Source organism: Streptosporangium sp. NPDC051023 (genome assembly GCF_040689595.1).
GTDB lineage: Bacteria > Actinomycetota > Actinomycetes > Streptosporangiales > Streptosporangiaceae > Streptosporangium.
Genome location: NZ_JBFBCE010000056.1, coordinates 1 through 57,671 on the forward strand (window position 1 = coordinate 1; position 57,671 = coordinate 57,671).

At 68.2% G+C, this 57,671-nt stretch carries 41 protein-coding genes, 1 tRNA gene and 2 pseudogenes (1 of these 44 running past the window's edge); 23 read left to right on the top strand and 21 right to left on the bottom strand.

The genetic code is table 11. The features are described from left to right. Positions 1–173 precede the first annotated feature (173 nt). From AB0395_RS30600 to AB0395_RS30630, 7 genes are all read right to left on the bottom strand, one after another. The gene (locus tag AB0395_RS30600; RefSeq protein WP_366287061.1) at positions 174–1,379 is read right to left on the bottom strand and encodes a cytochrome P450; all 1,206 of its coding nucleotides are present in this window, start codon (positions 1,377–1,379) and stop codon (positions 174–176) included. An 85-nt stretch (positions 1,380–1,464) separates the two neighbouring features. Then, complete coding sequence (locus tag AB0395_RS30605) at positions 1,465–2,691, bottom strand: acyltransferase (RefSeq protein ID WP_366287063.1); 1,227 nt, start codon at positions 2,689–2,691, stop codon at positions 1,465–1,467. Between the two features lie 60 nt (positions 2,692–2,751). Then, positions 2,752–4,419 (bottom strand): thiamine pyrophosphate-binding protein, encoded by a 1,668-nt coding sequence (locus AB0395_RS30610; protein ID WP_366287065.1) that lies wholly within the window; start codon positions 4,417–4,419, stop codon positions 2,752–2,754. Next, positions 4,416–5,801, bottom strand: a complete 1,386-nt coding sequence (locus AB0395_RS30615) for an AMP-binding protein (protein WP_366287066.1) — start codon at positions 5,799–5,801, stop codon at positions 4,416–4,418. Before AB0395_RS30615 ends, AB0395_RS30610 begins: the two co-directional genes overlap by 4 nt. 96 nt (positions 5,802–5,897) lie before the next feature. Next, a complete protein-coding gene (locus tag AB0395_RS30620; protein ID WP_366287068.1) occupies positions 5,898–6,701 on the bottom strand; it encodes a class I SAM-dependent methyltransferase in 804 nt (267 codons plus the stop codon). A 415-nt stretch (positions 6,702–7,116) separates the two neighbouring features. Beyond that, the gene (locus AB0395_RS30625; protein WP_366287069.1) at positions 7,117–7,773 is read right to left on the bottom strand and encodes a response regulator transcription factor; all 657 of its coding nucleotides are present in this window, start codon (positions 7,771–7,773) and stop codon (positions 7,117–7,119) included. Then, complete coding sequence (locus AB0395_RS30630) at positions 7,770–8,948, bottom strand: histidine kinase (protein ID WP_366287070.1); 1,179 nt, start codon at positions 8,946–8,948, stop codon at positions 7,770–7,772. Before AB0395_RS30630 ends, AB0395_RS30625 begins: the two co-directional genes overlap by 4 nt. A gap of 337 nt (positions 8,949–9,285) precedes the next feature. Here AB0395_RS30630 and AB0395_RS30635 point away from each other — a divergent pair, with 337 nt between their 5' ends. After that, positions 9,286–10,035 (top strand): DUF2306 domain-containing protein, encoded by a 750-nt coding sequence (locus AB0395_RS30635; protein ID WP_366287072.1) that lies wholly within the window; start codon positions 9,286–9,288, stop codon positions 10,033–10,035. Positions 10,036–10,092: 57 nt separating this feature from the next. Here AB0395_RS30635 and AB0395_RS30640 read toward each other — a convergent pair whose 3' ends face one another. After that, positions 10,093–10,968 carry a class II glutamine amidotransferase gene (locus AB0395_RS30640; protein WP_366287073.1) on the bottom strand — a complete coding sequence of 292 codons (876 nt, stop codon included), beginning with the start codon at positions 10,966–10,968 and terminating at the stop codon, positions 10,093–10,095. Positions 10,969–11,487: 519 nt separating this feature from the next. Between AB0395_RS30640 and AB0395_RS30645 the strand changes: the two genes are divergently transcribed. Genes AB0395_RS30645 through AB0395_RS30670 form a run of 6 tightly spaced genes read left to right on the top strand, consistent with a single transcriptional unit; the run spans position 11,488 to position 18,408 of the window. Beyond that, positions 11,488–12,261, top strand: coding sequence for a GntR family transcriptional regulator (locus tag AB0395_RS30645; protein ID WP_366287075.1), 774 nt, complete (start codon positions 11,488–11,490; stop codon positions 12,259–12,261). Continuing rightward, positions 12,252–12,479 (top strand): 4Fe-4S dicluster domain-containing protein, encoded by a 228-nt coding sequence (locus AB0395_RS30650; protein ID WP_366287077.1) that lies wholly within the window; start codon positions 12,252–12,254, stop codon positions 12,477–12,479. The genes AB0395_RS30645 and AB0395_RS30650 overlap by 10 nt, the downstream gene beginning before the upstream one ends. A gap of 31 nt (positions 12,480–12,510) precedes the next feature. Continuing rightward, entirely contained in the window at positions 12,511–13,965 is a 1,455-nt protein-coding gene (locus AB0395_RS30655) for an ABC transporter substrate-binding protein (protein WP_366287079.1), read from the top strand. Then, a complete protein-coding gene (locus AB0395_RS30660; RefSeq protein ID WP_366287081.1) occupies positions 13,965–14,939 on the top strand; it encodes an ABC transporter permease in 975 nt (324 codons plus the stop codon). The genes AB0395_RS30655 and AB0395_RS30660 overlap by 1 nt, the downstream gene beginning before the upstream one ends. Then, entirely contained in the window at positions 14,936–15,751 is an 816-nt protein-coding gene (locus tag AB0395_RS30665; protein ID WP_366287083.1) for an ABC transporter ATP-binding protein, read from the top strand. Before AB0395_RS30660 ends, AB0395_RS30665 begins: the two co-directional genes overlap by 4 nt. Next, entirely contained in the window at positions 15,751–18,408 is a 2,658-nt protein-coding gene (locus AB0395_RS30670; protein ID WP_366287084.1) for a fumarate reductase/succinate dehydrogenase flavoprotein subunit, read from the top strand. Before AB0395_RS30665 ends, AB0395_RS30670 begins: the two co-directional genes overlap by 1 nt. Before the next feature lie 51 nt (positions 18,409–18,459). Here the strand turns inward: AB0395_RS30670 and AB0395_RS30675 are convergent, their stop codons facing one another. Then, on the bottom strand, positions 18,460–19,032 hold the full coding sequence (locus tag AB0395_RS30675) for an XRE family transcriptional regulator (protein ID WP_366287086.1): 573 nt from the start codon (positions 19,030–19,032) through the stop codon (positions 18,460–18,462). Positions 19,033–19,238: 206 nt separating this feature from the next. Between AB0395_RS30675 and AB0395_RS30680 the strand changes: the two genes are divergently transcribed. Beyond that, on the top strand, positions 19,239–20,036 hold the full coding sequence (locus tag AB0395_RS30680) for an aldolase (protein ID WP_366287088.1): 798 nt from the start codon (positions 19,239–19,241) through the stop codon (positions 20,034–20,036). Continuing rightward, positions 20,036–20,959: a dihydrodipicolinate synthase family protein gene (locus tag AB0395_RS30685; protein ID WP_366287090.1), complete on the top strand. Its 924-nt coding sequence runs from the start codon at positions 20,036–20,038 to the stop codon at positions 20,957–20,959. The genes AB0395_RS30680 and AB0395_RS30685 overlap by 1 nt, the downstream gene beginning before the upstream one ends. A 299-nt stretch (positions 20,960–21,258) precedes the next feature. Here AB0395_RS30685 and AB0395_RS30690 read toward each other — a convergent pair whose 3' ends face one another. Continuing rightward, the gene (locus AB0395_RS30690; protein ID WP_366287091.1) at positions 21,259–21,723 is read right to left on the bottom strand and encodes an ATP-binding protein; all 465 of its coding nucleotides are present in this window, start codon (positions 21,721–21,723) and stop codon (positions 21,259–21,261) included. Between the two features lie 115 nt (positions 21,724–21,838). On the opposite strand from AB0395_RS30690, the pseudogene AB0395_RS30695 reads away from it, so the two are divergent. The 3 genes and pseudogenes from AB0395_RS30695 to AB0395_RS30705 form a co-directional block, all read left to right on the top strand. After that, positions 21,839–22,078, top strand: a pseudogene (locus AB0395_RS30695) (helix-turn-helix domain-containing protein); the annotation flags it as partial. Positions 22,079–22,354: 276 nt separating this feature from the next. After that, positions 22,355–23,122 (top strand): hypothetical protein, encoded by a 768-nt coding sequence (locus AB0395_RS30700; RefSeq protein ID WP_366287131.1) that lies wholly within the window; start codon positions 22,355–22,357, stop codon positions 23,120–23,122. Next, positions 23,119–23,622 (top strand): NUDIX hydrolase, encoded by a 504-nt coding sequence (locus tag AB0395_RS30705; RefSeq protein WP_366287093.1) that lies wholly within the window; start codon positions 23,119–23,121, stop codon positions 23,620–23,622. Before AB0395_RS30700 ends, AB0395_RS30705 begins: the two co-directional genes overlap by 4 nt. Before the next feature lie 438 nt (positions 23,623–24,060). On the opposite strand, the gene AB0395_RS30710 is transcribed toward AB0395_RS30705, so the two are convergent. Further along, positions 24,061–27,189, bottom strand: a complete 3,129-nt coding sequence (locus tag AB0395_RS30710; protein WP_366287095.1) for a tetratricopeptide repeat protein — start codon at positions 27,187–27,189, stop codon at positions 24,061–24,063. 235 nt (positions 27,190–27,424) lie between these two features. Between AB0395_RS30710 and AB0395_RS30715 the strand changes: the two genes are divergently transcribed. The 3 genes from AB0395_RS30715 to AB0395_RS30725 are packed head-to-tail and all read left to right on the top strand — an operon-like array spanning position 27,425 to position 30,251. Continuing rightward, positions 27,425–28,642 carry a hypothetical protein gene (locus AB0395_RS30715; protein WP_366287097.1) on the top strand — a complete coding sequence of 406 codons (1,218 nt, stop codon included), beginning with the start codon at positions 27,425–27,427 and terminating at the stop codon, positions 28,640–28,642. 32 nt (positions 28,643–28,674) lie between these two features. Then, entirely contained in the window at positions 28,675–29,322 is a 648-nt protein-coding gene (locus AB0395_RS30720; RefSeq protein ID WP_366287099.1) for a hypothetical protein, read from the top strand. Further along, a complete protein-coding gene (locus AB0395_RS30725; protein WP_366287101.1) occupies positions 29,319–30,251 on the top strand; it encodes a carbohydrate kinase family protein in 933 nt (310 codons plus the stop codon). Before AB0395_RS30720 ends, AB0395_RS30725 begins: the two co-directional genes overlap by 4 nt. Before the next feature lie 83 nt (positions 30,252–30,334). Here AB0395_RS30725 and AB0395_RS30730 read toward each other — a convergent pair whose 3' ends face one another. The 8 genes and pseudogenes from AB0395_RS30730 to selD form a co-directional block, all read right to left on the bottom strand. Next, entirely contained in the window at positions 30,335–32,335 is a 2,001-nt protein-coding gene (locus tag AB0395_RS30730; RefSeq protein WP_366287103.1) for a tetratricopeptide repeat protein, read from the bottom strand. A gap of 719 nt (positions 32,336–33,054) precedes the next feature. Beyond that, positions 33,055–35,139 carry an elongation factor G gene (gene fusA, locus AB0395_RS30735; protein WP_366287105.1) on the bottom strand — a complete coding sequence of 695 codons (2,085 nt, stop codon included), beginning with the start codon at positions 35,137–35,139 and terminating at the stop codon, positions 33,055–33,057. A 1,834-nt stretch (positions 35,140–36,973) separates the two neighbouring features. Beyond that, a complete protein-coding gene (locus AB0395_RS30740) occupies positions 36,974–38,989 on the bottom strand; it encodes an EAL domain-containing protein (protein ID WP_366287107.1) in 2,016 nt (671 codons plus the stop codon). Positions 38,990–39,963: 974 nt separating this feature from the next. After that, positions 39,964–40,668, bottom strand: a complete 705-nt coding sequence (locus AB0395_RS30745; protein ID WP_366287110.1) for a response regulator transcription factor — start codon at positions 40,666–40,668, stop codon at positions 39,964–39,966. Further along, positions 40,665–41,432, bottom strand: coding sequence for a hypothetical protein (locus tag AB0395_RS30750; RefSeq protein WP_366287133.1), 768 nt, complete (start codon positions 41,430–41,432; stop codon positions 40,665–40,667). Before AB0395_RS30750 ends, AB0395_RS30745 begins: the two co-directional genes overlap by 4 nt. Before the next feature lie 283 nt (positions 41,433–41,715). Continuing rightward, positions 41,716–41,985, bottom strand: a pseudogene (locus AB0395_RS30755) (ATP-binding protein); the annotation flags it as partial. Between the two features lie 39 nt (positions 41,986–42,024). After that, a complete protein-coding gene (locus AB0395_RS30760; RefSeq protein ID WP_366287112.1) occupies positions 42,025–42,621 on the bottom strand; it encodes a histidine kinase dimerization/phosphoacceptor domain-containing protein in 597 nt (198 codons plus the stop codon). A gap of 96 nt (positions 42,622–42,717) precedes the next feature. Then, positions 42,718–43,707: a selenide, water dikinase SelD gene (gene selD, locus AB0395_RS30765; protein WP_366287114.1), complete on the bottom strand. Its 990-nt coding sequence runs from the start codon at positions 43,705–43,707 to the stop codon at positions 42,718–42,720. Positions 43,708–45,137: 1,430 nt separating this feature from the next. On the opposite strand from selD, the gene AB0395_RS30770 reads away from it, so the two are divergent. The 7 genes from AB0395_RS30770 (at position 45,138) to AB0395_RS30800 (ending at position 53,073) form a co-directional block, all read left to right on the top strand. Continuing rightward, the gene (locus AB0395_RS30770; RefSeq protein WP_366287116.1) at positions 45,138–45,689 is read left to right on the top strand and encodes a hypothetical protein; all 552 of its coding nucleotides are present in this window, start codon (positions 45,138–45,140) and stop codon (positions 45,687–45,689) included. A 157-nt stretch (positions 45,690–45,846) separates the two neighbouring features. Beyond that, positions 45,847–47,196 carry an L-seryl-tRNA(Sec) selenium transferase gene (selA, locus tag AB0395_RS30775; protein WP_366287117.1) on the top strand — a complete coding sequence of 450 codons (1,350 nt, stop codon included), beginning with the start codon at positions 45,847–45,849 and terminating at the stop codon, positions 47,194–47,196. Between the two features lie 86 nt (positions 47,197–47,282). Beyond that, positions 47,283–47,522, top strand: coding sequence for a SelB C-terminal domain-containing protein (locus AB0395_RS30780; RefSeq protein ID WP_366287118.1), 240 nt, complete (start codon positions 47,283–47,285; stop codon positions 47,520–47,522). A 23-nt stretch (positions 47,523–47,545) separates the two neighbouring features. Further along, a tRNA-Sec gene (locus tag AB0395_RS30785) sits at positions 47,546–47,638 on the top strand. A 586-nt stretch (positions 47,639–48,224) separates the two neighbouring features. Then, positions 48,225–50,117, top strand: a complete 1,893-nt coding sequence (locus AB0395_RS30790) for a S8 family serine peptidase (RefSeq protein ID WP_366287120.1) — start codon at positions 48,225–48,227, stop codon at positions 50,115–50,117. A 675-nt stretch (positions 50,118–50,792) separates the two neighbouring features. Beyond that, positions 50,793–51,416 carry a hypothetical protein gene (locus AB0395_RS30795; RefSeq protein WP_366287122.1) on the top strand — a complete coding sequence of 208 codons (624 nt, stop codon included), beginning with the start codon at positions 50,793–50,795 and terminating at the stop codon, positions 51,414–51,416. Between the two features lie 670 nt (positions 51,417–52,086). Further along, a complete protein-coding gene (locus AB0395_RS30800; RefSeq protein ID WP_366287123.1) occupies positions 52,087–53,073 on the top strand; it encodes a hypothetical protein in 987 nt (328 codons plus the stop codon). 8 nt (positions 53,074–53,081) lie between these two features. On the opposite strand, the gene AB0395_RS30805 is transcribed toward AB0395_RS30800, so the two are convergent. Beyond that, the gene (locus AB0395_RS30805) at positions 53,082–55,568 is read right to left on the bottom strand and encodes a site-specific integrase (protein WP_366287125.1); all 2,487 of its coding nucleotides are present in this window, start codon (positions 55,566–55,568) and stop codon (positions 53,082–53,084) included. After that, a complete protein-coding gene (locus AB0395_RS30810) occupies positions 55,561–56,472 on the bottom strand; it encodes a site-specific integrase (RefSeq protein WP_366287127.1) in 912 nt (303 codons plus the stop codon). Before AB0395_RS30810 ends, AB0395_RS30805 begins: the two co-directional genes overlap by 8 nt. A gap of 189 nt (positions 56,473–56,661) precedes the next feature. Here AB0395_RS30810 and AB0395_RS30815 point away from each other — a divergent pair, with 189 nt between their 5' ends. After that, on the top strand, positions 56,662–57,671 hold the 5' portion of the coding sequence (locus tag AB0395_RS30815) for an IS630 family transposase (RefSeq protein ID WP_366287129.1). It continues 25 nt past the right edge of the window; the window shows 1,010 of its 1,035 coding nt (coding positions 1–1,010); the start codon lies at positions 56,662–56,664; the stop codon falls past the right edge of the window.

Consider the following 57,671-nt stretch of genomic DNA (forward strand, 5'->3'; position numbering starts at 1 on the left):
GCGGCGCCGTCCGCGCCGCAGGCCCCCGCCGAAGCCGCCTGGAAGCAGCGCCTTCGGTGCTCGAAGCCGGTGTCCGGAGATGTGCCGGTGCCCGAAAGACGCGCGGTACCCCCTTCCGGCCGGCTCGGGGCGGGTGGGAGCGGTACCGCGCGTCGTGGAGCGGTGACCGCCCCCTACCAGGTGACCGGCAGCGCGTGCAGGCCGTAGTTGATGGAGTCGTCCTTGAACCTCAGCTCGCCGAACGGTACGGCGAGCCGCAGGCCGGGGACGCGCAGGAAAAGGGCCTCGAACACCGTCTGCAGTTCCAGCCGGGCCAGGTTCTGGCCGAGACACTGGTGCGAGCCGAAGCCGAAGCCCAGATGGTTGCGGGCGCCGGCGCGGTCGAGAAGGAGCTCGTCCGGGTCGTCGAACACCTCGGGATCCCGGTTGGCCCCGCTGATGAGCCCGAGCACGCCCTCTCCCGCCCTGATGGTGACATCGCCGAGTCCGACATCGTCGGTCGCGACCCTGGAGGTGGCGACCTCCGCGATCGTGAAGTACCGGATCAGCTCCTCGACGGCGTTGGGGATCCCGGCGGCGTCGGCCAGGATCGGGGCGAGCTGGTCGGGGTGCTCCAACAGCGCGACCGTGCCCAGTGCGATGATGTTCGCCGGGGCCTCGTGGCCGGCCATCAGGAGCATGAAGGCCAGCTCGACGAGGCCCTTGTGGTCCGCGACGCCTGGCTGGCCCCGCCTCCTGATCTGCCTGCCGAGCAGGTCGTCACCCGGCTCGCGCTCCTTCTCCGTGACCAGCCTGTCCAGGTAGGACAGCAGTTCTCCGAGCGCGGCGCCCGCCTGCTCGGGGGAGTCGCCGTCCATCAGGAGTGAGGAACAGCGCTGGAAGAGGTCGCGGTCGGCGTTGGGCACGCCGAGCAGCTCGCAGATCACGAGCAGCGGCACCGGGAACGCGAGCGCCTCGACCAGGTCGGCGGGCTTCGGCCCCGCCAGCATGCGGTCGAGGTGGTCGTCGACGATCCGCTGGATCCGCGGGCGCAGCGTTTTCGCCCGCCGTACGGTGAACTCGCCCGCGACCGCGCGCCGCGCCGCGGTGTGCTCAGGCGCGTCCATACCGATCAGGGACGTGTCGAAGGCATCGGTCGGGCGCATGTGCTCGGCCAGGAGGGGGAAGCCCGGGTCGCGCATGTTCGAGCTGAACCGGGGATCCGACAGCATGCTCCTGACGTCCCCGTACCGCGTGACAGCCCAGGCGGGCAGGCCGGTCGGCATCCTCACCTGCGATATCTCGGGGTGCTCGCGCAGTTTCCGGTACCCGGGGGCCGGGGCGAACGGACAGGTGCGTCGCATGGGATAGCTCGGCAGTCGGTCGGGTGGATCGGACATGGATACCTCACATGGCACGAAACAGGGCACGAAACACGGCACGGAATACGGCGCGAGGCTCGGGCTGGAGTGGCGGGCGGCCGGGTCAGCGAGGGCTGAGATCTCCCGTCTCGGCCGGACGGTCGCCACCGGGCTGTGCGTCCGCCCGCTGACGTTCCGGGGCCGACGGTCTGGCACGGGGCATCGACCACCTGCGGATGATCGGAACCTCAACCCGGGTGTAGAGGAGCCAGGACAGGAACCAGCACAGTACGTAGAGCCCGGCGATGAAAAGGATCGCGACGCCGGTGCCCCACTGTTCACGGGTGTACTTGTTCGCGTACCCCACCCATTCGCCCGCGAAGGCCGCGTGCACCGCGAAGATCACCGGGATATGGAGCAGGTAGAACGCGTAGGACATGTCGCCGAGCCGGACCATGGGCTTGCTGCTCAGTGGGGTGGCGTCGCCCTTCAGGTCCGCGGTCGCCAGCGCGCCGATCAGCAGGGCCATCGGCAGGGGGTAGAGGGCGGCGTAGCCGTACTCCTGGGGGAGGAGGTACAGGACCATGTAGACGCCCGCGACCAGCAGCGTGGCGGGGAGCACGCCGAGGCCGATCCAGCGCCGCGTCTTGACGATCCTGGCGAGGATCATCCCCACGACGAACTCCAGCGATCGGGGCAGCGGGAAGAAGTAGAGGAACCAGGCCTGTGGCCATGACTGGTTCGGAAAGACCCTGCCCGGCGCGTATCCGGACAGCGGCTGGGTGAGCAGCGGCAGCATCAGGACCACGAACGCCGCAGCCAGTGCCCAGAACCACAGTCGGGACGGCCGGATCTTGATGATCACTCTGTAGAGCAGCGGGAAGGCGGCGTAGCACGCCACCTCGACCGACAGTCCCCAGGTCGGCCCGTTCAGCTGGTACCAGATCATGGAGTCGTCGGGGAACCAGGTCTGCACCAGGAAGAGGTTCGCCAGTGCCGGTCCGACCCTGATCGTCTCGCCCGCCAGGACGAACATGCCCAGCGAGGCCAGCGCTATCAGGATGTGGCTCGGCAGCACCCGGACGAACCGCCTGCGCCAGAACAGCCGTGCGCGGTCGGTGGGTTTGGCCATCCAGGTCAGCACGAATCCACTCAGCACGAAGAAGGTCGAGACGGCGAGCTCGCCCATGTGGCCGTAGCCGGTGAGAACGCTGTACCGCTGTTCGACCGCGCTGTCGGCGAACACCGACAGCGCGACTCCGTGGGTGAGGAAGACGAAGAGGATGGCGATCACCCGTAATCCGGTCAGGGACGGAAGCCTGCCGGAAGCGACTTCTTGCGTAGAGGTCATGCGCAGCTGCTTTCCTGAGTGGATGTGCAGGGTGCCGGGTCTTCGTGGGGCGTGGTGACGTCAGCGGCCGGAGTTCTGCCGGGAGACCGCCGGTCGCATGGTGTCGAATATCGCCGCGGCGGCTTCGCTGACGACCGCGGGATTGGTGCGCACGTCGAAGACCACCGGCCCTTCCGCCGCCGAGGTCGCCGAGATCGCCGCCATCATGGCGCTGAGCCCCGGGAGGTCGGTGACGAGGTGCCCCTCGGCTCCGAAGCCCTCCGCGACTCCGCCGAGATCGGGGGTCGGGATCAGCGCGGACTCCGGCGGCAGTCCCTTGGCGCGCAGGGTGTGGAACTCCTGGCCCAGTCCCTGGTCGTTCAGCACGACCACGGTGAGGGGGACGCGGTAGCGCACGGCCGTCTCCAGCTCCTGGATGTTCATCAGGAAGCTGCCGTCCCCCGCGACCAGGGTGACGCGCTGGCCCGGCCTGGCGAACGAGGCGCCGATGGCGATGCCAAGCCCCTGGCCGATGCAGCCGAACGACGGCGCGAAGACGAACCGGTCCGGGGTCGTCACGGTCAGCAGCTGGCATGGGAAGGCACAGAAGTGGCCGCCGTCGCTCACCACGAACCGCGACTCCTCGAGCGCGTGATCGAGGCCCACCATCACGCGGCGCGGGTCAAGCGTGCCCTTCCCGTCCCGGAACTCGATCGCCGCCACTGCGCCGGCGGCGATGAGCTTCTCCAACGTGTCACGCCGTTGCCCGTCGCGGGCGGAGCCGAGTGCCGGCGAGCCGAGTATCGCGTCCAGGGTCAGGGCCGCGTCTCCGGCCAGTTGCAGCGCGCCGGGGAAGTGGTCGCCCAGGCTGTCCGGATCGCTGTCGATCTGGATGACCTCGGCACCCGTGAGCAGCGTGCCGTTCCTGGTGGTCCACGTGTTGAGGCTGGCGCCGACGGCCAGGACACAGTCGGCCTCGCCAAGATGACGCTCCGCCAGCGAGGACCCCAGCCCCCCGGAAACGCCGACCGTGAGCGGATGGCTCGCGAGAAGCCCCTTGGCGAGGAGCGAGGTGGCGATCGGAGCGCCGAGCCTGTCGGCCAGCTCGGCCAGCTGCGTCTGCGCGCCGAGTGCCCCCCTGCCGGCCAGGAGAGCCGGTCGTGAGGCCCGGGTGAGAAGGAAGATCGCGCGGTCGATCATGGCCTTCGGCGGGACGCCGGACCACGTCCTCGCTCCCTCGCGTTCCCACGGGACCTCGTGCGCGGGGGACAACTGCACGTCGAGCGGCGCGTTGAGCACCAGCGGCCCGCGGCCAGAGCCGAGGTGCCGGAAGACCAGCCGCAGGTCCTCACCGAGGGTCTGCGGAGTCCGCAGGTCCAGCACCGCTCCCGCGGTGGCCTCGGCGAAGGCGCGCTGGTCGAAGTTCTGGATGTGATGCCGGTCCTCCCTCGGGGTGTCACCGGCGATCAGCAGCACCGGCGAACGCGCCCTTCGCGCCACGAGCAGCGAGGTCGCGGTCTGGGTCAGCCCCGGGCCCTGGGTGACGCAGCAGACCCCGAACCCCCGCCCGGCCCGGGTGTATCCGTCGGCCATCGCGGTCGCGTTCTGCTCGTGACGGGCGTGCACCAGCTCCACACCCCTGGCCGCCAGCGCGGTCAGCAGGTCGAGGTTGCCGTCTCCCATCACGCAGAAGACGTGCCTGACGCCTCTGCGGACGAGCGCCTCCGCGAGAACGTCCGAGACCTTCATGACGCCGTGCCCGTCGCGCGGCGAGCGGCGGGGACGGCCTCGTGGAACTCCGCGCTGCTCAGCACCCGCTTCGCCTTGCCCTCGTACCTCGGCAGGCAGGAGGGCGGCATGACGTGTACGGCGAGCCGCAGGCCGAGCCGGTCGGCGAGGTGGACGGAGAGCTCCTGCTGGATGCGGTCCGCCTGCTGTGGCCAGGCTTCGGGCCGTGCCTCGGCGTAGACGGCGGCCTCGGTCGCGCGCAGTCCGTCGGGATCCTTGTCGACGACCAGCTGCCATCCGTCGCCGACCGCGCTGTGCTGGCTGATCACGTCCTCGACCTGTGACGGGAGCACGAGGGTTCCGCGGATCTTGAGGATGTCGTCGCTGCGCCCGGAGACCCAGGATATTTTCGGGTGGGCCCGGCGTCCGCAGGGACAGTGCCAGGCGTCGGACGCCCAGGCGGTCAGGTCGCGGGTGCGCCAGCGCAGCATCGGTGACGCCTCTCGCTGAAGCGTGGTGATCACCAGCTCCCCGGGAACTCCCGGCTCGGTGATCGGCTCACCGGTGACGGGGTCGATGATCTCGATCAGGTAGTGGTCCGACCACACGTGCGACTCGCGCCGCTTCAGGGAGTATTCGCAGCTCGCGGCGACGAAGGGACCGCCAAGCTCTGTCGTGCCGTAGGTGTTGTGCGTCCTGAATCCCGGGGGCATGACCTCGGCGAGCCGCTGCTGGGCCGCTCTTGTCAGGGGTTCACCGCCGAAGACGCCCACCCGCAGCTTCCAGTCCTCCTTCGGGGTGATCCCGGTCTCGGCGGCGCGCTCGGCGAGGAGCAACGCGAAGGACGGCGTGCACGAGATCGTCGTGCAGCCCAGATCGCGGAGCCGTTCGATCGTGACCCCGGTCCGTCCCGGCCCCGCGGGAATGGCCGTCACCCCCAGCCGCTCGTACGCGCGGTCGAGCGCGGAGCCCCCTATCCAGAGGCCGTAGGCGTACGACTGCCAGGCGATGTCGCCCTGACCGACGCCGAACGCGGTGAGGTGGCGGGCGCCGAGCTCCGCGAGCGCGTCGAGGTCGTTCGCGGTGAACCCGACGTTGCACGGCGGGCCCGTGGTGCCGCTGGTCGCGTGGAAGCGGGCCACCCGCTCCAGCGGCACGCCGAGCATGCCCCACGGCTGTAGCTCCCGTAGCTGCTCCTTGCCCATGAACGGCAGCGCGCCCACATCGGCGACGCCTCGGATGTCGCCGGGATCCACACCGGCCGCGCGGAACGCCGCCCGGTAATACGGGACGGTACGGCAACGGGCGAGCATGTCGCGGAGAAGAACGGACTGGTACTCGGCCATTCTGTCCGGGTCGTAACTCTCCATGGCGGAATTCCAGTAATCCAGTGATGCTGTCATCGGGACACCTTTTCGGCGCGAACCGTACTGGGTTCTGGGGAGGCTGGAATACGTGGGCGACGTCCCGTGGGCCGCGTTCCGACCCTCGATCTCCAATTACTCAAGCTCGAAGACGACAGATGACGCAAGGCCTTGAACGGTGGTTTTCCGGACACATTTCCAGCCGCCGTCGCCGAAGACGCCTTCCCATTCCTCCAGGGTCGGAATGTAGACGTTCATCATGGCGTGCGCGACCTCGAAGCCCAGTGTGAAGATCTCCTGCTCCCCGTCCGGGACGCCGACGGTCCGCGTCTTGTCGCCGAGCAGCATCCTGCGGGCGTTGGGGAACAGCTCGCGCAGCCTGCGGAGCGTGGCGACGCACGATTCCCGCGGCCAGAAGTCGTGGCCCATCATGAAGCAGGTCAGCAGATCGACCTCATCGAATTCCTGGCGGGGGGCCATCGACCGGACGTCGAGTTCGCCGAACGTGATCCGGTCCGTGAGCCCCGCGGCCGCCACATCGGAGGCCGCGGTCTCCAGTGAGGGACCCGCGTTGTCGAGGCCGATGCCCTTGGTGCCGGGGTAGCGCTCGGCCAGCTGTATGAGTCGCTCACCGCTGCCGCAGCCGAGGTCGGCGACCACGGAGAATGAATAGTCCAGATTCTCCATTCCCGTCCAGAAGGCAGGGTCGAAGCATTTCGCGTTGATGTCACGGCAGGCGAAGCTGATGGCCTTCGGATCGCGCCGGTAGTAACGACCGATCCGGTTCTCGTTCCGCAGCACGGAGGGCATCTGCGTGAACAGTTCCGAGCAGCCCCTGACGAGCCAGTGGAAGAACGACTTCGTGCGGAACACCTCGGCGAAATTGGCGCCGACGACCACGGCCTGGCCGTCCCTCTCGACCACGTTCACGCTGTTCATGGCGGCGAACATGCCGGTCGTCGACGGTGTGTGAAGGTTGTTCCTTGCGGCGAAGTCGTCAATGTTCAGTGAGCCCTTTTCGTTTAGCTCGTCAAGGGCTCCCAATTCCCATGCCGCGGCGATCGCCCACGAGGCCACGGTCGAATTGAACACATCCGCGGTCGCGCGTACCGCCGTCTCGTTCTCGACATCGGGCAGCAATGTACTACCTGCGCTTTCTGTGGCTAAACGGCGCTAATTCCCTCGTTGCCGAGCATGGCACAGGGGTGGGCGAGATAGAACCCTGGCCAAAAAACTGCGCAATCCACAAGAAATGTCATCATGGGCCGCCGAGGTGAGCCGTGCCGGATCCTGTCGCGTTCCTGATTTCCGGTGAAAGATTTCCGGTGAAAAGGGCGGGCGCGCCGCGGGCGGCTCAGCGTCTGTCGACGAACCCCGTCCGGTAGGCCCATACAACGGCCTGGGTCCGGTCACGGACGTTCAGCTTGCCCAGAACGTGTTTGATATGGGTTTTCACGGTTTCCAGGGAGACGTGCATCGAGCGCGCGATCTCGGTGTTCGACAGGCCGTCCGCGAGCGCGCGCAGTACGTCGGCCTCCCTCTCGGTGAGCCGCGCTGCGAGGGTGGCGTCCCGGTCGCCGGGACCACGCCGGGAGGCGAGCGTCTCCAGAAGCCTGCGGGTCACCGAGGGGGCGATCAGCGCGTCGCCGCCCGCGACGGTGCGGATGCCCGCGACCACCTGTTCCGGGGTCGCCCGTTTGAGGAGGAAGCCGTCGGCGCCCGCGGCGATGGCGTCGTCGACGACCTCGTCGAGGTCGAACGTGGTGAGCACGAGCACCCGTGGCCTGGGCTGCTCCCATGACGTGATCTCACGGGTCGCGCGGACGCCGTCGTAGCCGGGCATCCGCACGTCCATCAGGACGATGTCCGGTCCGCTGGCCCTGATCCCGTGTACAGCCTCCCTGCCGTTCGCCGCCTCCCCCACGACGCTGATGTCCCGCTCGGCCTCAAGGAGGGCTCGCAGCCCGCCCCTGACCAGTGCGTCGTCGTCGGCGAGGAAAACCCTGATCACGACCGTCCCGCCCCCGTCCCGCCGGGCAGGAAGGCCCGTACGCTGAAACCACCCGTCACGGGTCCCGCCTCGAGGTCTCCGCCCTCAAGTCGTGCCCGCTCCCTCATGTTGACCAGGCCTCGCCCCGCCACCGGCGCGGGAATGCCGGTTCCCTCGTTGGTCACCTCGAGGAGAACCCTGTCGTCGACCTGCGCCAGGTCGACCCGGATACGGCCGCTGTCGGTGTGCCGCAGCGCGTTGGTCACGGCCTCCTGGATGATCCGGTACAGCGCCCGCGCCCCGCTGGGGGCCAGGTCGACCTCGCCGGTGTTCAGCTCCAGATCACGCCCGGCGGCGCGCACCCGCCCGGCCAGCTCACCGAGGTCCGCCGTCGTGGGTTCCGCGGTCACGTGTCCCGCGCCGTCGGCGGCCGGATGAAGGACGCGGAGCAGGCGGTCCAGCTCGTCGAGCGCGCCCCGGCCGAGCGTCTCGATGTGCCCGAGCGCCTCGTGGCCGAAGTCCGGGTTCTCCGCGAAGACCCGCCTGCCGACTCCGGCCTGCATGACCATCACGTTGACCGCGTGGCCCAGCGCGTCGTGCAGCTCGCGGGCCAGCCGGGCACGCTCCTCGATCAGGACCCGCTCGGCGAGCATGGCTCGCTCCCTGGCCTCGCTCAGGAAACGGGCCTCGGCCGCGACGGTGTACGCGCGCCTGCTCAGCGTGGCGTCACCCGCGACCGTCGCGATCAGGAAGCACATGGTGATGCCCGACAGTTCGAGCAGGCTCACCGAGCCGCGGTCCAGCACGAGGTACCCGCCGACCGCCGACGCGGTGACGAGGGCCGCCGCCAGCCGCCGCAGCCAGCCGCCGTGCAGCGAGAAACAGGTGAAGAGCGCGATCCACGCGGGCCACTGCACCACGGTCACGGCGTATCCCGCCGCCTCGTTGACGACCAGGGCCGTCGACGCGGCGGTGAGCACCAGGAGCGGAGTGACCTGCCGCCAGAGCAGGAACAGCGGCGCGGCCGTGACGAGGACGAGCCCGAGAAGGTCGACGTCCCGGTAGGGCGGCCCCGCGGCGGCCAGCAGGCTCGCGGCGGCGGAACCGGCGGCCAGCGCGCCCGCCAGCCAGTAGTCGGCGCGGGCTGGCCGGGTACGGCGGGATCCACCGGTCTCGCCCGGCTGGGGGGTGCGCATGCCCTCATCCTGCACCTGATCCCGGCCGGGCGGTCAACACCCGGGCCCGCGTTCTCCCAGGTCCTCCCTCGAATGAGGGAGGCCGATCTCCCTCGGAGGCGGGGCGACCGCCGCGCCGTCGCGCCCTAGCTTTGTGGACGACCGGCCGGCAGGGGCCTGAGGCCAACCGGTCCACCGGCCCGCGGGCTTCGCGGACGACCGGTCGGCGGGGCCTGGCGGATGACCGGCCCGCAGGCTTCGCGAGCCATCGGCCAACGGTGACCAACAGTGACCCATCGGCCAACCGTGACCCATCGGCCAACGGTGACCAACAGTGACAGGGAGCATGTTCGTGGTAATGACCGAAGGAGGGCCCCGGCGAGGTTCGACCCGCCGTGGCACGGTCGCGCTGTGGTGGATCGTCCTGAGCGCGGCCGCGATCGCGGTGGTGGCCCCCATGCCGTATCTCACCGATTCGCTGCGGCACCTCGCCCAGGATAACGGCGAGATCGCGGCCAACTACGCGTACCGGCCGCTGTGGGCTCAGGTGGCCTTCTACCTGCACGTCTGCTTCGCCGGCCTCGCGCTGCTGGTGTCGCCCGCGCAGTTCGTGACGCGGCTGCGCGTGCGGGCCCCGCGGGTCCACCGGATCTGCGGGCGTATCGCGACGGGCTGCATCTGGATCGCCGGTCCAGCGGGACTGGTGATGGCGCCGCTGAACCTGGCGGGCCCGGTGGGGGCGGTCGGATTCGGGACGCTGGCCGTACTGTGGACCGGTTTCGCCGTGGCGGCGTACCGGGCGATCCGGCGGGGTGACGTCGCCTCGCATCGTGACTGGGCCATCAGGGCCTTCGCGATGACATACGCCGCGGTGATGCTCAGGCTCTGGCTCGTCGTTCTCGATCCGCTCCAGGTCGCGATCGGCCTCGACGCCGACACCGCCTTCCAGCGCTCCTACCTGATCGTCTCCTTCCTGTGCTGGGTCCCCAACCTCCTGGTCGCCGAGGGCATGCTGCGGCGGAACCGCAACCGGAACCGGAACCGGCGGCAGGTTTCCGAGACCGGGCAGCCCCGGCCCGCGGACAGGATGAACCACGTCGTCCGCTGACCCCGTCCCGCCCCCGCCTCACCGGAACCGATCGCGGGGCGGTGTCTCCTTTGACGGTCAGCGGGTCCCGGTGCGTTGCGAGGCGGCGGCCCTCGGGTGCAGGTCGGCCAGGGTCAGCCGGTGCACGGGCGGGCCGGGCAGGATCGTCTGGCGGACCGCGGTGAGGTCAGGGCCGCTGTGCACGAGTTCGCCGGGTTCCAGCAGCCGCCAGTCCGGGTTGTCATCCATCCGTTCGCTGGCGACCACCAGCGCGGGCGCACCGGCCAGGTCGTCGGAGTGCACGCGCATTCGGCCGCCGGTACCGGTGTGGTCGAGGTGCCGATCGCCGTGCCGGCCGCCGGGGGCGCGCTCCAGCAGGTACAGCTCGTGGGTTTCCGGGTAGCGCAGCGCCCACAGCCCGTCCGGGGTGACGAGGACCAGGTTGAGGGCGTAGAGCGGCAGGTTCGCGGCGATCCATCGGGTCGCGTGCGTGATTCCGGCGGTGACGTCCCCGTCGTGCGCGCGGATCTCCTTGGTGATCAGGGCGAACACCCGCTCGGAGTCGGTTTCGCCCTTGACCAGTGACCGGTCGTCGCCGAGCCGCGCGTCGAGCAGGTCCAGGCCTTCGACCACCCCGTTGTGCGCGAACAGCCGTCCGTCCTGCTCGAAGGGGTGGGTGTTGCGGGCTGTCAGGCCGCCGGTCGAGGCGAACCGGACATGGGCCACGAAGGTGGTCGACCGTACCTGTCTGGCCTCCTCGGCGAAACGCCGGTCGGCGTAGGCGGCGATGGGGGCCTTGTGCAGCTCCGGGGTGCCGTCCGCGTCGAAGTAGCCGAGGCCGGTCCCGTCGGGGTCGCGGTGGCCCTGCGCGCTCAGGCTGTCCGGGGCGTCCAGCAGCCAGAAGGTGGCACGGGTCCTTCGCGGAGCACTGCTCATGCCGAACAGGCGGCACATCTCGGTGCCTCCCTCCCCATCGTCCCTTCCCTTCGACGGTCCGAAGGGGGGCGGGGCCGCAGATACGGGGCCGCTCGCGTCCCGCGCCCCTCAGATCCTCCGCCGTGGGCCCATGCGGTGCGGTGCCCCCGAACCGGGCTTACCCAGGTGATACGACAGTTTTGACGGCGGATGACGCCACTCTCACGCTGTCGGTGGGGCGGGCTGCGTACGGCGGGCGGCGGGTCAGACCGTTGAGGGCCCCAGGGGCGCGGAGGGGAGTTCCGATCGGGCCGGTTTCTTCAGTTCCACGAAGATCGCATGTGTCCAGGTGATCCCGGCTGGGAGCTTGATGGACGGCGGACGGCGGTCGGGGAAGTCGGGAACCGGTGGCAGATCTTGCCGGATTCGCGGTGAAGTCGCAGGTAGAAGGGCTTTGGTGGAGGCCCGGGGTGGCGCAATCTCTCCGTTATGCCATTTTCCCTACTCATTTAATAGGCTTTTTCCTGTGAGGCGGTCCGACGGCCTCCGGGAGGCGGAATGGACAAGGCGACGGCCGTACCCGTCACGGCCGACACGCGGCGGAGCAGGGCCGACCGGGCCAGGCAGGTGGCCGACCTGCTCCGGCGGGAGATCGTGCACGGAGGGTTGCGCGAGGGGCGGCTGCCGCTTGAGGCAGCGCTCGCCCGCGAGTTCGGCACCTCGCGCAACACCATGCGCGAGGTGCTCGACCTGCTGCGCGAGGAGGGACTCGTCGAGCGCTGCCCCGGCGTCGGCACGACGGTCGCGGGGGAGAAGTACCCGCACGACCTGCACCGGCTGCTCGGTCTGGCCGAGACCCTCCACGAGCACGGCCGGGTGAGCAACGAGGTTCGCACCATGGGCCTCATCGAGCCGCCCGCCGCGGTCGGGCGGAGACTCGGGCTCGCGGCGGGGGAGCCGGTCGTCTACCTCGAACGGCTGCGCCGCCTGAACGGCCTGCCGCTCTCGCTCGACCTGACCTACCTCGTCCGCGACGTCGGCGAACCGCTGTTCGACGCCGACCTCGAACGCAACGACATCTTCGTGCTGCTGGAACAGGTCACCGGACAGCCGCTCGGCAGGGCGGAGCTGACCATGGAGGCCGTCAACGCCGACGCCCACACCGCGGCCGTGCTCGACGCTCCGCGCGGCGCCGCCCTGCTCATGATCGAGCGACTCACCCATCTGTCGGACGGGCGCCCGGTCGACCTGGAGTTCGTCCGGTTCCGGGGAGACCGCCTGACCATGCGCGGCCACCTGCACCGTGACCCCGAGGAGGACACATGCCTCTGATCAACCAGCGTCTCGAGGTCCCGGTGACCATCGACGAGGCGCTGTGCATCGACGGCTGCACGCTCTGCGTCGAGGCCTGCCCGCTCGACTCGCTCGCCATCAGCGACGAGACCGGCAAGGCGTACATGTACGTCGACGAGTGCTGGTACTGCGGCCCCTGCGCCGCCCGCTGTCCCGTGGACGCGGTCACCATCAACATTCCCTACCTGCTGCGATGAAGGACCTGCTGCGATGAAGGGCCACAAGGAGATGAGACCCCTCCGCGCGGCGGCGCTGGCCGCCCTGATGCTCGTCGTGCCCGGCTGCTCGGTCGCCGGAGCCGCAGGCGACGGCTCCGGCGGTCCAGGCGGTTCCGGCGGCGAGAAGATCCGTCTCGTCGTCGGCTACCAGTCGAAGACGATCAACACTGTGACCGCGGGAACGCTGCTGCGCTCGCTCGGCTACCTGGAGAAGCGGCTCGGCGACAAATACGCCGTCGAGTGGCAGGACCACGACACCGGCGCCCCGATCACCGCCAAGATGGTGGCGGGGAAGGTCGACATCGGCTCGATGGGCGACTACCCCCTGCTGATCAACGCCTCCCGCACCCAGGGGGTCGAGTCGGCCCGCACCGAGCTGGTCTCCATCACCGGCTACAACCTGCACGGCGCGCTCAACATGGTCGTGGTCCCCAAGGATTCCAGCGCCAAGACGCTCGCGGACCTCAAGGGAGCCAGGATCTCCACGAGCGTCGGCTCGGCCGGGCACGGCACCCTGGTGCAGGCGCTGGAGAAGGCGGGGATCGACCCGGTCGGCGGCGTCGAGACCGTCAACCAGCAGCCCCCGGTCGGCGCCTCGGCGCTGGAGGCGGGCGGCGTCCAGGCGTACGCGCAGTTCGTCGCCTGGCCGGGGCTGCTGGTCTTCCAGGACAAGGCCCGCCTGCTCTACGACGGCGCGGCCCTGAACGTGCCGACCTTCCACGGCGTCGTGCTCCGCCAGGCCTACGCCAAGGAGCACCCGGAGGTGGTCGACGCGTTCCTGAAGGCGCAGATCGACACCACCCGCTACCTGCACGAGCACCCGCTCGAGGCGGCGCAGAGCGTGGCGCGGGAGACCGGCCTGCCTCCCGAGGTGGTCTACCTCTACAACGGCCCCGGCGGCATCTCCACTTTCGACGTCACCCTCAAGCCGCAGCTGCGGGCCGCTCACGAGCACGACGTGCCCTACCTCAAGCGTATCGGCGACGGGTTCGCCGGGGTCGACGTCGCGAGGTTCGTCAACGACGCCTACCTGCGTAAGGCGTACGGCCCCGCCTACGAAACCGACGTCGCCTCGACCGCCAACCCCGCCAGGATCACCGGCACCGACCCGGTCTGCTCGGTCCCCGTCGACGATCCCGCGACGGCCTCCGAGCTGTGGCTCTCCGGCGAGACCGGCACCCGGCCAGCGGCGACGCCCACCTGCCTTCTCCGGCAGATCGCGAAGGCGACCAAGGCGGGCACGCCGACGGTCCGCGCCGCGTACGTTCCCGACGCCGCCACCGGAACCCGCTGGTTCGCCGACCGGTCCTTCTGGGTCAGGGACCCGGCCGCCGCGAAGAACGCCCGGTTCCTTCCCTTCACCACCGAGGACGGGGCCAAGGCCTACCGCGACGCCCACCCCAAGGCTCAGGCCGTCTCCTACGCCGACGCCCTGGAGGCCGCGGGCGCGGAGGGCGACTCCTGATGACCGGCGCCCGGACCACCCGCCGCCCCCCGGTGCCCGCCGCTCCCGCCGCCGCTCCCGTCGCCACGGACGCCGTCATCGGCACCGGCGCTCCCGCGACCGCCTCCGCGGACGCTGCCGTGGACGCCTCCGTGACCGGCGCCGACGCCGCGACGGATGCCGCGACCGCCCTCGCGGCGGGCGGTACGGCGGGCCGCGCCGCCGTACGATGGACGACCCGCGCCGCCTCCCTACTGGTGGCGGCCGGGCTCTGGCAGGTCCTCACCGTGACCGACGCCCGCCTCTGGCTGAGGTTCGACCGCCTGCCCACCCTCGACGAGATCGCCGGACGGTTCGCCGGGCAGCTGACGACCCGCCTCTACTACCTCGACCTGGTGCAGAGCCTCATCCGCATCCTCACCGGGTTCGCGCTCGCCGCGGTCGCGGGGATCACCGTGGGCGTCCTGATCGCCCGGTCCCGGCGCGCGGGCGACGTGCTGCTGCCGCTGGTCGAGGTGGTCCGGCCGATCCCCGCCATCGCCCTGGTGCCGATCGCGATCCTCCTGTTCCCCACCGACGAGCAGGGGATCGTGTTCATCACCTTCACCGCCGCCTTCTTCCCCGTGATGGTCAGCACGCGGCACGCCGTACGGGCGCTGCCGACGCTGTGGGAGGACGCGGTCAGAACGCTCGGCGGGAGCCGCAGGCACGTCCTGTGGAACGTCGTCCTGCCCGGCACCCTGCCGGGCGTCTTCGGTGGCCTCTCGGTCGGCATGGGCGTGGCGTGGATCTGCGTCATCTCCGCCGAGATGATCTCCGGCGAGTTCGGGGTCGGCTACCGGACCTGGCACGCCTACACGGTCGTCGACTACCCGGGAGTGATCGTCGGCATGGTCACCATCGGTGCCCTCGGCTGGCTGACCTCGGCCGTCATCGAGCTGATCGGCCGGCGGGTCACCCGCTGGCTGCCCCGCGCGGAAGGAAGCAGGAGATGACGTCGCTCACCGAGAGGGGCGGCCTGACCACGGGACGGCCGGTGGGCCGGGCCGTACGGCGGGCCACCGCGGGCGGCCTCGGCGAGGGAGGCGGCGCCGGCCTGGCGTTCCGCCTCGAAGGAGCCGCCCTCGGCTACGGCCGGGACACGGTGCTGCGCGACGTCGAGCTGGACGTCGCGCCCGGCGAGGTCATGGTGGTCGTCGGGGCCTCCGGATCCGGCAAGTCCACGCTGCTGCGCGCGCTGGCAGGACTGCTTCCGGCGCACGAGGGGCGCATCCTCGCCGGAGGCGAGCCGGTCACCAGCCCCTCGGCTGACCGCGCCATGGTCTTCCAGGACGACGGCCTGCTGCCGTGGCGTTCCGTCCGGCGCAACGTCGAGCTGCCGCTGGGCATCCGCGGCGTCCCCCGGCGCGAGCGCCGGCGGGCAGCGGAGGAGTGGATCGAGCGGGTCGGGCTGGCAAAGGCGGCGGATCGCCTGCCCAGGGAACTGTCCGGCGGCATGCGCCAGCGGGTGCAGCTCGCCCGTGCCCTGGTCGGCGCGCCACGCGCGGTGCTGATGGACGAGCCGTTCGGCGCGCTGGACGCGCAGACCCGCGCGGGCATGCAGCGCCTGCTGCTGGACGTGCTGCGGGACACCGCCGCGACGGTCGTGTTCGTCACCCACGACGTCGACGAGGCGCTGCTGCTGGCCGACCGCGTCGCCGTGCTCGGCCGCACCGGTGTCAGGGCCGTCCTGGAGGCGCCGGACGACGCGGGCACCGACGCCACCGCCCGCGCGGCCCTGCGCGAACGCATCCTGGAGGAGCTGTGATGGAGATTCCGCCGATCGAGGAGCGCCTCGAGCTGGAGTGCGAGGTGCTCGTCGTCGGTGGCGGGACCGCGGGCACGATGGCCGCGATCACCGCCGCCGAGCACGGCGCGCGGGTGCTGCTGCTGGAGAAGGCCCACGTACGGCACAGCGGAGCCCTGGCCATGGGCATGGACGGGGTCAACAACGCCGTCATCCCCGGCAAGGCGACCCCGGAGGACTATGTCGCCGAGATCACCCGGGCCAACGACGGGATCGTCAACCAGCGGACCGTCAACCAGACCGCCACTCGCGGGCACGACATGGTCCGCAGGCTCGAACGCTACGGCGTGAAGTTCGAGAAGGACGAGTACGGCGAGTACGCCGTCCGCCGCGTGCACCGCTCGGGCAGCTACGTGCTGCCCATGCCCGAGGGCAAGGACGTCAAGAAGGTCCTCTACCGGGTGCTGCGCCGTCGCGACATCAGGGACAGGGTCAGGATCGAGAACCGGGTCATGCCGGTCCGCGTGCTGACCGACGGCGGCCGGGCGGTGGGCGTCGCCGGGTTCGACACGCGCAGCGGACGGTTCGTCACCGTGCGGGCCGGGGCGGTCATCCTGGCCACCGGAGCCTGCGGGCGGCTCGGCCTGCCCGCGAGCGGCTACCTCTACGGCACCTACGAGAACCCGGCCAACGCCGGGGACGGCTACGCCATGGCCTACCACGCGGGCGCCGAGCTGAGCGGCATCGAGTGCTTCCAGATCAACCCGCTGATCAAGGACTACAACGGCCCGGCCTGCGCCTACGTCGCCAACCCGTTCGGCGGCTACCAGGTCAACAACCAGGGGGAGCGGTTCGTCGACTCCGACTACTGGTCGGGCCAGATGATGGCCGAGGTCGCCGCGGAGATCGCCTCCGCCCGCGGCCCGATCTACCTCAAGCTCTCCCACCTGCCCGACGAGACCGTCTCCGCGGTGGAGAACATCCTGCACTCGACCGAGCGGCCGACTCGCGGCACCTTCCACGCCGGGCGCGGACACGACTACCGCACCCACGACGTGGAGATGCACATCTCCGAGATCGGCCTGTGCGGCGGCCACTCGGCCTCCGGCGTGTGGGTGGACGAGCACGGCGCCACGACCGTCCCGGGCCTGTACGCGGCGGGCGACCTGGCGTGCGTCCCGCACAACTACATGATCGGCGCCTTCGTCTTCGGCGACCTCGCCGGAGCCCACGCCGCCGCGCACCACGCGGTCCCGGAGACGGTTCCCGAGGACCAGGTCGCCGCCGCGCACGAACTCGTCTACCGCCCGTTGCGTAATCCCGAGGGGCCGCCGCAGCCGCAGGTCGAGTACAAGCTGCGCCGCTTCGTCAACGACTACGTCGCCCCGCCGAAGACCGGCGCCAAGTTGGAGATCGCGCTGGAGTCCTTCGAGCGCATGCGCGAGGAGATCGCCGCGATGGGCGCGCGTACCCCGCACGAGCTGATGCGCTGTGTCGAGGTGGACTTCATCCGGGACTGCGCGGAGATGGCCGCCCGCTCCTCGCTGGTTCGGACCGAGAGTCGCTGGGGCCTGTATCACGAACGGGCCGACCTGCCCGGACGCGACGACGCGGGCTGGCTGTTCCACCTGAACCTGCGCAGGCGATCCGATGGCGCGATGGAGTTCCTCAAGCGTTCCGTCGAGCCGTACCTGGTGCCCGTCGAGGGGTTCCAGCCGGTCCAGGCGGACCCCGTGCTCGTCGGCGCCCACACCAGCGCCCCGGTGCACAGGGCCGAGGAGACCCGGTCAGGTCAGACCGCCGTCGGGCGTTCGCCCCGGATCCTGGAGCTGCACCGGCTCGCCGAGGAGCAGCCGCCGGTCGACCGGCTCGCCCCCTATCTCGCCGACGCCGACCCCAAGGTGCGCAGGGCGGCGATCGCGGTGCTCACCGAGACCGTGCCGGAGGGTGCGGGAGAGGCGCTGGTCGCCGCGCTCGCCGACGACCACGGCATGGTACGGCGGGCCGCGGCGAGCGGCCTGCGGGAACTGGTCGAGGTGCTGCCCGCGACCTCCGGGCTCGGGACGGGCCTCCTCACGCGGGCGCAGAGCGCCGACGCCGTGGTCCGGAGCACCGTGCTGGACGTCCTGCGCGCCCTGCGTCTGGGGAAGCGGGACGTCTTCGTCGAGGGGACGCGGGACGCCGACCACCGGGTGCGCATCGAGGCGATCCGGGGCCTGATCTCCCTGGACGAGTCCGAACTGGTGGCCGCGGCCGCGGGCGACGCCTCCCGGGAGGTCCGCGTCCGGGTGGCCACGGGGCTGGGCACGATCGGCAAGCCGTCGGCGGTGCTGGCGGAGCTCGCGGGCGACTCCGACCCGCTCGTCAGGGCGGCGGCCCTTGAGTCCTCCGGTGTCACCGGCTCCCCGCTGACCGCGCGGGCCGTACGGGCGCTCGTGGATCCCGCCTGGCAGGTGCGGGTCGGCGCGGCCCGCTGCCTCGGCGCCTCCGGCCCTGAGGATGCGGCCGGTCCGCTCGCCGCCGCCGTGGCCGACGACAACCTCGACGTGCGCAAGGCGGCCGTGCTCGCCCTGACCTCGTGGGCGGCCAGACCGGAGATCGCCACCGCGCTGAACGTCGCCCTGTCCGACCCCGACGCGGACGTCCGCGCCTACGCCCGCAGGGCCCTGTCCGGCTGAGCACCTCGGCGGTCAACCGCGCCGTTGGCGGCCCCCGCGATCCTCACACCGTCAGGGCAGATGTGTGTGAGGGTTGTCGGGGGCGCTCTCGTCGCCGCAGACCATGAGCAGCACAGAGGCGCGGGTCTCGCCCAGTGAGCGGACCTTGTGCGGTGTGGTGGCCCTGAAGTAGACCGAGTCGCCCGCCGCGAGCTCGACGGTGTGGGACGGGAAGAGGAGCTCGGCCCGCCCTTCGTGGACGAAGAGGAACTCCTCGCCGTGGTGGTCCCTGAAGGGGACGTGGTCGGCGTCGTGCGGTGGATACAGCATGAACGGCGTCATCCGCTTGGCGCCGGCCTGCAGAGCGATGCCCTCGTAGCGGGAACCGGCCTCCTGGTCCGGCGTGAGCGGGTGTCGTTCCCCCGCCCGGGTGACCGTGACGTCGCTCAGCTGTTCCGAGTCCACGAAGAGTCTGTCGAGATGGACGTCGAGCGCGCGCGCGAGCGCCACGCTCACGGCGATGGACGGCGTGCTCTGGCCGCGTTCGACCTTGGAGAGATAGCTCTTGGTCACTCCGGAGCGTTCCGCGAGGGCCTCAAGGGTCATCAGCCGCTCCTTGCGTAGCTGCCGTACCCGGTTGATCACCTGGTGTTCCCTTCGCGCCTGGTCGACAGGCTGAGTGCGGTTGGAGAAATCGTATACGTGGCCTTCAGGTGGTCTCCCTGGTCTGGACGAAACCTCAGGACACCTTGTTTCCTTCATGACACATTGTGTCCTATAGTGATGAGTGTTTCCTAACGTGTCGGGAGACGGGGCGGCCGGAGACACCGGAGCCCGGAAGGGGAGCTGCCATGGCGAAGACCCTGCGAGAGAAGAAGGACGTGCTTGTCGACCGCGCCCAGCGGCAGATGAGCGGACACTTCGGTGACTCGAAGCTGACAACCCGGCAGAAGCTGGCCCTGACCTGCCGCATCCTGTTCGACGGCGGCCACGACGCGGGGCTCGCGGGCCAGATCACCGGCCGCGGCGAGGAGCCGGGCACCTACTACACCCAGCGGCTCGGCCTTGGGTTCGACGAGATCACCGAGGAGAACCTGCTGCTGGTCGACGAGGATCTCAACGTCCTGGAAGGGGAGGGCATCCCCAACCCCGCGAACCGGTTCCACTCCTGGGTCTACCGCGCCCGCGAGGACGTCAACTGCATCGTGCACACGCACCCGCTGCACGCGGCGACGCTCGCCATGCTGGAGGTCCCCCTGGAGATCTCCCAGATGGACACCACGCCCCTGTACGACGACTGTGCCTTCCTGAAGGACTGGCCGGGCGTGCCGGTGGGCAACGAGGAGGGCGAGATCATTTCCGCGGCCCTCGGGGACAAGCGGGCCATCCTGCTCGCCCACCACGGACAACTCGTGGCGGGCAGCACGGTCGAGGAGGCGTGCAACCTGGCGATCCTCATCGAGCGGGCCGCCCGCATGCAACTGCTGGCCATGTCCGCGGGAACGATCCAGCCGCTACCTCCGGCCCTCGCCAGAGAGGCCCACGACTGGACCTCCACCGCCAAGCGGAACCAGGCGAACTTCGCCTATTACGCGCGCCGCGCCCTGCGCACCCACCCCGACTGTCTCGTGACCGAAGTGGAGATCTGATGACCACCCCGCCCCTGAAGGGGATCATCTCCTACCCCGTAACCCCGTTCGCCGCGGGCACGGGAAAGCTCGACCTGGCGGCGCTGCGCAGGGTGACCGACGACCTGGTGGAGGCGGGCAGCCACGCCGTCGCCCCACTCGGCAGCACCGGCGAGAGCGCCTATCTCAGCGAGGCCGAGTGGGACGCGGTCTGCGAGACCACGCTGCACACCGTGGCGGGCCGGGTGCCGACGCTGGTCGGTGTCGCGCACTGGAGCACCGAGATCACCGTACGGCGCGCCCGCCTGGCCGAGCGCTGCGGAGCCACCGCGATCATGATGCTGCCGCTGGCCTACTGGAAGCTGACCCCGGCGGAACTCGAACGGCACTTCGCCACGGTGGCTGCGGCCACCGACCTGCCCATGATGCTCTACAACAACCCGGGCACCAGCGGAGTCGACCTCTCGCCCGAGACCATCGTCGCGCTCGCAGAGAAGATCCCCAACCTCACGATGGTGAAGGAGAGCTCGGGCGAGGTCCGGCGCTTCAGCGCCATCAGGGAACTGTCCGGGGGCTCGCTGTCGGTGTACAACGGCAGCAACCCGGTCGCGCTCGAGGCCTTCCGGGCCGGCGCGGCCGGCTGGTGCACCGCGGCTCCCGGCCTGCTGCCGCGCTGGTGCCTTGAGCTCTACGCCGCCGTACGGCGTGGCGAGCACGAGCGAGCCGACGAACTGCTGGCCACCCTGCTGCCTTTCCTGCGGTTCATCGTCGCCCAGGGCCTGCCCAGGGCGATCAAGGCAGGGCTGGAACTCCAGGGGCGACAGGCCGGCCTTCCGCGCTCGCCGCTGCTGCCCCTGCCGGACGAGGAGACGAAGCGACTCCAGGAACTGCTGAGAGAGCTCGACGCACACCCGCTGCTGGAGAACCCGGGGAACACGTCCTGAACCCCTAACGAGACCGAGCCCTGTTCTGGCGCTCCTGAGCGTCATGACTTTCCCGGAACTCTCTGGCTGCTTTGGCTCCTGGAAACTCCGGGAGCTCTGCCACGGTTGTTTCTTCATAAAAAGAGTCCCCGCGCCAGGATGGGGGCAACCTGGCGCGGGGACTCTCGCAGGGGCTACAGACGGACCGGCTGTGGTAATCCATCTGCCTCCGGTTGGTATTACTGCCTGTGTGATCACCTAACCGGAGCTGGTGGCAGGGCCTGGATCCTCCAACCTCTCACGTGAGGCAGGCCCCGCCGTCAAAACGCCAATCCATACCGTTGCAGGTCGAATCGGCAACCTATGGCCTTGCCGGTGGCAGTAGAACGCCACCACAAGGAATCGGATAGAGCAGAGACAAGGAAGAGCCCACGACCTGATTCGCCGAGGAATTCGGCCAGGTGCCCATTCAAGACAGGGAAACGCTTATCGTCGTCGCAGACGACAAGAGTCACCTGTCCAGCGGGCCAGCGGTAGAGCAACGTCTCGAAGTGCTTGGGATCGCCTGCGACATGCTCGAACACGTTGGTGACCAGCTCAGATACGCAAGCCTGGACATCCTCCGAAATCTGGTGCATATGCCAGTCAGCGACAGCCGCGGTCACCCAGTTGCGGGTGAGGGACACTATCCGGCCGTCGTCTGCGACCCAACGCTTCTGCCTGCACACATCCTGGCTCACCGTGTCTGGTGAGATCGGGAGTCGCCATGCGATCTGCGTTTGCATGACCACAGCGTGGCGTGTGGAAACAGAGCGTGAAAAGGCCAGCGTGAGTACCCATCGTGGGTAAACTCCCCAGTAGCTTCAACCGTCTCTGTCGGCCGATCCTTGGACCCCCACCATGATCGAGCAAGATCTGCCGCCGTTACCGGCTGACCTCATTGCTGATCCAGCGTTCCGCGCCGCCTGTGCCGATCGAGACGTCGGCAGGATCTTTCTATTGGCTCGTCGCCGAGCCGGCCTAGGACATTCCGCCATTGGTAGACGAGTACGTCTCACTCCTTCTCGGGTCAAGGAGTACATCGACGGCAGGAGACAAGCATTCTCAACATCCGTCATCGAACGTATCTCTGATGGACTGCGCATACCGGGCAAAATGCTCGGCCTGGCTCCAAGAGCCTGGGAATCTCTTCCTGCTCGTCCAGCTGCAGTATCGGTGTCTCTCCCTGAGCCACCATCACTCGGACAAGGAGAAGATCCTCACGCTTACCTGTCTGTCATCGACTCCTTCCGCAGCGCCGACCGCCAACTGGGAGGAGGGCATCTCTATATCGCCGTCGTTCGCTACCTCTCCGATGAGGTGGCTCCACGGCTCTTCGGAGTGGACCCACGGCCCATTTCCGTCAACCTCTTCGCTATGGCCGCCAGCCTCACCGAGTTGGCCGGGTGGATGGCTCACGATTCGGGCCGAGATGACCTCGCGCAGGTCCACTTCCGGCGAGCGCTACCCTTCGCCCGTGCTGCCGGAGACCCGGTTGTCGAGGCTCACGTCTACGCCTCGATGGCACATCTGGCGAGCCAGCAAGGCGACTACGGACAGACCGTGGAGCTTGCACGGGCCGGGATCGACATCGCCCGTCAGGGCGAGTGGTACCCCGCGCTCTACGGAAGGCTCTACATGATGGAGGCCCGTGGATTCGCCGGTCAAGGAGATGGGAGAGCGCACAAGTCCCTCTCCTACGCCGAGGAGTGCATCGAGCCGTCCGCCGTTCATCCGTGGATCAGCCCCTACGACCGTGCCTCGTGGAGTGGGGAGGCCGCGCTGTGTCTTGACGACCTCGGAGACCTCGCGTCTGCTCGCCGTCATGCCGAGGAAGCCGTCGCACTACGCCGGATCGGGAGGGTACGCAGTCTGGCGTTCGGGCAGGTCACATTGGCAAAGATCCACGTCCGGGCAGAACAACTCGACGATGCGGTCGCCGTGGGATACGAGCTACTCGATGGAAGCCAGGCTCTCGGGTCGGTACGTGTACTACGCCAGATCGACGAACTAGGCGAGATGCTCACCATCCACAGTCGATGGCATCCTGTCGGTACATTCCTCGACCAGCTCACTGAGACCACCCGCACCCGTAAGACGCTCTTGGGTGGGGTGATCACCAAGACCGGAGGGGCACTGTCGTGACTACGCCCGCACCTGGTAGCCCCGCCTGGGAGTACATGGCGCAAGGCAACGCCAGGCAGGCCCGCAAGCGCGTAGCCGCTGACGTACTGATCCGCAACGTCGAGGGCCTGGTCCTGCTCGTCGATCCGACCTACAAGGACGGATGGGACCTGCCCGGAGGCATGGCGGAGGCCAATGAGCCACCTCACCTGGCCGCGCTGCGGGAGCTGAGAGAAGAGTTGGGCTATGTCCCGGCGCTGGGAGACATGCTCTGTGTGGACTGGGTTCCTCCCCACGGGCCGTGGGACGACCAGATCTGCTTCGTCTTCGACGGCGGAGTCATCGACGACCGGACGCTCGCGCCCACCGATCCGGAGATAGCGGCGGTCGGGTTCTTCCACGTGGATGATGCCCTGACGCTCGTGCGGGACCATATGCGCCCGCGACTGCGAGCCGCGCTCACCGCCCTGTCCACAGGCCGCGCACTCTACCTTCACGAGGGCAGAGCAGTGACACCCTGAGCCGGGAGGCCTTCGGAAGGGGACGCTGTCGTCCGCTCACCGTCACTCTGGAAGGCAGCCCGGCGATCGCGGGAAGAGACAAGGGCAGGCGATTCGCCTGCCCTTTTAGCGTATTTTGTGCACCTTCAGCTGATGATGTCGAGCGCCTTCGTGAAGAGCGGTACGCACGTCATGAAGGCCGTTCCGAACATCAACAGAAGGGGGAGTAGGGGAAATTTCATAGGATTCCTCTTTTGAGGTCGAACGACTGCTTTGCCCCTGTGGGCACCACCTGGGAATCCTGGCATAGGTAGACGACCTATAACATAGTTTTATAGGGCGAAGTTTATTCTGTTTTTGGCGCGCTTGTAATGGGATGAACGGTAGTCTTAATGGGCGTTCTTGTCCTAGCATGGCTTGTTTGGGGGCGTAGCGGCTTCGGGTGCTGCTTCGTTGCCGTTACGATCGGGCGCCGTCTCCCTGACCGCCGAGTCGCCTTCGGAGCTTTTCGGCCTCGACGACCCCGAGGTGGTCGTACAAGACGAGGGCTCGCCGCCAGTGCTCCTCCGCCCGCGCCGTCTCGCCTATGTGAGTGAGCGCGGTGCTCATCTCGTCGAGGGTGAGAGCCTCCTGATAGACGTCACCGATACCGCGCTGCAGGTCGAGGGCCTTCTCATAGAAGCCGATGGCGACGTCGTATCGGCTGGCGCGATGGTGGACGGCGCCAATGCCGCGAAGGGCCAGGCTCTCCTCGCGGCGCTCTGAGACGTCAACCGATATGTGCAGGGCCTTCTGGTGGTGGGTGAGTACCTCTCCGTCCCTTCCCATGAGCGCGTAGCAACTGCCGATGTTGTTCAGTACCTTCGCCTCGTGCCATCGGTCGCCGACCTCACGGCTCCCTTTCAGTGATTTCCGGTAGTAATCGAGTGCTTCGTTGTAGCGCCCCAGGTGCTGGTAGGCGTGGCCGACGTTGTTAAGCCATAGAGACGTGTTATGGGGGCCCATCTGCAGATCGAAGGATGCCGCTTCCTCGTAGTGGCTCAGCGCCTCGGCGTGTAGGCCGATCTGTAGTTCGACGTTGCCGATGTTGTTCAGTGTGATCTGCTGACCGCGCTGGTCGCCGTCCTCCCGATACAAGGCGAGAGCTCGCCGCATGTACTCGGTGGACTCGGCGTAGTCCCCTCTGTGGTAGTGGATGAACGCGATGTGATTGAGGCTGTTGGCCTGACCGTGACGGTCTCCGATCGTTCTACGCAGCCGCAATGCTTGTTCAAAGTAGTTGAGAGCGACGTCGAGCTCGGAACGGTGCCAGTGCACCAGGCCGCTGTGGTCGAGCAGGTCGCCGGTCGCCCACCGGTCTCCGGCGGCGCGCTGGATCTCCAGGGCCTCTGCCGCCAGCCGAAGCGCTTCGTCATGCCGGCCGATCCGCCAGCTGGCCACACTGAGATCACCCTGCGCACGGGCCATCGCCAGTCGATCACCCAGTTTTCGCCAGGTCGCCACGGCACGCTCGTGAATCTCTGCCCCCTCCGCCCAATGTCCCCACAGGTCAAGGTGCTGGCTGAGCGCGTGCGCGAGCATTGCCGCGTGTGTCGCCCACCCATGACCGGCGGCGTGGCGGGTGACAAGGATCAGGTTGTCCAGCTCGGTGTTCATCCAGGTGAGAGCTTGCTCCGCTGTGTCGAACCCGATTCGTGGACGTGATGAATCGGGTACTTCGAACGCACCATGGGCACGGTGTGGATAGAGCATCCGATCCGCCGTGCTCGCCGTGAAGAGGTAGTGGTCGTAGGCGCGCTGGAGGACCTCGGTACGCAAGGACTCCGTCTCCCGATCAGACAGCAGGAGAGCGTACTCGCGGATGAGGTCGTGGAAGTGGTACCGGCCCCTCCGGGATTCGTCGATCAGATGGTGATCGAGAAAGTCGTCAAGGATCTTCTCGGCTTCGGTCAGGTTCGAACCCAGTAGCGCTGACGCGCTCTCGGAGGTAAGGTCCGCTCCCGGATGCAGGCCGAGCCGCCAGAACGCCTGCTGCAGGCGTCTGTCAAGGCTGTGGAAGGACAGCTCGAAGGCCGCGGTGATCTCACGGTTCTCCGCGCGGATCTCCGGCAGGCGCCGTTTCGCCCGGCCCAGCAACTCCGCCAGGTCGGCCACGCTCCACGCGGGCCGGTGCCTGAGCCGATTGCCGACCAGCTGGATCGCCAGGGGGAGGCGTCCGCAGAGCCGGACGACGGAGGCGACATGTTCGGGAGGGAGCGCGAGCCGTGACCCAACGACGCGACCGAACAGCGCCGCGCCGTCTTCGGCGGGCAGTACATCTAGCGAGAGCGAGTGGACGTCGTCAAGCCCGGCCAGCCGCCGTCTACTGGTAATCACGACGAGGCAGCCAGGTGTCCCGGGAATGAGGTGGCTGATCTGCTCGTGACCTGTGGCGTTGTCGAGCATGATGAGTACTCTGCGGTGGGCGAGTTCGGTCCGCCATGTCGTCGCGCGCTCGTCCAGGCTGCTCGGGATGCGGGAGCCGGGGATGCCGAGCCCGCGTAGGAGCCGGTCCAGGGCGGTCGCCGGGTCCATCGCGTCGTGCCGGGTGTCGTGCCCGTGCAGATCGAGGTAGAGCTGCCCGTCCGGGTAGTCGCCCGCGAGCCGGTGGGCCAGGTGTACGGCCAGTGCCGTCTTGCCGACACCTGCCATGCCGTCGATCGCCAGCACAGTGACTGTGTTCCGCCCCGTCTGCCCGCCGGTCAACAGGTTGAGTTCGGTGGTCCTGCCGGTGAAGGTGTAGATGTCCCGGGGGAGATGGTTGGGTGGGATGTTCTCTTGGTCACCGGGGCGAAGAGTCGGCAGCAGGACCGGATCGTTCTGCAGGATGCGTCGGTGCAGCGTTCGCAGTCCGGGACCCGGTTCGGTGCCGAGTTCGTCGATGAGACGTTGGCGGGCTTCACGGTAGGTGGTGAGAGCCTCCATCTGCCGTCCGTCGCGGTAGAGCGTCAACATGAGCAGTTCGACGATTTTCTCGTCGAATGGAAATCGGTTGGCCAGCTCGTGCAGTTCCGTGACGAGATCGGAATTCCGGCCGTGGTTTAATTCGAGTTCGATGCGTTCGAGTATGCTGTCCCGAAGCTCTTCTTCGAGCTTTTGGCGGGTTCTCGCGGCCCATGATCCCGAAAGGCCCGTCAGTGGTTCTCCCCGCCTTAGCCTGACCGCCTCGCGGTACAGCTGGAAAGCTTGTTCGGATTCGCCGTTTTCTCGAGCTGCCCGCGCCTGTGAGCGAAGCGTGCGGAACCGGTGGTAGTCGATGTTCTCCGGATCGGTCTCAAGAAAATACGCCCCGGCGTGGCGCCGCAGGCGTACGGTGTCCTCCGCGTCGTGGAGACGTCTCTTTAATCGTGCGATGTGGGTGTACAGCCGGTCCCTGGCCTTGGCGGGAGGGCGGTCGTCCCACACCCTGTGGATGAGCGACTCCGCGGTTACCGGCTTGCCCGGAGTCATGAGCAGGATGGCCAAAACGTGGCGTTCCTTGGTCCATCCCAGGTCCTGGCGTTGCTCGCTGGACCAAAACTCGACTGGACCGAGAATGCGGAATTCCATTCGAGCCCCTTTGAGAGGGAGCTGCCTTATGGTTCGGTATTTTTTCACCGAGATTGCAGCGAATCCAGTGCTGAGAAGTCCCTCTCGTCCCACGTGTTATTCGCCCTGATCCCGCACAGGACTTCGGCAAGGAATCCGCAAGGGTTTCCGCAAGGTCGGTCGGTGATGCTCGAGGTTGGCAGTGGGCTGCGCCCACCGCCAACCTCGAATCAACCCAGGGGGATGGGGAAGACAAATGTTCGATAACGAATGGAGCAGGGTCCCGGTCGGGCTCGACGCTCGCCGATGGGTGACACGCAGGGACTGCAAGACGGTTCTGGTGGTCGTCCATACCGTCACGTCGGGACAGCGGCTGCTGGACACGGTTCGCCTGGTCGAGTCCGACCTGAGGATCCAGGTCGTGTTCACCATGGCTCCGGACGTCTTCAGCAACGGGGTGGCACAGTTCATCGGCGGCCTGGGCGCCGTCGCGCTGCCCTGGCTGCAGGCGACGCAACAGCGGGAGTTCGACCTCGCCGTCACGGCGAGCCTGGGGGCTGTTCACGAGATCCACGCACCGTTGATCGTCATGCCGCACGGCGCGGGTTTCAACAAGCTGGTGGCCGTACGAGACGGTGCTCGTTCCGCGGGCGACCGCGTGGCGTACGGACTCGACGCCCAGCGGCTGATGCACGACGGCGCCGTGCTTCCCACGGCGATCGTCCTGCCGCACGAGTCCGAGCTCGGACGGCTGGGCCGGACGTGTCCGCAGGCGCTTCCCGCGGCGACGGTCATCGGTGACTCGTCGTACGACAGGCTGATCGCGAGCCTGCCGCACCGCGATTCGTACCGCCGGGCGCTGAAGGTCGGCCGGCACCGGAAACTGGTCGTGGTCACCTCGACCTGGGGGCCGCAGTCGCTGTTCGGCAGACACTCGGGACTGCTGCCCCGCCTGCTCGCCGAGCTGCCGCGCGAGGAGTTCCGCGTGGTGGCGCTCTTCCACCCCAACGTCTGGTTCGGGCACGGCATCTGGCAGGTGCGGACCTGGCTCGCCGACTGCCTGCGGCGCGGGCTGAGCCTGGTGCCGCCCGAGGCGGACTGGCGCGCGGTCCTCGCCGCGGCCGACTGGGTCATCGGTGACCACGGGTCGGTGACCCTGTACGGCGCCGCCACCGGGGCACCGGTCATGCTGGCCGGTTTCCCGCACGCGGACGTCGATCCCGCGTCCGCGCTCGCCAAGCTCGCGGCCGTCGCCCCCCGGGTCTCCAGACGTGGTTCGCTGCGTGACCAGCTCGACAGGGCCGCCGCCGAGATGCGGCCGGGCCAGTACCGGACCGTCACCGAACACATCACCTCGGAGCCGGGGCGGTTCGACCGCAACATGCGCCGTCTCATCTACCGGCTGCTGGATCTGCGACAGCCCGAGCCCCTCCCCCCGACCGCACCGGCACCGGTGCCCCATCTCGTCACGTGAACAGGGCGGATCGAGGAGAGCGGAGGAATCTCATGTCCGGCGAGTTCGTCACGGCCCACCTGTTCAGGCCTGAGCACATGCTCGTTGTGGACCGGATCCCTTCTCCTTCCGGAGCCGTTTCGCGGCCGGGAACGCCGGCGATCCTGGTGACCTCCCGCGAGGGGCCGGTCCGTGAGCCTCACGTCATGCTCCTCACCCGAGGACGCCGTCGTCACGGTGTGCCGCCCGGCGCGCGGGTCTTCGGCGGCACGCATGTCGTCGCCCGTCTCGGTGACCTCGCGGATCGGGACTGGTGTGAGGTCGCGGACGTGCTCGTGGACCGGGGAAGGGCCGTCGCCGTCGCGGCCGACAGCGTTTCAGGTGTCCTCGACCGGTATCCGGGGTGCGAGGTCGCGGTCGGCCGGCACGAGCACGGCTGCCTCGCCGGACTGCGTGACGGACGGTTCATCACGATCACCGGGTCTGTCGGCGGGAGCCCGTGGCCGATGCTCTGCGGATCGTTTCTGTACGGCTGGCAGGTCGCCCGGATGCCGTTCGGCGACCTGACAGTCGCCCCGGTGACCGTCGGCCGGTACACGGCCTCCTCCCCGGGATCGCCCGGGGCACTGGAGGTGACCGGCAAGGCACAGATCAGGCTGACCCGCCGTTTCCCGCGGAACACCGGAGGTGAGTCCACATGACACGAAGGACGGTCGTCGCGGGCGCCGTGAGTTTCTACATGTCGGTGGGGGTGGGGGAGTTCCCGGTGCGGTACGCCTCCACATCGCCGCCACGCTGGCTCGCCACCGGCGTGTCCGGGGCGGCGGGTCACATCGCGCGGATCCTCAAGACGCTGGGTGACGACGTTCGCCTGTGCACCGTGGTCGGCCGTGATCTGCCCGGTGCCGGAATAGTGGCCGAGCTCGGCCGTGAAGGCCTGCTCGGCCCGGGGGTTGTCGAGGGTTCCGAATCGTCGGCGGGGGTGACGCTTGTCGGGCCCGATGGCCGCCGCATGGGATTTCCCCATCTGACACCCGTGAACGAGGTCGCCTACCCTCCGGACCTGCTTGAGTCGAGCGCCCGTGGAGCGGACCTTCTGGTCCTGACGAACGCGAAGTTCGTCCGGGACCTGGTGGGGCCGGCCGCCAGGCTCGGCATCCCCATCGCCGTGGACGTCCACCTCATAGCGGATCTCGACAGCGCGTACAACCGTCCGTGGCTGGAGGCCGGGCAGATCGTCTTCTGCAGCCACGAATGCCTTCCTGACCCGCCGGAGGTGTGGGTGGCGAAGATGTTCGACCGTTACCCGCGCTGCCGGTTGGTAGGGATCGGACTCGGGATACGAGGAGCTCTTCTCGGCACAAGGGAGGGGACACTCATCAGGGTTGAGGCGGTGACGCCGCGGGGCGTCGTCAACACCACCGGGGCGGGTGACGTGCTGTTCGCCACCTTTCTGCATTTTTGGAGGAGCACCGGCGATCCGGTCCAGGCGTTGCGGACGGCGGTGGTGTACGCGGGCTGGAAGATCGGCCACCCCGCGCCGGTGACGGCGTCACTGACCCGCGGGGAGCTGACCCTCCTGAGTGCCTCGCACGCGCCTCGCACCGTCGTGGAGCGCTGGGATGTCTGAGCGCCGGGTGCCCGGGTGCCCGGGTGCCGGGATACTGGGGACTGGGGACTGGGGACTGGGGACTGGGTGCCGGGATGCCCGGGTCAGGTGCCGCCCAGCCGCGACAACCGGTCGTCCAGCTGCCTGCTGCGCGCTCCGCGTTGCGCGAGGATCCGTTGTGCCTCCTGGTAGAGGCCCCGTGCGTCCTCTTCGCGGCGGTCCCGCAGGGCGAGGTCCCCCAACGCCTGCAGGGCCTGCGCCTGCCCCGTCTCGGAACGGATCCGTCGCATCTCCTCCAGCCCCTGGGTGACGAGGCGGGCCGCGGTCTCCGGCTCCCCGGCCTGTGCCCTGCCGAGGAGGACGCGCGCCCGCGCCCGGTTGTACGGATCATCCTGCCCGGCGAGCAGGTCCTCGGCCTCCGCCAGGCAGGCGACGGCCTCCGCCTCGCGTCCCTTCTCGGTCAGCGCGTCGCCGAGGTCGCACAGCAGGAGAGCGACCTTGCGTGGTTCGCCCGCCGCGTGGTAGCCGTCGAGCGCCTCCCGGAAGAGGACGATGGCCTCCTCGACATGCCCCCGGTCCATCTCGATCAGTCCCAGTCTGCGTCTGCTCCCCAATATCCGTCGCCGGTTCCCCTCCCGGTGCCAGATGTCCAGTGCCCGGCGGAAGTCGTCGGCGGCCTCGTCCAACCGGCCCAGGGCGCGAAGCGCCAGGCCGGTCCGGTTCAGCATCTTGGCCTCGGCGGGGGAGTCCGAGCAGGCCCGCGCCGCCGCCAGGCCAAGCCTGTCGACCTCGAGCCGCTCGGCGTGATGGCCACGGTAGAGGAACAGGGGCCACAGAGCGTCCACCAACTGCCACGCCGTGGGGAACAGGTCTCGTTCGAAGGCGGTGCGTATGGCCGCCCTGAGATTGCGGAACTCGAGCTCAAGCCAGTCGAGCGCCTGTGCCGGATCGGTGAACGTGACAGGTTCGGCGGGTTCGTGAACCACCGCGTCACGAATGACGTGGCGATAGGGCATGACCACCTGGTTCACGGTCGCGGTGGTGCACAGGAACCAGTCAAGCGCCCTGCGCAGGGTCTGGTCGCGGGTCGTCTCGGATTCGTTCTGCTCGGCCAGCTCCCGGGCGTGCAGCCGGGTCAGGTCGTGAAAGCGGTACTTGCCGCCCGGCACGTCGTCGAGCAGATTGGCGTCCGTCAGGATCTCCAGCAGCGGCCGGACCTGGGTGCGCGGGAGCGCGACCGTGGCAGCGGCCGACCAGCTGTCGAAGGTGTCGCCGGGGAAGAGCCCGAGCAGTCTGTAGACCTTTGCCGCCTCGTCGGGTGAGAGCTCGTGGTAGGAGAGCATGAGGGCCGCCTGGATCGTCATGTCGTCTTCAACCGACAACTCGGTCAGCCGCCGCCGTTCGTGGGTGAGGGCGTCCACCATCTCGGACAGGGGCCAGTTCGGTCTTGTGGCCAGCCGGGCGGCGGCGACGCACAGGGCGAGGGGCAGCCTGGCGCACAGCTCGACCAACTCGGCGGCCGCGTCCGGTTCGTTTCGCACCCGCTCGTCGCCGACGGTCCGTTCCAGCAACTGCAGTGCCGCGTCCGTGCTGAGCTGTTCGAGCCGGACTCCCCGCGCACCGCGCATCAGCAGCCCCGCCAGACGCCACCTGCTTGTGACGATCGTGATGCTGTTCGCCGAGGCGGGCAGCAGAGGGGTCACCTGGGCGGCCGAGAGGGCGTCGTCCAGCACGATGACCAGGCGGCGCTCGCTCACCAGTGACTGGTAGAGCGCTGAACGCTCCGCCAGCCCCGCGGGGATGCGCTCGGGCGCGATCCCGAATGCGCGGATGAACCGTCCCAGGATCTCCACGGGCCGCACGGGATCGTCGGTGTCGTGTCCCCGCAGGTCGGCGTAGAGCTGCCCGTCCGGGAACCCGCCGCGCTCCCGGTGCGCCCAGTGCAGCGCCACGGCCGTCTTGCCGACCCCCGCAGGGCCGCTGACCACCGCGACCTTGGCCACGCCCGTCCCGGCGTGGCCGGAGCGTATGCCGTCCAGCGAGGCGAGCGCCTCGCCGCGATCGACGAGGAGGTGGCCCGCGGGCAGCTGGCTCGGCTTCGGCATCGGCATCGGCATCGGCATCGGGGGAGACGCCTGATGCAGATGGATCCCGCCGTGAACATCGCGAGCCTGAAGAGCCGGCCCCAGCACGGTCCCGCCCAGCTCGTTGAAGTGGCTTTCGGATTTCTGGTCTCTGTCGCTGAAGTCGGCACCCATCGCCCTGCTCGCGTCGTGACCGAGAAGTCACACCCCTGGGATCGTCATCGACCGGAACGTTGTTTTTCCCGGGAAGGAAAACCGGGTTGGATCTTCCATGCTTACCGGTGTTCGAATTCTCGTCAAGGTCGAAATCCCATCTTCGGTCATTCTCGTCGTCAGGGCAGGTCGGAGCAGCCGCGCTGACCACGGTAAATACTTGTTGGTTCTCATATAAGAGGCATGTCCTTATATGGGAATGGTGGTGACGTGAAATCATGCCGGGAAGTATTTTTGGGTCACCGCATCCATCGAACTCGCGAGCACCGGAAACCCGGCTGATGCGGATAATGTGCGATTTGCCGTTGAGCTCCGATCGACGGCGGTCGACGTGTGTGACGTTTGGGGTGTTCGTCGAGGGAGTTTCCGGCAGCGGGCGGTGAAGTCTCGGCCGATCTCCCGGATTCGGCCGTCGGCCGAGACTTCGCGCGGTCTCGCGGTGTGTCAGGTCCGGCCGGTGCGAGGCTGAGGACGAGGCCGGGGATCCGGCGCATCCCCCTGGATGCGCCGGCGGCCGCCGTCAGGCCTTACCGGGACGGCTCCCCGCCCGGAACCGGGGTGTAACCGGCGGCCTGGGTGGTGAAGGTTCCCCGGCCCTGGGTACGGCTCCGCAGCCGGGTCGCGTAGCCGAACACCTCGGCCAGTGGCACGGTCGCGGTGATCACCACCGAGCCGGCCCTCGTGGTCGTGCCCGAGATCCGGCCACGCCGTGCCGCCAGGTCGCCCAGCACCCCGCCCGCGGCGTCGTCGGGCACGGTGACCGTGACCTCGACCACCGGTTCCAACAGCACTATCCGGCAGGCGCGCAGGGCCTCCCGGAGCGCGAGTTTGCCCGCCGTACGAAACGCCTGCTCAGAGGAGTCCTTGGGGTGGGTGGCACCGTCGGTCAGCGTGACCCGCAGGCCCGTCACCGGGTGGCCGCCGAGGGGGCCGTCCGCCAGGGCGTCCCGGCAACCGGCCTCAACCGCCCGGACGTACTCCCGCGGGACCCGCCCGCCGACAACCGCCGAGCGGAACACGAAACCCGTCGCGTCGTCACCGGCGTCCGGGGCGGCCTCCAGCGGCTCCACGTCGAGAACGACGTGGGCGAACTGCCCGGCACCTCCGTCCTGCTTGACGTGCCGGTACAGCAGCCCGGAAACCCCGGCGACGACCGTCTCCCTGTAGGCCACCCGCGGTCTGCCGACGCCGACCTCAAGCCCGTGGGCGCGACGGATCTTCTCCACCGCGACCTCCAGGTGCAGCTCGCCCATCCCCGACAGCACCGTCTGACCGGTCTCGGCGTCGGTCCGTACGGCCAGCGAGGGATCCTCCTCGGCCAGCCGTGCCAGCGCAGACGCCAGCCGGTCGGCGTCGCCGCCTCCACGGGCCTCGACCGCGACGGAGACCACAGGGTCGGTCGCGGACGGCGGTTCGAGGAGCAACGGCGCCCCGGGCGCGCACAGGGTCGCCCCGGTGCGAGCCGCCTTCAGCCCGACCACCGCGACGATGTCCCCCGCCACCGCCCGGTCAACCTCGGTGTGCCGGTCGGCCTGTACCCGCAGGATCCGGCCGACCCGCTCGGCGCGCCCCGCCCCGGCGTCCAGCACCGTGTCCCCCTTCCGCATCGTTCCCGAGTACACACGCGCGTAGGTCAGCCGTCCCGTGGCGGTCGCGCTCACCTTGAACACCAGCGCGGCGAACGGCGCCGCCGGGTCGGCGGCGCGTTCCCGCGCGGCGCCGTCCCAGACGCCGCGCACCGGCGGCACGTCCAACGGCGAGGGCAGGTAGGAAACGGCGGCATCCAGCAACGGCTCGATCCCACGGTTGCGGTAGGCCGATCCACACACGACCACCACGCCCTCACCGGTACGGGTCAGGTCGCGCAGCACGGTGGTGAGGGTCTCCGCGGAGATCGCCGACTCCGCGCAGAACTCCTCAAGCGCGACCGGGTGAAGCTCGGCCACCGCCTCCTCCAGCAGCCGGCGGCGCCGGCGCGCCTCCTCCCTCAGGGCGTCGGGCACCGGACCCTCCGTGAACGTGCCGCCGCCGTCGGCCCAGAGCAGTGCCCGCATGCGCGGCAGATCCACCACTCCGGCGAACCCGTCCTCCCGTCCGATCGGCAGCTGGACCACCAGCGGGGTACCGTGCAACCGCTCGCGGATCGACTTGACCACCGCATCGAGGTCGGCACCGGCGCGGTCCAGCTTGTTGACGAAGGCGATCCGCGGTACCCCGTACCGGTCGGCCCGCCGCCACACCGACTCGCTCTGCGGTTCGACTCCCGCGACGCCGTCGAAAACCGCGATCGCGCCGTCGAGCACCCGCAGCGAGCGCTCGACCTCGTCGGAGAAGTCGACGTGGCCCGGGGTGTCGATCAGGTTGATTCGGTGGCCGTCCCAGGCGCAGCTCACCGCGGCGGCGAAGATGGTGATCCCACGATCACGCTCCTGGGAGTCGAAATCGGTGACGGTCGTCCCGTCGTGCACCTCGCCACGTTTGTGGGTGGCGCCGGCGACGAACAGGATCCGTTCGGTGACGGTGGTCTTGCCCGCGTCGACGTGGGCGAGGATGCCCAGGTTGCGGACGCTGTTCAGCTGATCGGTGAGCTGTCGATGTGGGGCGGTACGCATGGCCTATGGCCCTTCTTGAGGATCCAGACAGGACAGCGCGATTCCCAGACGGAACAGGCCTGAGGCCAGGCCACGGGGAAACCCTCATGTGACGCGACCGCGTCGGGGTACGTCCGGCCGGTTACCCCGGTGCCGGGCGGAAAAGGGATCAGGTGTTCGTCAGGGGGACGTCCGGTGCCGGCCGCGCAGCCGCCACCGGGACGAAGAAGACACCAGGATCACCTCGTAGCGTGACGGGGGAATGACCGCGGTGGTGCTGTGACGCACGACGGGCTCCCTTCCCTCGTCGAAGCGCACCGCGGTGCCGTGGCGGCGCGTCGTTCGTGGCGAGTGTAATGAAACAGGCCCGAACGGAGAACCGGTTTTCTCGTCGGTGTCTTCTCCCGTCGGCGACGCGTCCAGGAACCGGCCTCGGGGGCCGGGTCTCACCGGTTTCAGGCGGCCGGGCGGGTTCCACGGGTCTCCGCCGCTGGAGTCGTGATCCTGAGGTCGTGTCATTCCGCGGCCAACCTCCCGTCAGCTGATCGGCACTTTCCATGCGGAGCGCCACCGGCGTATTGCTGGAACGGCATCGACAAATAAGATGACCTCAATACGGAATAGGCGGTGCCGAAATGCAAAACGAGCTTGTTCCATGGATGTGCGCGTTGGCTCGGGAAAGTTTCGAGCGGTTGATCACACTCCGTTGAGTTGTGTGATTGATGTGTCACGGGGTTCGTTGGAAACGGTTTCGGGGAGTGTCCTTCCGGTCACTGTCACTCACCTCGAAGGCTCCTGGACGGGGTGTCGTCGGATAATCCCCGCCGGCAATGAGACTGTTTTGGCGAACCTCGTTGAGTTGTGAGCGAGAATGACGTCGACCGATGTCCCCGCCCACGCAGGCGCTGTCGCGGTTTGCGGGGATAACCGGGTCCCCGGCCGTGTGTCGACGTGTTCGCCGAGGTGCGGAGTCCGGTGTCGGAGCGGAGTCGGCGGCCGGCCGCGGCGTCTTGTTCTCGCCATCGCGGGGCACGGGTGATCGCTGGTCCGCGCCGGTGTGGCTCTTTGTCCCATGGGGTGAGTCCCGCGGCGCGAAGTCGGTTGGGGCGGGGTGTCATCCACGCAGGTAGGCCGAGCTGGGCTAGTGGTGCACCGCGCTCAGCTCGGCCACTTTCGGGTTGATCTCGGCCTGGCGCGGTCCGGCCCGCTTCGCCGTGGCGCATACAACGTGTCGTCACGCGCGAGATCGGGGAGCGCGGCCGGCTGTCGCGTGTCTGCACCGTCACCGCCGGCCGCTGGTCACGGGTTTACCAGGCTGTCGGTCGCCGTTGTGACCAGATCGTCACGCGGCTGTAGTGGCCGCATAAATTACGCATTTAATTACGTCCAGCTGATTCCATGCCGCATCGCTGTCACCTCCCCTCAAGGAGTGCTCCCAAACCCTGTCTTATGTGGATATAGGAGGAAATGATCTTAACAATCCGATGATCAGGTATTGATAGTGGTGTGTCAAGGCTTGATCTATAGTTTGGCCCTGGTTAGATTGGGTCCGGTCTTTACTCTGTGGTGATTCGGGGTGAGGTTTGTATGTCGAAACCCCTGGCTCACAGAGACGGAGAGGGGCGATCCGGCGAGCCGGTTCGCTTTCGAGAGGTCTTCAACGTCCCGGAATACCGGAGATTGTGGGGCGCGACGGTCGTCTCCGAACTCGGGGATCAGCCGGCGCGCGTCGCGGTCGTGGTCCTCGTTTTTCCGTGAGACTTCTTCCGCATGGTTGACAGCACTTTCCTACGCGCTGAGCTGTCTTCCGGCGATTGTGGACGGGACGTTGCCGGCCGGGCTCGTTGACCGGTGCTCACGGAAATTCGCTGCTCAGCGAGGTCCGGATCAGATCCTCTGTGTTGGCAGCCGACCATTGGCGGGAGACGGCAGGCCGTTCGGCCAGCCACGCTCCTGCGGCGTCCGTGCTCATGGGCCGGCCGTACAACCAGCCCTGGGCGCCGTCGCACCCCATCTCGCGCAGCAGCGCGGCGGTGCGGGCGTCTTCGACGCCCTTGGCCACCGAGCGCATCCCCAGGGAACCGACGAGGTCCACTATGGACCGTACGATCGCGGCGTCCTCGCTCGACGAGGTGAGCCGCCGTACGAACGAAGCGTCGATCTTGACCTCCTCGACGGGCAGGCGCTGGAGCCTTACGAGTGAGGAGTAGCCGCTCCCGAAGTCGTCGAGGGTGAGGGGGATGCCGAGGTCGGCGAGGGTCTGCACGATCTCGGTGATGTGTGTCTGGTCCGTCATCAGAATCCGCTCGGTCACCTCGAGCTGAAGCGCGTGCGGCGGAACGCCGAGGCGGGTCATCCCGGCGCTGATCACCTCGGGGAGGCCGGAGTCGAGCAGGTCCCTGGCGGACACGTTCACCGAGACCTGTACCTGCTGGCCGGCTGCCCACCAGCGGGCCACCTGGACCAGGGCGCTGTCGATCACATGCTGGGTGAGCAGATGCATGAGATAGGACCGCTCTGCCAGCGGGATGAACTCCTCGGACGGGATCAGGCCGTGGGTGGGGTGGTGCCACCGTAGGAGCGCCTCCATTCCGACGGGCCGTCCGTCCGACAGGCGCACCTTGGGCTGGTAGTAGAGGCTCAGCTCGCCATCGCCGCCGATGGCGAGGGCGCGTCGCAGATCGTCGAGCAGACTGAGCCTCGCCGGCGAGTTGCGATCCTTGTCCGGCTGATACATCTCCACCCCGGTCCGGGCCTCTTTGGCGACATACATGGCCGCGTCCGAGCGTTGCAGCAGCAGCTCGGAGTCGGGGGCGTGGTCCGGATGTAGCGCGATTCCGATCGAGGCGTCCCTGTCGAAGGACATGCCCTCCAGCCATACAGGTTCGTTCAGCGCGGCTCGCAGCCGTGCGGCCACCTCGCGAGCGGTATCGGCGTCCCGGACGGAGGGCAGGAGAACGGCGAATTCGTCGCCACCGAGCCGGGCGACGACATCCCCCGGCCGTACGCTGTGGGTCAGCCGATGAGCCATGATCTGCAGCAGGCGGTCACCGACCGGATGTCCCAGCGTGTCGTTGACCTCCTTGAATCGGTCCAGGTCGAGCAGGAGTAGTCCGACCCTTTCCGTCTTCTCGGTCAGTGCCTCCTGGGTGCGCGTCATGAGCAGCTTGCGATTGGGCAGCCCTGTCAGTCCGTCATGCGTCGCTTGATGATCACGATGGACCGATAGCGTCGCGGTCAGATGAACGGCGATCAACGGGGCGACGAACAGAAGGACGAACGGCGGGGAGTTGTGCATCACCACCACGACCACCGGAGCGAACCCCAGAAGCGTTCCTTGGACCAGGCTCTGGTAGGCCAGCGTCTTTTTGAGGACCTGTGGCAGCGAACGGCGCTCATGAAGGGCGGCGGCGGTGCAGGCCAGTGTGTAGGTGATCGCGAAATACATGAGCGCGGCGAGTGCCACGAGGCCGATGTGGCCGCCCTCGGGCACCCAGGCGTGCGAGGGGGCCGCCCGCACGCCGAAGGCGCCCAGCGTGACCGCCGCCGCCGTGAACGCCAGCGTCAGCTGCGCGGCGTTGAAGATCGTACGATGCCAGGTCTCGCGTACCACCAGTCCGCTGAAGAGGACCGCCGCCACCTGCAGAAGCACCGCGATGGACAGGCCGTAGTAGAGCAGCGTGGCGAACGCGAAAAGCGTCGAGGTCGGTGTGCCGCCGACGGCGATCGGCGTGACCACGGGACGTAGTTCACCGAGTACGATCAGGCCTGCCAGCATCCAGAACAGCGGCGCGTGCAGGAGATGGGAAAAGTCCGTGACGTCTGTCCGGAATAGGGTGATGGCCAGTGTGGTGAGCCCGATCGTGCTCACTGCGGTGAGGTAGACCCACAGCGGTGACCCCGCTCGGGGGCCAATGTCTCGGGTGTCGGTTGGATCTTTCATCACCTTTACGCCCCCCGGCAAAAGTAACAGTCAGTCCAGATTGCGAAACATCACGCGCGTAGGCGGCTATAACCCTGGGCCTGCTCTTGGGAGATATCTAGAAGTTTCGCTACAATTCAGATGGCTTCCATGGAGGCGGGACTTCAGCTCTCATGGCCATTCGAGACCCATTTTGATGGTTGGTCCGGATTTTTCGTGATCTTAGGGGATCATCCCCTTTGCCGTCAACACTACTTCTTTCGCTCAAGGTTGTGACTCTGTCAGCAAACTCACATGAACTTGATCAAGGCGGACCTGTCGCTATGATGCAGCCGAAGATGCCGAGACGGGACATGACGTCGTCAATACGCCCATGGAGGCATGCGGAGATCGCGGCCGGAGCGGTGAAGTCCTCGCCGAGGATGAATTCGTGAAGTTGAGTGGTTCGCGGACGGCGAAAGCATCGGAGTGATCGCGGGCGACTTGTGCGCGGGATTGCGGCGCAACCACTTCGAGGTGATAGTCCGAGGTGTGGATGACCACGTCGAAAGCCAAGAGTTCGGTCACCCGTGAGAATCTGAGTGCCAGTGCCCGGGGTAATCTCAGGGTGAGATAACGACTGTGGGCAACGAACTCTTTGTGCGTTCTCCGTTGGAGATCGTAGAAGATTCCGCGATGGCATGGCAGACAGGCATCACCTCGCGCGGCCCCGACACCGCTCTGTTCGCAACTCACTCGAACAGCGAGCAGATGTACGTCGACGAACGCGACGGCCGCGAGATAGCGCTTCGACTTCGTTCGGTAACGTGCAGGCTGAGATAGTTGACATAGGTTAGGGCGTTGTAATATTCACGTTTCTCGCCGCCGAAACCTCTCGAAGATGGCTGATCTCCCTGAAAGCGGAGAGAAGGCAGGGCGTTTTGTCAGGTGAGCTCTCCGTCGGAGCCTGCCCCGCGCCCGACCAGGCCGGTTTCGCAGGCGACCACGGCCGCCTGCACCCGGTCGCGCACGCCGAGTTTGGCGATGATCGTGGCCACGTGACCCTTCACGGTTGAAGGGCTCAGACCGAGCCGCGCGCCGATCTCGCCGTTGCTCAGCCCCCTGGCCACATGGGCCAGCACCTCCCTCTCCCGAGGGGTGAGCACGCCGAGCTCCTCCGTGCGCGCCGGGCGCGGGGCCATGGTGAGGAGGTGGCCGATCAGGCGCCTGGTCAGGGCGGGATCGAGCAGGGCGTCACCGGCGGAGACCACGTGAACGGCGTCGATGATCCGCTCCGGCGTGCTGTCCTTGAGCAGGAACCCGGCCGCTCCGGCGCGCAGCGCCCCGAACACATAGTCGTCCAGGCCGAAGGAGGTGAGCACGATCACCCGGGTACCGGGCACCTCGGCGAGGATCCTCGCGGTCGCGGCCAGGCCGTCAAGACACGGCATCCTGATGTCGAGGAGCGCCACGTCGGGCCGCAGTGAAACGGCCAGTTCCACCGCGGCCTCCCCACCCGCGGCCTCCCCGACCACGCGCAGGTTCTCCTCCGCGTCCAGCACCGCGACGACCGCCGCCCGCACCATGGTTTCGTCCTCGGCGACGATCAGTGTGGTCTCGGTACCGCGGGCCGGACGCACACCGCTCATGTGGGCAGCCAGACACGCACCGCGCCGTCCGACCGGACCATCCGCCCTCCCGCTGCGTCGGCCAGCGTGCGCAGCCGCCGTCGGGCGTCGCTCCCCGCTCTGCCGGAAACGGTCACCCCGGAGGGCAGGTAGGAGACGGTCGGCTCGTGCGGCAGGATCTCCTTGGCCACGAAGAAGGCGGTGACCTCGATGGCGGCGGGCACTTCGCGGCGGGTTCCCCGGTAGCGCGCGAGCACGTGGTGCCTGGCGGCCAGGGCCGCGATCCCGGGCAGTGTGGGTGGCGGGTCGTCACCCCCTACCGGGTCTCGCAGCACCTCCAGCAGCGCTCTGAGCGCGGCGAGCGCTCCGCGCGCCTCGGCGAGCACCGCCTCGGGACATCCCGACCGTCCTGCGCCGGCCACCGCTTCGATGTGCCCGGCGACGCTCTCCCGCAGACCTCGGGACACCCTTTCCCGCTCGGCCAGCATCGCGGCCACCGCCTCACCGGTGAGCAGCGCGCGCTTCCTTGCCTCGGTCGCGTTGCGGCGGGCACGGGCGGCTCCGGCGGTCAGGCCGCAGCCCCAGGCCACCGCCACCGCTGTGACCAGCGCGAGCACGACCCAGGCGGCCGACTGCACCGCTCCGATGCCCTGCTCGCTCGCCAGGGTCACGCCGCCGACCGCGGCCACGGCCACCGGCGCGGGCCAACTCCTGCCACGCCGTACGGCTCCCGCGCTGAAGAGCAGGGTGAGCTCGACCCAAGCAACACGAGAGGAAGGTGTCACCGGGGGGCTGCACCGGCCACAGGAGCAGTAGCGGGTAGACCGACAGGGCCGCCGCGAGGCTCCGTCCTGGAGCACTTCGCCGCCAGGCCAGCGGCAGGGCGTGCAGGACGAACAGCGGGGCCAGGAACGCGACCTGCTCACCGGCCGGTTGCGGGAAGCGGCCGGGAAGCAGCATGGTCCCGAGGGACAACGCGACGGCCACCAGGACCAGCGCGTAGTCCCAGGCTCTGGCACCCCGCCAGCCTTCCGCCCGCTCCCGCGCGTCCTCGCGGGCCAGTGGGAGTGTCGCACGGACCGTCCAGCCACGGCCTTCTGGACCCGCGCTGAAGGATCCCCCGCAGGAGGAGACCGCCGTCGCCAGCCCGTGCAGGCCGTGCCCGCCGCCGATTTCGCCGAGATCGGCCCCGCCCTCGTCGCTGATCGTCACCACCAGGCCGTGCTGCCGTACCTCCTCGATCGCGACCCGCGCCCGGCCGCCGTTCGCGTGCCGGGAGGCATTGGTCAGGGCCTCGCGTACCACCTGGTAGGCCGCCGCGGCGATCCGCGGAGGCACACGATCCGCGGTCCTGCTGTAGGTGAGGCCGGGATGGGGTCACGCCGCCACGAGATCGTCGATCTCGGCCAGGCCGGCCGGGGCGGGATGCCGGTGGGCGGCGAGCAGGTTCAGCTCGGTGACGGCGTGGCGGCCGGATTCTGCGGCGTTCCGCATGGCATGGGTGAGCCGGCCGGGGTCGGCGAGATGGAGTGCGGCGGAGGTGCAGGCCACGATGCCGGTGAGCCGATGGACCAGGGTGTCGTGCAGTTCGGTGGCGAACCGGAGGCGCTCGGTGTCGGCGGCGAACCCCGGGATCGCGCGGGCGCCGACCCGGTGGGCGGTCAGCGCCGAGCGCCGGGCCGTACGTCGTCGGCGTGCCCTGCCCGTCGACCAGGCCGCGGCCGCCAGGGCCGCCGCGACCAGCGTGACTCCGGCCACGGTCCGGGGGTGGTGGCCGCGCACCGCGACCGTGACCGCCACGCCGACGACCGCCGCCCCCGCCGCCAGTGCGGCGATCTCCGCGATGTACCGGACGGCCAGGCCGTACAGCACGACCACGGTCAGCAGCAGCCACGGCAGCCACCAGATCTCGGCGGGATCGCGCAGTCTGACCGTGACACCCCGATCCATCGTCCCGAGTCCCCACCAGACCATTCACGAAACTCCGCAATCAGTCGGTGAATCGAGGTGCGTTGTCTGAGGTCTCACCAGCCCTTGGCCTTTCCACGCCCGGGGCCTGTCCGCCGCGGCTCAGCCTCTGACGATGACGGAGTGAGGCCCCCGGGGGATCAGTTCGCCGATGACAGGGGCGCCGGGAATCTCACCCGCGAGCAGGAGACCGCCGGAGGTCTGGGCGTCGGCGAGCAAGATCATCGTTTCCTCGTCGGCGGACCGGGCATCGGTGTGCGGAGCCACCCAGGCCAGGTTGCGGCGCGAGCCTCCGGGCACGTAACCGTCACGTACCGCGTTGCGGGCGCCCGCCAGTAGTGGCACGGCGGCCGCGTCGACCACCGCTGTCACACCGGAGGCGCGGGCGAGCTTGTACAGGTGGCCGAGCAGCCCGAACCCGGTAACGTCCGTCGCGCACAGGACACCCGCCTCGACGGCGGCCCGGCTCGCCTCGGCGTTCAGCCGGGTCATCGTCTCCACTGCCTCCTCGAACACCTCACCTGTCGCTTTGTGTCGGTTGTTCAGCACGCCCAGGCCGAGCGGTTTGGTCAGCGTCAACGGCAACCCGGCTTTTCCCGTGTCGTTACGGAGCAACCGCGCAGGGTGGACGATTCCGGTCACCGCCATGCCGTACTTCGGCTCGGGGTCGTTCACGCTGTGGCCGCCCGCCAGATGGCATCCGGCCTCGGCGGTGACACTCGCACCGCCGCGCAGTACCTCACGGGCGATCTCGTACGGCAGGACGTCCCTGGGCCAGCAGAGCAGGTTCACTCCGATCAGCGGTCGCCCGCCCATCGCGTATACGTCGGAGAGCGCGTTGGCCGCCGCGATCCGCCCCCAGTCGTATGGATCGTCCACCACGGGGGTGAAAAAGTCGGCGGTGCTCACCACGGCCGTGTCCTGCTCGATCTGAACCACGGCCGCGTCGTCTCCGGTGTCCAAGCCCACCAGCAGCTCGCCAACGGCTCGCTTCGGAGTCAGGACGCCCAGCCCGGCAAGTACTTCCTCCAGCTCTCCCGGTGGGATCTTGCAGGCGCAACCGCCGCCCTGCGCGTACTGCGTAAGCCGCATCACGGCTCCCTTCGGCCCACATGAGGCTACGGGTGTGCGGAGCGGACGGCTCCCTCTACGGTTCTGCCCGGCCTGCGGTTCTGCCCGGCCGACCGGTTGACCGTCCGCCGCGCGGGCCACGCGATTCGCTCTCCCGCGCGACCGGTGCGACGCGGAGGAGCGGCACACCTTACGCCCTCGCCCATCCACGGACGTGCGGAGAAGAAGGCAAAACGTTATCCCTTCATGAGGACAGTATGGCCGGATAGCCCCAAGGGAAGGGGAAAAATCTGTCCGGGAAAAGCTCTGTTCGAGGGAAGAGCTTGATCGAGAACCTACATGATCACCTTGACTCGATCAAGGATTTTCTGATGTGGCGCTCCTGAATATGTGTTGAAATCACTGCTGTTCAATCGTTCCGGCGAGGGCCGGCGAGTACGGTCTCAGGGTGTGCCGTACCGGAACGATATCCGCTCCGCTTCGTGTGGTCCGCCGTCCGGAGACCATGGGCCGCCGGTTGCGCCGCCTCGGATCCGGAGCTCTTTTCGGGATCGGTGACCGGCAGGGAAGGGCATGCGTCGGCCATATTGGTGGCTCATGAGTCAGCGAGCTTTCTTGAGTCGTCTCGGTGGGCTACTTTGGCGACAATTCAGCTGAGTTGTGTCGCCCCTGTCATCGGCCGCATCGAAGACGTCAACACCCTGCACGCGCTCGCCGCTGTCGTCGCGCAGCAGCCCATATCCAGCGAGCTGCTCACGAGGCCGTTCACGACGACGATCTTCGTACTCCAGCGGCTGGTAGTACGCCGGGACCAGCCCCAACCGGCTGACTGCGTCTCCAGCGTCATCGAGCCGATCAGGTGCACCGGAATGTGGGTGTGCGGATGTAAGTCGACGGCATGCTGTATGCGTCACTCAAGGGCTGGGTTTCCCGTTTTATTCGCGGTCTCTCCATCGGTGCGGCATGCTTGTGCTTTCCATTGCTTCGTGGCTGTTGCCTCTGGGGTTCGAGGTGCGTCGCACAGCGGCAACGGTGGTCGTGGCGGGCTTCACGCTAAGTGAGCTGATGGGAGGAGGAGGCATCGTAAGATGTCACTGCGATGGCCGGTGCCGACTGAGCTGGTCAATAGCAACGACTCGGTGACTGCGACACGGTGGGGCAGGTCCTGGGGTTCGGTTTTCCCGCCGAAGCCCCGTCCGGAATGTTTCACGTTGCCCTCGCCACCCCGATCATATTCGACACCGCCCTGGGGGCCTTGCCGCGGTCGGTGCCTTTGCCGCTACATGTTCGGTTCCCTACCTGGTCAAGCCGATCGGCGGCGATGCATCGCAGACCGGAGAATTCTCCATTAAAGGTCGCAGTGTATTGTGCCGAGCCACATGGTTCCTGTCCTTTGCAACACTGGCAGCCGCACTAGTCTGGACGCTGTGGTGAAACACATGACAAGAACGATGGTCGCCGTGATCATTATGGCGGCCGTCACCTCGTGCTCATCGACTTCTCCCACATCACCGGATGCCGCGGTGGCCGCTCTGCTGAAACGCCCCCTGAACGGCCCCTCGGTCACTCCCGGTGCCGGTTGCCCCGTCACCCGGACGACGACACGTCCGACGACGCTGAGCGGGGATCTGCTCGGCGACGGTCCGGCGCGGCCCTCCATGAAATCCGTGCTCCGCTACACCGGGGAGGAGCCGGGCACCCTGTTCGCGAACAGCGGGTGGGCTGGCGAGAAGGTGCTGTGGTTCACCGCTCCCGACCTCTCCGGGCCGGTTGTCATCAGAGGCGTTCGTCTTGACGGCAGCACTCCCGTCGCCTTCGACGGCACGGAGGGGCAATCGCTGGAAAGCAAGATCGTTGTCCTTCCCGAACGCAACGCCGGTGATTGGCGGGATCGCCCGAGCTATGTCCGGCTGAAGGCGCCCGGCTGTTACGCGTTCCAGGTCGACACGCTGGCGGGCTCCAGCTTCGTCGTCTTCCAGGCACTCGGCCCCGTTGTCACCTGATGCGGGCAGGTGACCGGAGCAGCGGCCTCCGTGTGGTCAGGCGCGCCTGCCCGATGCGCGCGTGTGACGCGGAGGGACCTCTCCGGATAGGTTCCCCGCGATGCCCGGACCGCGGGGAATGGCGTGATCCATGGATCGGCGAGGAGAATTCCACGACATGACGGATCCTCGTCGTTCGATCCCGCGCACGGATGTCCTGCTCGCCGATCCACGGCTGGCCGAGGCACGACGGCGGCTGGGATACGAGCTGGTCAAGAACACGGTCGTCGCCATGCAGCAGCGTGCCCGGGAGGGGACCGTCCCTCCCGGGGAGATCCTGGCGGTCGTGCTGGCGGCGCTGCCCGCAAGCGCCGCCGGACTACGTCCGGTGATCAATGCCACAGGCGTGCTGCTCCACACCAACCTGGGCCGCGCTCCGCTCTCGGCCGCAGCCCGCCAGGCGGTGGAGTCGGCCGCCGGGGTCACCGACATCGAGCTGGACCTCGACACGGGCACCCGTGGCAGGCGGGGGCGTACGGCTTTCGCCGTGCTGGCCGCCGCCGTACCCGAGGCCGAGGGCGTGCACGTGGTGAACAACAATGCCGCGGCCCTTGCCCTGGCGGCGACGGCGTTCGCCGCGGATCGGGAGATCGTGATCAGCCGGGGCGAGCTCATCGAGATCGGCGACGGCTTTCGCCTTCCCGACCTGCTGGTCTCCACCGGGGCGCGACTGAGGGAGGTCGGCACCACCAACCGCACCTCCATCCGGGACTACGCCGGGGCGATCGGCCCCGAGACCGGGATGGTGCTGAAGGTCCATCCCTCTAATTACCAGGTCAAAGGGTTCACCTCGGCCGTCTCGATCGCCGAGCTCGCGCCGCTGTGCCGACGGCACGAGGTTCCTCTCGTGGGCGACGCCGGATCCGGGCTGCTACACCCTGAGCCACTGCTGCCGCAAGAGCCCGACGTGACCACGTGGTTGCGCCAGGGCGCCGATCTGGTCACCACCAGCGGGGACAAGCTGCTCGGCGGTCCCCAGAGCGGATTGCTCTTCGGCCGGGCGGATTTCGTTGACCGGCTGCGCCGCCATCCGCTGGCCCGGGCGCTGCGGGTGGACAAACTCACCCTGGCCGCGCTGGAGGCCACGGTCGGCGGGCCGCGTACACCTACCTGGGAAGCGCTGCACGTCGACCCCGAGGCCCTGTACGTCCGTGCCGAAAAACTGGCGGCCCGGCTGCGGGACGAAGGTGTCAACGCTGAGGCGGTCGACAGCTTGGGCATGGTCGGCGGAGGTGGTGCTCCCGGAGTGTCACTGCGGGGGGCTGCCGTCGCTCTCGACGAGGGTTTCGCAGCCCCGCTGAGGCATGGGGAACCCCCGGTGCTCGGCCGGGTCGAGCGGGGCCGTTGCCTGCTCGACCTGCGGACGGTTCCGGAAGCCGACGACGAGACGCTGCTGGCCGCGGTCATCGGCGCGGCAGGTTCCGGCATGGAACGACCACGCGTCTCGCCGTCACGGAACGACGTGTGAGACGGCAGAACGACGCGTGAAGTGGCGGAACGACGCGCGGGGCGGCGGCCGGACCACCGGCGTGGAACGGCACCGGAGGTAAGGACGTGCATGTCGTCGCGACCGCGGGACACGTGGACCACGGCAAGTCCACCCTGCTGCGTGCCCTGACCGGGATGGACCCCGACGGTGGGCCGAGGAGAAACGCCGGGGTCTCACCATCGATTCCCGCTCCGCCTGGGGGGCGGGCAGTGCTGCGCGATGTGGTGATTCCGCTGCTTGAGTACCTGGATCGGCGGGGCCGTACCCGGCGGATCGACGGCGTCCACCGGATGATCTCCAGGTGACATGATCCGTTAGAGTTCTTCTTGGAGGCGACTGGGCGCCTGGTGGCCCTCCCGGTCTTCAAAACCGATGGCGCCGAGTATCTCGGCGCGGCGGGTTCGATTCCCGTTCGCCTCCGTATACGAACACGGCGTTTCCGCTCCGGATCATTGTCCCGTGGCACCCCTTCGGACTGGGGGAGCCGACGTGCCTGTCGATCCACAGGGACATTCGCGCGCGGGCTCAGTCGCGCTTTTCGATCGGGAGCATCCCGGTGTAGCTGACGTGGAACTCCTGGTTCAGGGCCGCCTATGAGCCCTCCGCGCCCCTCCGCGCCCCTCCGCGCCCCTCCGCGCCCCTCCGCGCCCCTGCGCGGTCCTCCTGTCCGGTTGACGAGCCGCTGTTCTCCGGGGCCGCTCGTGCATTCGCCGTACCGAGACGGCTCGATCAGGGGGGCGATCCCGCGTCACCGGGTCGCAGAGCGGCCCTGTTCCCGATTTCGGATGTCCGAAAAATCGGATAACGGTACTACTTCATTCTCGTCAACCTCAATGATCACTGACTACCCTGATCTTCGCATTTACCGAACATGAGGATAGTTCAGGACTTCGGCGATGGGGCGGCGAGTAGCTGAGGTTTTCACAGCTCAGCCCCTCCTGCCCGCCGATGGTTTCCCCTTCCTCAGGCCGTCCAGCTCAGGACGGCTCGCTCCCCCCGGAGGACCAGTGAGACTACGGTCTCTACTGGCGAGCGCCTCTGTGCTCGCCATCACCGCGACGGCCACGCTGGCCGTCGGGGTACCAGCTCAGGCAACCACCGATGACCCCGCTGTGGCCAAGAACCTCGCCGCCGAGGTGCAGAAGGGCGAGAAGGTACGCGCGATCATCGAGATCGAGCGTGGCCAGAGCATTGCAGGTGTGGCCAAAACCGCCGAAGCGGCCTCAGACGAGACCAAGGTCATCAGCAAGGCCGGCTCCGACGGGTTCATCGTCGCCACCGTCGACAAGCCGACCCTCGCCGAACTCAAGACCGACGACCGGGTGAAGGCCATCTACAAGGACGAACTGAGCAAACCGGCGCTCGACGTCAGCACCAAGCTGATCGGTTCGGACAAGGCCAACCAGGCGGGCTGGACCGGTAAGGGTTCCACCGTCGCGATCATCGACACCGGCATCGACCGGGATCACCCGTTCTTCGCCGGACGGATCGTGGGCGAGGCCTGCTTCTCCACCGTCGACTCCGACCCGGACTACCAGGCCGTCTCGTTGTGCCCCAACGGCCAGACGGCTCAGACCGGCGCCGGCGCGGCCGACGCCGAAACCGCGCAGTGCGTTGTGAACGGCGAGGTCAAGTGCTTCCACGGCACGCACGTCGCAGGCATCGCGGCCGGGAAGAAGGCCGGAGCCGCGCCCTCCAACGGCGTCGCGCCGGAAGCGGGCATCCTGCCGATCCAGGTGTTCAGCCGGTTCAACGGCCCCGTCTGCCAGGAACTGGGCATCTCCACGCCCTGCTTCCTCAGCTTCACCTCCGACCAGAAGCGCGCGCTGCAGTATGTCGACGAGGTGCACGCGGGGCTGAAAGTCGTAGCGGCCAACATGAGCCTCGGCGGCGGTCCGAAGTACACGTTCCACTGTGACGGCGCCGCTCTCGAGCCGGAGATCCTCCAGCTCAAGGACTTCGGTGTGAGCACCGTCATCTCGTCGGGCAACAACGGGCACGCGGACGGCGTCGTCAACCCCGGCTGCATCGCCGCGGCGGTCACCGTCGGCGCGACCGACGACGATGACACTCCCGCCCCCCTTGGCAACCGCGGCCCCCTGATCGACTTCTTCGCGCCCGGCGTGGCCATCAACTCCTCCCTGCCCGGCAACACTTACGGCGTCATGAGCGGCACCTCCATGGCCGCACCCCACGTCGCGGGGGCCCTGGCACTGCTCCGGCAGGCGTATCCGAAGCTGTCCGGCGAGAAGCTTGTCGAGAAGCTGCAGACCACCGGCAAGAGCATCACCTACCCCAGCGGCGCCACCACGGTGACCACCAAGCGGATCGACCTCGTCGCCGCGCTCCCGCCCGTGCCGACCGCCTCTCCCACGCCGACCGCCCCTCAGACCGCGACTCCGACGGCCACGCCAACTGCAACGGCCACGCCGACGCGAAGCCAGACGTCCGGCCCCACCTTTGGTACGGGCACCGATCCTCTGCCAGTGCCGGACACGTGTAAGCGGGGCAAGGGCGCCAAACCGCTGAACGCCAAGCAGTGGGCGACCGAGATGCTCCGCGGAAAGGGGACGCTGGATGACAAAACCCTCGTCTGCTACCTGACGCTCGCGCAGAACGGCAGCAAGGTCTTCCCAGAGGTGACCGACACCGGCTCCCTCGGCAAGGCCTACAAGGTCCTCGCCCCCAAGAGCAAGACCGCCAAGGCTCTGCTCGACCGTGAACTGCTGGCCGCCTGGCTGAACTACGCCCACGGCGTCCACAATGGCTCCACCAAGGTCCACGGCAGCACCACGCTGACGAAGGTCATCGGCGTCGCCGAACGGTACCGCACCGCCAACGGCACATCCGCCCAGCTCAAGAAGACGGCCGACTACCTGTACAAGTACGTCAACAAGTAGAGGGTGCCTGAAAAGTTATGATCGGGGCGCTCCGGGGCGGCATGTAGGTCACGGCATAGACGGCGCTTTTCGAGGCCGTGATCGGATGCTCGTCGTCTCGCGACAACCGCCAACAGCGGCCCAGCCAGGCACATGTTCGTTCCACTGTTCGCTCCACGACGCAGCGATTGTTCGCTCCACGACGCAGCGATGCGGGATCACCCCGATGCGGGGCACCTCGCGCGGCGGTGCGTCGTGCCTGGCCCGGGCCGAGCGCGTACCACCGTCGCGGCGCACCACGATCTGTACCGTCACGCTGAGCGTCACCTCGGTCCAGCCGATGAACCGGTTCCCACGCGTGCCGCACCCCTGGGAACCGGGCGATGGTGGTGTGTGACAGCACCACCATCGTCCCCTTCCGATCACCGGCATCGGCCGGGCCGACGCAGGCGCCCAGCGCCAGGCCCAGCGTGTCGACCAGCGGGTTCCGCTTGGCGTCGAGCACCTTCTTGGCGCCGTCCTGCTGGAACAGAGCGTGGATATCAGGCGATTCAGGCGGTGCTTGGTCACTCCCACTCCGGCCGAGGATCGTGCGTCGCCTGGCGGAAAAATGCTGACGTCAGGGGCCGTCGGACGTCCATCGATGATGGGTGAAAACTCGCTTGCCGGGATCTTCGAGGCAGGAAACACTGCGGCATGCATCCCTACGAGCAGACCGATGAGCTCCGTCAGGCCGTCGACGAGTTGGGCGTCCGCATCTATACGGCGTTGCGCGACGGTGGTCTCGAAGCCGACCTTCTCGTCGAGCTGGCCTGCCTGATGGAGGAGTGGGGCGTGTCCACTCCTGTCACGCGGGAGCTCCTCGAACGCCCCGCCGCCGAGTTGACGGCCGCCGACCTGGCCCGGCTGGGCGAGGCCCTTCTCGAGAGGACCGGTTTCAGGCCGACCTTCGCTCTGGAACCGGGCCTGTTGGTGTCGCTGGATGAGGATCTGAAGGTCGTGGAGCGTGACGTCCGCGCTGCGGGGATCACCGGGACGCTTCGGATGATCATCCCCGACTGGGACCCCATGGGCATGGCATGGGTGGAGTTCGAGGGCATCTGCCATGGCAACGGCCTCAGTGCCGGGACCGGGCCACTCTGGTGTGTGGCCGACGCCACCCAGGAAGTGGTCATGGAGGTGATCTGGAGGACGTGGCCTGTCTGTCCGGTGCATGATCGGGGTCTGCGCGCCGAACAGGAAGACGGGATCGCCGTGTGGCGCTGCACAGGCGGCGGGCCCCACACCGTCGCGCCGGTGGGTGAACTGCCGCCCGAATGAAGCTGATCAGCGTTGGGGAGGATCATCCGTGAGTGCGCCGTCTGCACCAGAACTCAAGTCTGGGCACGGCGGACTCGGGAGGGACTTTCTTCGACTCTGGCAGTCGTACACGGTCAGTGCGATTGGCTCAGCTCTCAGCGTCGGCGCGCTTCCCCTGATCGCAATCATGGTGCTGCATGCTTATCTGCACCTGGCTGATCTCCGCAATATGGATGATCGAGGTCTGGGACTGGCGGTTCGGCGTGTCCTCATGTGGCCATGCGCGGACGATTGCCGGAGTGAAGGTTCGGGCGCACACTCGCCTGTGGTAGGTACCGCACCCCACCTCAGTCGCATCAGTCCTAGGCAAAGGAGGGCGGCCACTCCTACCTTCGCCTCGCCCGACTGGGCAGCCTTCGAGGCTCGCGTTCTGGACCCGGTCTAGCACAACGATCGCGACCATCTCGTGTCCCTGACCCGACGCGAGCCCGCGCTCGGGGGACCATCGCCCGCGCCGTGAAACAGCCCAAGACCGTTCCTCGCGCTGGGTGTCACGACGGGTGCTCCGTCTCCCCATGGGGCGGAGCTGCCCACACGTCTTTCCGGAGGGAAATTCATGGGCTTCCTCAGCATTCGATCGCCTCACACCGCGCACGTCTTCAGCGCACGGGCCCGGCGTCGGGTGATCTCTGTGACCGCTGCCCTGGCGCTGGGGTTCGCGGGCGTCACCTCGGCCGCAGCCCCGGCCTGGGCTGCGGCCCCGGCCAACGACGACTTCGCCAACGCCCAGGCGCACACCGCGGCCTTCGCCGACAGCGTCAGCAACGTCGACGCGACCGCCGAAACCGGCGAGCCCGGGCAGGATTGCACTGACGGTGGTGCCGGACCGTTCAAGTCCGTCTGGTATTCGCTGACGCTCACCGGCGCCGCGACCGTCACCGTCGACACCGCCGGGTCGAACTTCGACACCGTGCTGATGGTCTTCACCGGCGCCGGCCTCACCTCGCTGACCAAGGTCGGCTGCAACGACGACGGAATCGCCCCCGGAGGGGCCTCGACCCTGACGTTCTCCGCCAGCGCCTCCACCACCTACTGGATCAAGGTCGACGGCTGGGCGGGCACCTCGGGCACGATCGTGGTCAACGGTGTCGCCGTGCCTACCTGCACGATCACCGGTACTTCCGGCGACGACACCCTGAACGGCACCAATGGTGACGACGTGATCTGCGGTCTGGGAGGTAACGACACCATCAACGGCGGCAACGGCAACGACATCATCTCCGCCGGCGGCGGTGACGACATCGTCGACGGCGGCAACGGCACCGACACCCTGTACGGCGACTACGGCGATGACGCCATGGGCGGCGGCAACGGAGCCGACACCCTGTTCGGCGGCCCCGGCAATGACACCAACGACGGAGAGACCCTGCTCGGCGGGCTGCTGCACCTGTTCGACAACGGCAACGACACCATCGACGGCGGTCCCGGCAACGACGACCTCGACGGACAGAACGGCAACGACACCCTGATCGACCACACCGGCACCGACACCATGGCCGGCAATGTCGGTAATGACAGCATCGATGTTCAGGACGGCGTGTCCGGCGACACCGCCAATGGCGGCCTCGGCTCCGACACCTGCACCGTGGATGTGGGCGACTCCACCAGCAGCTGCTGATTTCACCTTCATCGCCCCCGATCGCGGGCGCGCCGGGCCTCATCTCCGTTGTGCCCGCGGTCTGGAGCAGCCGGGATACCGAGGTTGACGACAGGTCGCCGTGCCTGGCGCTCGGCCTCATCGCGTTTCGCGCGCAGGAAGCTGAGCGTCAGGTCGATGCCTTCGATCTCACCGATCCAGCCCTCCGCGTCGGCGCGTTCACGACGGGCGAGGAGATCGGTTTCGATCTCGTTGAGCCGGTCGAGCATTTTCGGGTTGACGTTCAGCATCGGGCAGCGGATGCAGGCGTGCTCGTGCTGACACGGGGTGCCATAAGGCCGGCTGCATGAGCCCAGCTCGACCTTGCGTTTGTCGAAGTGTTCCTCGAACTCTTGCCATTCCTCTGTGCTGGTCTGGCGGTATTCGTCGCCGGGGCGCAAGGTACGGCGGTTGGCGAGGTAAGCGGTGTAGTGGCGGACGACGTCCTCGTCGAAGACGGCGACGTAGCCGCGGGTGGTCTGGATGTTGAGGTGTCCTAGCAGGGCGGCGCCAATGTGGATGGGAAGGCCGCTGTTGACAAGCTCGGTGGCGAAGATTCTGCGGAAGTCGTGCGGGGTGAACCGCACGGTCCGGAACTGCGGGTGGTGCTCGGCAAGTTCCTCGCAGCGCCGCCCGAGCTGCTGCAACACCGTGGCGGGAGAGATGACCCGCCGTGTGGAGCCATGTTGGCGCTGGAACAGGAACGGCAGGGGCGCGCTCCAGAGCTTGTCGTGGCAGTCGAAGCGTTTGATCAGCTCGATCGTCCGGCCGCTGCGCGTGTGCCGTCGAATGATCGAGGCGATGACGTGGAACAACTCGGCGCTCATGGGGATCACGCGTTCGCGGTCAGTCTTGGAGGGGGCGATGACCAGTAAGGCGATGACCTCGCCGTTGGCGCGCTGGTATTGGCGGACGCTCAGGTGAGTGAGCTCGCACATCTCTTCGATGCGAACGCCTGAGTGGCGCAGGGTTTCGATGCAGGCCCACTCCCAGAACGCCTGCTCCTCGTTGGCCTCAACGTGGATACTCCGTCCCGTCTCCTTCTCAACGACTCGGACGGGCAGATAGCCGCGGCTGCGTTGATGGTGCCGGTCGTTGGTGGTGACGACGCGCCGGTAAGTGCGTCCGTTCAGGACGAAGCTGTCGCCATCGGCCGCTGTATTGGCCTGCTTCAAGAGGGCGCGGGCGTGTTCGTAGCGGTTCTCGATGTGCTGGACCAGCACGGGCAGGAGGGGTTGGCGCTGGCGTGTGCGGTCGGCGGAGCGTTCGTTGATCCTGCGGCGGCGCTTGCCCAGGCCACGGAGCTCGCTGGGAGGGACGGGGCAGGGCGCGACCCAGGGCCCCCAGAGTTCGGGCTCGTCGGCTGCCCAGGTGTGCAGGTCGTAGTAGAAGCTGCGGACGATGATGACGATGCCGTCCACGCCGGCGCGGGGTTTGCCGTCCTCGCGGGTGCTGATCATGTGCCGCCAGGTCTGGTAGACCTCCGGCGTGATCCTCAGGTCTGCCTGGTCGGGGTTGATCCGCTCGATCTTCTCCCAGAAGTGGTGGGCGAGTTCGAGTACCAGGTTGGACAAGCTGGCGTAGTCGCTGTCGGCCGAGCGGCGGGCGAGGTAGTCGATGAGCAGTTGGCGGACCGACTGGTTGCGGATGGTGTAGCGGTCGACGAGTTCCTCGATGGTGAGCTGGCCGCGCATTAAGGCCTCGCGCATCGTGGAGGGGGTGCCGGGCGGGAAGTGCCCCATGGCGTGCAGGATGTTCCAGGCTGACGGACCGGCGAACCTGTTGGTGATCTTTGTTCCGGGAAGGCGTTGTGCCATGACCTGCCGGGTCTCGTGGCCGTGATACAGCAGGGCCGCGGGCGTTAGGTCGGTCAGGGCGATGCCTTGAACGGTCAGCAGCCGGCATACATCCCGCACCGCGTCTTGGCGGTGATGGCCCTCGACGTCGTAGGCGGCGGCCTGCTCAGCAAACTTGTCCAGCAGCGGATCGGCCTGGGCGGCGATGAAGAACGAGGGATAGTCGTTGAAGGTGTTGCTGCGAAAGGCCAGCAACGACGGCTGGATCACGCGCAGGCAGAGCAGCGACCGCAGGCCCGTCGGGGTGGAGATACCGTTGCTGCGGCTGTTTCCGAGGTCGGCGGCCTTGATTTCGCCGGTGCTCAGCGGGCTGCTGTCCCAGCGCTCCTGCCAGGTCACGCCGGGGAACTGTGCCAGGTAGTTCAAGGTTTCCCGGACAGCGTTGCCGCGCTGGCGGCACGTCGTCCGGGTGCCGTCCCAGGTGTCCGTGGCCAACTGCGCCAGGTGACTGATGGAATCCATCGCCAAGTCCCCGAAGGGGCGGGGAAGAACGGTCGGGGTGGCGGGCTCGGGCTTGATCTTGTTGGCCGAAACATACCGGCTGGAGAAGCCGAGCGCCTCGACGAGCGGCCCGTGGCGTCGGCTCACTCCGGTGGTCGGACGGACTTCGGGCTTAACCACCGAACACCGCCTCGATGTCGGCGGCGGCGTAGCCGGAAGAGTAGCGCGGCTCGGGGCGCGGGCGAGCGTAGTGCTCGGTGAGTTTGTCGAACAGTTCCTCGATGCCGACCGTCAGGTAGCGGCTAGTTGTCTGAATGTTGGCGTGCCGCAAGATGGCCTGCACCTCGGGAAGGGTGAGCTGGCCGCTGTTGGCCATCCGGATCGCCGCGGTGTGTCGCAGGTCATGCCAGGTCCAGTTGGTGCCCAGCAGATGGTTCGCGCGCTGCATGATGCGCCGCAGCGCCCAATAACTCAGCGGACGATCGTCGCCACGCCGCACACGCCAGATCGAATCACCCGGCGTGAGCGTCCCGACTTCGTCGAGATAGAGCGCCAGCCGCACGAATGCCTGCGGTGACGCAGGCACCGGCTGCCGCAGCCGCGTGCCCTTCGAAATCACGAAGATCTGCCGCCCGGCCCAATCGACGTCCTCCGGGGTCACGCCCAGCAGTTCGGCGGCGCGGGCCCCGCTGGAGACGGAGAACTCCAGCAACGCGCGATCGCGCTCGCAACCCATCGCCTCGAACAGCTCGTCCCACAGCCGGTCGGGAATCGCTCGCGGCGGCCGGTCGGGAACCTTCTGGCGGAGCCGGGCCCGGCCTGTCACCGGCTCCGGCTCCAAAGGGCTCAGGTGGGACAGGGCCCGCCGGCGCTGGGCAGAGGAGGGCACTGGGTTGATAACTGGTCCGTGACCGCGATGACCGTGGAACTGATAGAAACCACTGACCACGGACAACACGTGGTTGACCGTCCGCTTCGCGTACCCCTGCGGCAGCGTCGGCTTGCCTGTACGTAGGTTCACCGAGCCGGGTTCCGGCGCACCCAGCGTCCGGCGGTGCCGCTGAGGATTGGGGGCGCTGCGCAACCATCCGACCATAGCTGCGACGTCGGCCTCGGTGGCTCGCTCCCAGTGCACGTCTAAGCGCCTATCCAGAAGTTCTGCGCGTAACCGGGCGTGAGCTCGCCGGGGCATGAAGGCGTTGACACAGGCCCCGCCGGGGGTTGGATCGAAGTTGCCTACAACGTCCACCCGCCCGGCGAGGTCGTGGTCAGTATGCGCCCGGTCAGCGTGTTCGCCAACCGTTCAGACGCCTCAATCGAGCAGTTGCGTACCGAGTTACGCAGCCGGTGGCGGCAGGCCATGCGGGCGGTGATGGTGCTGCTGTCCGCGCGTGGGCTGTTCGCAGCTCAGATCGCTGACCTGCTGGAGTGCGACGCGGGCACGGTGCGGCGGTGGATCGGCCGGTTCAACCGGCACGGATCGGCGGGATTGGCCGACCGGCCCCGTTGCGGGCGGCCTTGCACGGGCGGGCCGCGGCTGCTCGTGCGGATGGCGGCGTTGCTGGAGCGGGCCGGGCCGTGGACGGTGCCACGGCTGTGGCAGTACCTGGGCCGGCCGAAGCTGAGCCTGCGCACCCTGTACCGGCGCCTGCGGGGTGTGGCGGTGTGGCGGCGCTCGAAGCTGGTGGCCCGCGGCGATCCCGCCCGCGCCTGCGTGGTGAGCGAGATCGCGGCCCGGCTGCGGGCGTTACCGCGCGGGGCGGTGGTGTGGGCCACCGATGAAACGCATGTGCACCTGCTGCCGCACATCCGCGCCACCTGGACGCTGCGCCACCGCCGGCCCGAGATCGCTACGCCGGGCAAGAACCGGCAGGTCACGGTGTTCGGCGCGCTGGAGATGACCAGCGGGCGGTGGGTGTATCGGCTGGGCCGCCGCTGCGCGGGCGATTTCATCGCACTGCTGGAGCAGATCCGCCTCGCTGTTCCGGATGCCCCGGCAATCGTGGTGATCTGCGACAACGACAGCATCCACCACGCCAAGGCCGTCACCGCCTACCTGGCCGGACACCCTGCCGTGCAGATGCTGTTCGGGGCGCGTTACAGCCCGCACGACAACCCGGTGGAACGCATCTGGGCCGCGCTCAAGGCCTTCATCGCCAACACGGCGGTCAGCTGGCCCGGCCGTCTCAGACAGATCCACGCCTTCTTCCGTGCCCGCTCACCTGATCAGATGCTCACCGCAGCTGCCCCATGGACCAGCCCCTGGCTCCCCGCCGGTTACAA

Coding starts and splice junctions, on each gene's coding strand:
- AB0395_RS30600 (WP_366287061.1), bottom strand. CDS start 1,379: ATGTCCGATCCACCCGACCGACTGCCGAGCTATCCCATGCGACGCACC.
- AB0395_RS30605 (WP_366287063.1), bottom strand. CDS start 2,691: ATGACCTCTACGCAAGAAGTCGCTTCCGGCAGGCTTCCGTCCCTGACC.
- AB0395_RS30610 (WP_366287065.1), bottom strand. CDS start 4,419: ATGAAGGTCTCGGACGTTCTCGCGGAGGCGCTCGTCCGCAGAGGCGTC.
- AB0395_RS30615 (WP_366287066.1), bottom strand. CDS start 5,801: ATGACAGCATCACTGGATTACTGGAATTCCGCCATGGAGAGTTACGAC.
- AB0395_RS30620 (WP_366287068.1), bottom strand. CDS start 6,701: ATGAACAGCGTGAACGTGGTCGAGAGGGACGGCCAGGCCGTGGTCGTC.
- AB0395_RS30630 (WP_366287070.1), bottom strand. CDS start 8,948: ATGCGCACCCCCCAGCCGGGCGAGACCGGTGGATCCCGCCGTACCCGG.
- AB0395_RS30635 (WP_366287072.1), top strand. CDS start 9,286: ATGACCGAAGGAGGGCCCCGGCGAGGTTCGACCCGCCGTGGCACGGTC.
- AB0395_RS30640 (WP_366287073.1), bottom strand. CDS start 10,968: ATGTGCCGCCTGTTCGGCATGAGCAGTGCTCCGCGAAGGACCCGTGCC.
- AB0395_RS30645 (WP_366287075.1), top strand. CDS start 11,488: ATGGACAAGGCGACGGCCGTACCCGTCACGGCCGACACGCGGCGGAGC.
- AB0395_RS30650 (WP_366287077.1), top strand. CDS start 12,252: ATGCCTCTGATCAACCAGCGTCTCGAGGTCCCGGTGACCATCGACGAG.
- AB0395_RS30655 (WP_366287079.1), top strand. CDS start 12,511: ATGAGACCCCTCCGCGCGGCGGCGCTGGCCGCCCTGATGCTCGTCGTG.
- AB0395_RS30660 (WP_366287081.1), top strand. CDS start 13,965: ATGACCGGCGCCCGGACCACCCGCCGCCCCCCGGTGCCCGCCGCTCCC.
- AB0395_RS30665 (WP_366287083.1), top strand. CDS start 14,936: ATGACGTCGCTCACCGAGAGGGGCGGCCTGACCACGGGACGGCCGGTG.
- AB0395_RS30670 (WP_366287084.1), top strand. CDS start 15,751: ATGGAGATTCCGCCGATCGAGGAGCGCCTCGAGCTGGAGTGCGAGGTG.
- AB0395_RS30680 (WP_366287088.1), top strand. CDS start 19,239: ATGGCGAAGACCCTGCGAGAGAAGAAGGACGTGCTTGTCGACCGCGCC.
- AB0395_RS30685 (WP_366287090.1), top strand. CDS start 20,036: ATGACCACCCCGCCCCTGAAGGGGATCATCTCCTACCCCGTAACCCCG.
- AB0395_RS30690 (WP_366287091.1), bottom strand. CDS start 21,723: ATGCAAACGCAGATCGCATGGCGACTCCCGATCTCACCAGACACGGTG.
- AB0395_RS30700 (WP_366287131.1), top strand. CDS start 22,355: ATGGCCGCCAGCCTCACCGAGTTGGCCGGGTGGATGGCTCACGATTCG.
- AB0395_RS30710 (WP_366287095.1), bottom strand. CDS start 27,189: ATGGAATTCCGCATTCTCGGTCCAGTCGAGTTTTGGTCCAGCGAGCAA.
- AB0395_RS30715 (WP_366287097.1), top strand. CDS start 27,425: ATGTTCGATAACGAATGGAGCAGGGTCCCGGTCGGGCTCGACGCTCGC.
- AB0395_RS30720 (WP_366287099.1), top strand. CDS start 28,675: ATGTCCGGCGAGTTCGTCACGGCCCACCTGTTCAGGCCTGAGCACATG.
- AB0395_RS30725 (WP_366287101.1), top strand. CDS start 29,319: ATGACACGAAGGACGGTCGTCGCGGGCGCCGTGAGTTTCTACATGTCG.
- AB0395_RS30730 (WP_366287103.1), bottom strand. CDS start 32,335: ATGCCGAAGCCGAGCCAGCTGCCCGCGGGCCACCTCCTCGTCGATCGC.
- fusA (WP_366287105.1), bottom strand. CDS start 35,139: ATGCGTACCGCCCCACATCGACAGCTCACCGATCAGCTGAACAGCGTC.
- AB0395_RS30745 (WP_366287110.1), bottom strand. CDS start 40,668: ATGAGCGGTGTGCGTCCGGCCCGCGGTACCGAGACCACACTGATCGTC.
- AB0395_RS30760 (WP_366287112.1), bottom strand. CDS start 42,621: ATGGTCTGGTGGGGACTCGGGACGATGGATCGGGGTGTCACGGTCAGA.
- selD (WP_366287114.1), bottom strand. CDS start 43,707: ATGCGGCTTACGCAGTACGCGCAGGGCGGCGGTTGCGCCTGCAAGATC.
- AB0395_RS30770 (WP_366287116.1), top strand. CDS start 45,138: ATGGTCGCCGTGATCATTATGGCGGCCGTCACCTCGTGCTCATCGACT.
- selA (WP_366287117.1), top strand. CDS start 45,847: ATGACGGATCCTCGTCGTTCGATCCCGCGCACGGATGTCCTGCTCGCC.
- AB0395_RS30795 (WP_366287122.1), top strand. CDS start 50,793: ATGCATCCCTACGAGCAGACCGATGAGCTCCGTCAGGCCGTCGACGAG.